The sequence below is a fragment of the Sodalis sp. RH22 genome (assembly GCF_047324165.1).
Lineage (GTDB): Bacteria > Pseudomonadota > Gammaproteobacteria > Enterobacterales > Enterobacteriaceae > Acerihabitans.
The window spans coordinates 3679099-3736769 of the sequence record NZ_CP178731.1 but is presented as its reverse complement, the minus strand read 5'-3'; the positions used below and the strand labels follow the sequence as shown (position 1 = coordinate 3736769).

48 protein-coding genes, 1 rRNA gene and 1 riboswitch (2 of these 50 only partly in view) are annotated in these 57671 nt (G+C 55.4%); of the genes, 28 read left to right on the top strand and 21 right to left on the bottom strand.

Translation table 11 applies throughout. From position 1 onward, the window contains the following. On the bottom strand, window positions 1-340 hold the beginning of the coding sequence (cpxR, locus tag ACL2XN_RS16945) for an envelope stress response regulator transcription factor CpxR (RefSeq protein WP_413729119.1). It extends 359 nt beyond the left edge of the window; 340 of the gene's 699 nt are visible here — the first part of the coding sequence; it begins with the start codon at window positions 338-340; the stop codon falls past the left edge of the window. A 148-nt stretch (window positions 341-488) separates the two neighbouring features. Here cpxR and cpxP point away from each other — a divergent pair, with 148 nt between their 5' ends. The 10 genes from cpxP (at window position 489) to rbsR (ending at window position 12939) form a co-directional block, all read left to right on the top strand. Then, the gene (cpxP, locus tag ACL2XN_RS16940) at window positions 489-980 is read left to right on the top strand and encodes a cell-envelope stress modulator CpxP (RefSeq protein ID WP_410012722.1); all 492 of its coding nucleotides are present in this window, start codon (window positions 489-491) and stop codon (window positions 978-980) included. Between the two features lie 533 nt (window positions 981-1513). Beyond that, window positions 1514-2476 carry a 6-phosphofructokinase gene (gene pfkA, locus ACL2XN_RS16935; protein WP_410012721.1) on the top strand — a complete coding sequence of 321 codons (963 nt, stop codon included), beginning with the start codon at window positions 1514-1516 and terminating at the stop codon, window positions 2474-2476. Between the two features lie 338 nt (window positions 2477-2814). After that, window positions 2815-3804: a sulfate ABC transporter substrate-binding protein gene (locus ACL2XN_RS16930; protein WP_410012720.1), complete on the top strand. Its 990-nt coding sequence runs from the start codon at window positions 2815-2817 to the stop codon at window positions 3802-3804. Between the two features lie 334 nt (window positions 3805-4138). Continuing rightward, window positions 4139-6916 (top strand): hypothetical protein, encoded by a 2778-nt coding sequence (locus ACL2XN_RS16925; RefSeq protein WP_413729118.1) that lies wholly within the window; start codon window positions 4139-4141, stop codon window positions 6914-6916. Window positions 6917-7113: 197 nt separating this feature from the next. Further along, window positions 7114-7533: a D-ribose pyranase gene (gene rbsD, locus ACL2XN_RS16920; protein WP_413721806.1), complete on the top strand. Its 420-nt coding sequence runs from the start codon at window positions 7114-7116 to the stop codon at window positions 7531-7533. 7 nt (window positions 7534-7540) lie between these two features. Continuing rightward, the gene (rbsA, locus tag ACL2XN_RS16915) at window positions 7541-9052 is read left to right on the top strand and encodes a ribose ABC transporter ATP-binding protein RbsA (RefSeq protein WP_413729116.1); all 1512 of its coding nucleotides are present in this window, start codon (window positions 7541-7543) and stop codon (window positions 9050-9052) included. Next, window positions 9052-10020 (top strand): ribose ABC transporter permease, encoded by a 969-nt coding sequence (rbsC, locus tag ACL2XN_RS16910; protein ID WP_413729115.1) that lies wholly within the window; start codon window positions 9052-9054, stop codon window positions 10018-10020. The genes rbsA and rbsC overlap by 1 nt, the downstream gene beginning before the upstream one ends. Before the next feature lie 23 nt (window positions 10021-10043). Continuing rightward, entirely contained in the window at window positions 10044-10931 is an 888-nt protein-coding gene (rbsB, locus tag ACL2XN_RS16905; RefSeq protein ID WP_410012715.1) for a ribose ABC transporter substrate-binding protein RbsB, read from the top strand. A gap of 77 nt (window positions 10932-11008) precedes the next feature. Then, window positions 11009-11929, top strand: a complete 921-nt coding sequence (rbsK, locus tag ACL2XN_RS16900; protein WP_413721807.1) for a ribokinase — start codon at window positions 11009-11011, stop codon at window positions 11927-11929. 8 nt (window positions 11930-11937) lie between these two features. Continuing rightward, window positions 11938-12939, top strand: a complete 1002-nt coding sequence (gene rbsR / locus ACL2XN_RS16895; RefSeq protein ID WP_413721808.1) for a ribose operon transcriptional repressor RbsR — start codon at window positions 11938-11940, stop codon at window positions 12937-12939. Window positions 12940-13071: 132 nt separating this feature from the next. On the opposite strand, the gene tpiA is transcribed toward rbsR, so the two are convergent. From tpiA to ACL2XN_RS16865, 6 genes are all read right to left on the bottom strand, one after another. Continuing rightward, complete coding sequence (tpiA, locus tag ACL2XN_RS16890; protein WP_410012712.1) at window positions 13072-13839, bottom strand: triose-phosphate isomerase; 768 nt, start codon at window positions 13837-13839, stop codon at window positions 13072-13074. Window positions 13840-13964: 125 nt separating this feature from the next. Beyond that, window positions 13965-14495 (bottom strand): DUF1454 family protein, encoded by a 531-nt coding sequence (locus ACL2XN_RS16885; protein ID WP_413730984.1) that lies wholly within the window; start codon window positions 14493-14495, stop codon window positions 13965-13967. Between the two features lie 109 nt (window positions 14496-14604). Further along, window positions 14605-15351, bottom strand: coding sequence for a ferredoxin--NADP(+) reductase (gene fpr / locus ACL2XN_RS16880; protein WP_413729113.1), 747 nt, complete (start codon window positions 15349-15351; stop codon window positions 14605-14607). Window positions 15352-15591: 240 nt separating this feature from the next. Further along, the gene (glpX, locus tag ACL2XN_RS16875; protein WP_410012709.1) at window positions 15592-16602 is read right to left on the bottom strand and encodes a class II fructose-bisphosphatase; all 1011 of its coding nucleotides are present in this window, start codon (window positions 16600-16602) and stop codon (window positions 15592-15594) included. Window positions 16603-16726: 124 nt separating this feature from the next. Beyond that, on the bottom strand, window positions 16727-18241 hold the full coding sequence (gene glpK / locus ACL2XN_RS16870) for a glycerol kinase GlpK (protein WP_410012708.1): 1515 nt from the start codon (window positions 18239-18241) through the stop codon (window positions 16727-16729). A gap of 39 nt (window positions 18242-18280) precedes the next feature. Beyond that, a complete protein-coding gene (locus ACL2XN_RS16865; RefSeq protein WP_410012707.1) occupies window positions 18281-19138 on the bottom strand; it encodes an MIP/aquaporin family protein in 858 nt (285 codons plus the stop codon). Between the two features lie 504 nt (window positions 19139-19642). On the opposite strand from ACL2XN_RS16865, the gene zapB reads away from it, so the two are divergent. Beyond that, on the top strand, window positions 19643-19882 hold the full coding sequence (gene zapB / locus ACL2XN_RS16860) for a cell division protein ZapB (RefSeq protein ID WP_410012706.1): 240 nt from the start codon (window positions 19643-19645) through the stop codon (window positions 19880-19882). A gap of 61 nt (window positions 19883-19943) precedes the next feature. Here the strand turns inward: zapB and rraA are convergent, their stop codons facing one another. The 7 genes from rraA to priA form a co-directional block, all read right to left on the bottom strand. After that, window positions 19944-20429 carry a ribonuclease E activity regulator RraA gene (rraA, locus tag ACL2XN_RS16855; protein ID WP_162367566.1) on the bottom strand — a complete coding sequence of 162 codons (486 nt, stop codon included), beginning with the start codon at window positions 20427-20429 and terminating at the stop codon, window positions 19944-19946. 100 nt (window positions 20430-20529) lie between these two features. Beyond that, a complete protein-coding gene (locus tag ACL2XN_RS16850; RefSeq protein ID WP_410012705.1) occupies window positions 20530-21447 on the bottom strand; it encodes a 1,4-dihydroxy-2-naphthoate polyprenyltransferase in 918 nt (305 codons plus the stop codon). 92 nt (window positions 21448-21539) lie between these two features. After that, entirely contained in the window at window positions 21540-22871 is a 1332-nt protein-coding gene (hslU, locus tag ACL2XN_RS16845; protein WP_413727403.1) for an HslU--HslV peptidase ATPase subunit, read from the bottom strand. Further along, the gene (hslV, locus tag ACL2XN_RS16840) at window positions 22864-23412 is read right to left on the bottom strand and encodes an ATP-dependent protease subunit HslV (RefSeq protein ID WP_410012703.1); all 549 of its coding nucleotides are present in this window, start codon (window positions 23410-23412) and stop codon (window positions 22864-22866) included. The genes hslU and hslV overlap by 8 nt, the downstream gene beginning before the upstream one ends. Before the next feature lie 88 nt (window positions 23413-23500). Then, complete coding sequence (ftsN, locus tag ACL2XN_RS16835) at window positions 23501-24637, bottom strand: cell division protein FtsN (protein WP_413729112.1); 1137 nt, start codon at window positions 24635-24637, stop codon at window positions 23501-23503. Window positions 24638-24716: 79 nt separating this feature from the next. Continuing rightward, window positions 24717-25760: a DNA-binding transcriptional regulator CytR gene (gene cytR / locus ACL2XN_RS16830; protein WP_413729111.1), complete on the bottom strand. Its 1044-nt coding sequence runs from the start codon at window positions 25758-25760 to the stop codon at window positions 24717-24719. A gap of 252 nt (window positions 25761-26012) precedes the next feature. Then, complete coding sequence (gene priA, locus ACL2XN_RS16825; RefSeq protein ID WP_410012700.1) at window positions 26013-28208, bottom strand: primosomal protein N'; 2196 nt, start codon at window positions 28206-28208, stop codon at window positions 26013-26015. Window positions 28209-28410: 202 nt separating this feature from the next. Between priA and rpmE the strand changes: the two genes are divergently transcribed. Beyond that, window positions 28411-28626: a 50S ribosomal protein L31 gene (gene rpmE, locus ACL2XN_RS16820; protein ID WP_162367573.1), complete on the top strand. Its 216-nt coding sequence runs from the start codon at window positions 28411-28413 to the stop codon at window positions 28624-28626. Between the two features lie 171 nt (window positions 28627-28797). On the opposite strand, the gene ACL2XN_RS16815 is transcribed toward rpmE, so the two are convergent. Both ACL2XN_RS16815 and metJ read right to left on the bottom strand, forming a co-directional pair. Then, window positions 28798-29955, bottom strand: coding sequence for an ankyrin repeat domain-containing protein (locus tag ACL2XN_RS16815; RefSeq protein WP_413729109.1), 1158 nt, complete (start codon window positions 29953-29955; stop codon window positions 28798-28800). Between the two features lie 658 nt (window positions 29956-30613). After that, on the bottom strand, window positions 30614-30931 hold the full coding sequence (gene metJ / locus ACL2XN_RS16810) for a met regulon transcriptional regulator MetJ (RefSeq protein WP_410012698.1): 318 nt from the start codon (window positions 30929-30931) through the stop codon (window positions 30614-30616). Window positions 30932-31255: 324 nt separating this feature from the next. Between metJ and metB the strand changes: the two genes are divergently transcribed. The 4 genes from metB (at window position 31256) to metF (ending at window position 37371) form a co-directional block, all read left to right on the top strand. After that, the gene (metB, locus tag ACL2XN_RS16805; protein ID WP_410012697.1) at window positions 31256-32416 is read left to right on the top strand and encodes a cystathionine gamma-synthase; all 1161 of its coding nucleotides are present in this window, start codon (window positions 31256-31258) and stop codon (window positions 32414-32416) included. A gap of 2 nt (window positions 32417-32418) precedes the next feature. Continuing rightward, entirely contained in the window at window positions 32419-34854 is a 2436-nt protein-coding gene (locus ACL2XN_RS16800; protein ID WP_413729108.1) for a bifunctional aspartate kinase/homoserine dehydrogenase II, read from the top strand. Window positions 34855-35081: 227 nt separating this feature from the next. Further along, the gene (locus ACL2XN_RS16795) at window positions 35082-36269 is read left to right on the top strand and encodes an ankyrin repeat domain-containing protein (RefSeq protein ID WP_413729106.1); all 1188 of its coding nucleotides are present in this window, start codon (window positions 35082-35084) and stop codon (window positions 36267-36269) included. A gap of 190 nt (window positions 36270-36459) precedes the next feature. Continuing rightward, entirely contained in the window at window positions 36460-37371 is a 912-nt protein-coding gene (gene metF, locus ACL2XN_RS16790; protein ID WP_413729105.1) for a methylenetetrahydrofolate reductase, read from the top strand. Between the two features lie 80 nt (window positions 37372-37451). On the opposite strand, the gene ppc is transcribed toward metF, so the two are convergent. Together ppc and argE are read right to left on the bottom strand one after the other, a co-directional pair. Further along, window positions 37452-40091 (bottom strand): phosphoenolpyruvate carboxylase, encoded by a 2640-nt coding sequence (ppc, locus tag ACL2XN_RS16785; protein WP_410012693.1) that lies wholly within the window; start codon window positions 40089-40091, stop codon window positions 37452-37454. A gap of 256 nt (window positions 40092-40347) precedes the next feature. Further along, window positions 40348-41499: an acetylornithine deacetylase gene (gene argE, locus ACL2XN_RS16780; RefSeq protein WP_410012692.1), complete on the bottom strand. Its 1152-nt coding sequence runs from the start codon at window positions 41497-41499 to the stop codon at window positions 40348-40350. A gap of 220 nt (window positions 41500-41719) precedes the next feature. Here argE and argC point away from each other — a divergent pair, with 220 nt between their 5' ends. The 3 genes from argC to argH all read left to right on the top strand — a co-directional run bounded on the left by argC (window position 41720) and on the right by argH (window position 45075). Next, window positions 41720-42724, top strand: coding sequence for an N-acetyl-gamma-glutamyl-phosphate reductase (argC, locus tag ACL2XN_RS16775; RefSeq protein WP_410012691.1), 1005 nt, complete (start codon window positions 41720-41722; stop codon window positions 42722-42724). A 26-nt stretch (window positions 42725-42750) separates the two neighbouring features. After that, window positions 42751-43524: an acetylglutamate kinase gene (gene argB / locus ACL2XN_RS16770; RefSeq protein WP_410012690.1), complete on the top strand. Its 774-nt coding sequence runs from the start codon at window positions 42751-42753 to the stop codon at window positions 43522-43524. Window positions 43525-43701: 177 nt separating this feature from the next. Next, window positions 43702-45075 carry an argininosuccinate lyase gene (gene argH / locus ACL2XN_RS16765; RefSeq protein WP_413721813.1) on the top strand — a complete coding sequence of 458 codons (1374 nt, stop codon included), beginning with the start codon at window positions 43702-43704 and terminating at the stop codon, window positions 45073-45075. Window positions 45076-45078: 3 nt separating this feature from the next. Here the strand turns inward: argH and ACL2XN_RS16760 are convergent, their stop codons facing one another. Continuing rightward, entirely contained in the window at window positions 45079-45816 is a 738-nt protein-coding gene (locus ACL2XN_RS16760; protein WP_410012688.1) for a glutathione peroxidase, read from the bottom strand. Window positions 45817-45965: 149 nt separating this feature from the next. Here ACL2XN_RS16760 and oxyR point away from each other — a divergent pair, with 149 nt between their 5' ends. Then, the gene (oxyR, locus tag ACL2XN_RS16755) at window positions 45966-46883 is read left to right on the top strand and encodes a DNA-binding transcriptional regulator OxyR (protein WP_162367587.1); all 918 of its coding nucleotides are present in this window, start codon (window positions 45966-45968) and stop codon (window positions 46881-46883) included. Here oxyR and sthA read toward each other — a convergent pair. After that, window positions 46866-48266 (bottom strand): Si-specific NAD(P)(+) transhydrogenase, encoded by a 1401-nt coding sequence (gene sthA / locus ACL2XN_RS16750; protein WP_410012687.1) that lies wholly within the window; start codon window positions 48264-48266, stop codon window positions 46866-46868. The genes oxyR and sthA overlap by 18 nt on opposite strands. 210 nt (window positions 48267-48476) lie before the next feature. Here sthA and fabR point away from each other — a divergent pair, with 210 nt between their 5' ends. The 5 genes from fabR (at window position 48477) to ACL2XN_RS16725 (ending at window position 51780) form a co-directional block, all read left to right on the top strand. Next, window positions 48477-49121: an HTH-type transcriptional repressor FabR gene (fabR, locus tag ACL2XN_RS16745; RefSeq protein WP_410012686.1), complete on the top strand. Its 645-nt coding sequence runs from the start codon at window positions 48477-48479 to the stop codon at window positions 49119-49121. Between the two features lie 5 nt (window positions 49122-49126). Further along, complete coding sequence (locus tag ACL2XN_RS16740) at window positions 49127-49492, top strand: YijD family membrane protein (protein ID WP_413729104.1); 366 nt, start codon at window positions 49127-49129, stop codon at window positions 49490-49492. Window positions 49493-49791: 299 nt separating this feature from the next. Next, window positions 49792-50310, top strand: coding sequence for a hypothetical protein (locus tag ACL2XN_RS16735; RefSeq protein WP_413729103.1), 519 nt, complete (start codon window positions 49792-49794; stop codon window positions 50308-50310). Between the two features lie 119 nt (window positions 50311-50429). Beyond that, entirely contained in the window at window positions 50430-50945 is a 516-nt protein-coding gene (locus ACL2XN_RS16730) for a hypothetical protein (protein WP_410012683.1), read from the top strand. A 205-nt stretch (window positions 50946-51150) separates the two neighbouring features. Continuing rightward, entirely contained in the window at window positions 51151-51780 is a 630-nt protein-coding gene (locus ACL2XN_RS16725; protein WP_413727395.1) for a hypothetical protein, read from the top strand. Window positions 51781-51939: 159 nt separating this feature from the next. Here ACL2XN_RS16725 and trmA read toward each other — a convergent pair whose 3' ends face one another. Continuing rightward, window positions 51940-53049, bottom strand: coding sequence for a tRNA (uridine(54)-C5)-methyltransferase TrmA (trmA, locus tag ACL2XN_RS16720; protein WP_410012681.1), 1110 nt, complete (start codon window positions 53047-53049; stop codon window positions 51940-51942). 132 nt (window positions 53050-53181) lie between these two features. Continuing rightward, window positions 53182-53371: riboswitch (cobalamin riboswitch) on the top strand. 69 nt (window positions 53372-53440) lie between these two features. Between trmA and btuB the strand changes: the two genes are divergently transcribed. From btuB to ACL2XN_RS16705, 3 genes are all read left to right on the top strand, one after another. Next, entirely contained in the window at window positions 53441-55318 is a 1878-nt protein-coding gene (gene btuB / locus ACL2XN_RS16715) for a TonB-dependent vitamin B12 receptor BtuB (RefSeq protein WP_413721814.1), read from the top strand. After that, the gene (murI, locus tag ACL2XN_RS16710; RefSeq protein ID WP_413729102.1) at window positions 55263-56141 is read left to right on the top strand and encodes a glutamate racemase; all 879 of its coding nucleotides are present in this window, start codon (window positions 55263-55265) and stop codon (window positions 56139-56141) included. Before btuB ends, murI begins: the two co-directional genes overlap by 56 nt. A gap of 352 nt (window positions 56142-56493) precedes the next feature. After that, a 16S ribosomal RNA gene (locus tag ACL2XN_RS16705) occupies window positions 56494-57671 on the top strand; it runs 365 nt beyond the window's last position.

Here is a 57671-nt window from a genome sequence, read left to right as displayed (position 1 = left end):
TGGCCCGAATACGCGCCACCAGCTCGCGATCGTTGAACGGTTTGGGCAGATAGTCATCCGCGCCCAGCTCAAGCCCCAGCACCCGATCCAGTTCGCTGCCGCGCGCGGTCAGCATAATCACCGGCGTTTGATGCTGCTGGCGCAGCTCCTTAAGCGTATCGATACCGTTTTTGCGCGGCATCATCACATCAAGCAATAGCAAATCCACCGAGCTGTCCAGCATGTTCAGCGCCTGCTCGCCGTCATAGGCGACCAGGACTTCAAAGCCTTCCATCTCGAGCAATTCTTTTAATAATGCTGTTAATTCGCGATCGTCATCAACCAAAAGGATTTTATTCATTTTTATTCACCTCATGATGCAAAATACGTCAACAATCACTACCAATCCATGACTTTACGTAGCTTTACATCCCCTGACGCATGTTTGCAGCGGCCTCAGTAGAATGACTTCATGGTTAAGCAACAAAGAAAGAGTCAAGGGGTTAAGGATGCACAAGCTTAACGTATTGGTCATCGCCGCCGCCCTGGTAACAGGAAGCACCCTGGCCGGCGAGCAGACCGCTACGGAAAGTTGGCATCACGATGATATCGCCAGTCGGCTAAGCGATAGCCATTACAGCATGTTTGACGGCGTCAGGCTCACCGAACAACAGCGGCAACAAATGCGTGATTTAATGAGTCAGGCCCTGCTTGCCACTCCTCGCTTTAATATTAGCGAAATGGAACGGCTGCATACATTGGTGACGGCGGAAAATTTTGACGAACCGGCAGTGCGGGCCCAAACGGAAAAAATGGCGCAGCAGCAGGTGATCCGTCAGGTTGAAATGGCCAAAGTACGCAACCAAATGTACAACCTGCTGACCCCGGAGCAAAGACAAATTTTGAATCAAAAACATCAGCAGCGTATCGCCGAGATCCAGCTGCAGATGGCGGAAATGACCCAAACTTCGTCCCAGAAGCCAGCGTTGAGTAACGAGTAGCAACGCCCAGTGTAGTGATGTGAGATGTGAAAAGTTGTGATGAGTACCGTAACGCGTAAGTAAGTAAATAGTGCATTCCCATTTTTCCTTGCCATAGACACCATCCCTGTCTTCCCCACCGAAAGGTGGGTTTTTTTTTGCCTGAAGATCCCTGAAGATCCTGGATGCGACCCGCTCGGAAAAACCGGGCGTCGGCCATATGGCATCGGAGGCGTACAGCGAGACGGTAACATCTGTTATCAACTGCAATGCTGCATTCATCCGGCGGCGGCATTATGGTATTACGCGGCTGCGTTTATCGGCACCCCATATCCTTTTTGTGGCGAAAAAAAGCGCGGGCAAGCGGAAATGCAATGCATTATCATATGGCTTAAAACCAGCAGATAGTCGGATGTTGCCTGACCTGAATCAATTCAGCAAATCGGATTTGAGATACTATTTTTACCATAAGCCAAGGGCCTTAGTGCAAATGGGACCCGATATTCAGCCGGCATAGTGTATTCTACAATTATATTTAAAGTTCAGAGGTAGTCATGATTAAGAAAATCGGTGTACTGACAAGCGGCGGTGATTCACCAGGCATGAATGCAGCGATCCGGGGCGTGGTGCGCGCCGGCCTGTCCGAGGGATTGGAAGTGTACGGCGTCTATGACGGCTACCTCGGCTTGTTTCAGGATCGGATGAAGAAGCTGGACCGTTATAGCGTGTCGGATATGATTAACCGTGGCGGCACCTTCCTCGGCTCCGCCCGCTTTCCAGAATTCCGGGAAGAGGGTACCCGCGCGATAGCCATAGAAAATATGAAAAAGCGCGACCTTGACGCCCTGGTGGTCATCGGCGGCGACGGTTCCTATATGGGGGCGAAACGCCTTACCGAAATGGGTTTCCCCTGTATTGGCCTGCCCGGCACCATCGATAACGACGTCGCCGGCACCGATTATACCATCGGCTATTTCACCGCGCTTGAAACGGTGGTCGAGGCGATAGACAGGCTGCGCGATACGTCCTCCTCGCACCAGCGCATCTCCATCGTCGAAGTTATGGGGCGCTATTGCGGCGACCTGACTATGTCCGCGGCTATCGCCGGCGGCTGTGAATTCATCGTGCTGCCGGAAGTGGAATTCAAACCAGACGATCTGGTGTATGAAATCAAAGCCGGGATCGCCAAAGGTAAAAAACACGCCATCGTCGCCATTACCGAACATATCTGTAATGTTGCCGAGCTGGCGCAATATATCGAAAAAGAGACCGGCCGCGAGACCCGCGCCACGGTTTTAGGGCATATCCAGCGCGGCGGCAGCCCCGTGGCCTACGATCGCATCCTCGCCTCGCGCATGGGCGCGTTTTCGATTGAGCTGCTGCTGCAAGGCTACGGCGGGCGTTGCGTCGGGGTGCAAAACGAAAAACTGGTTCACCATGACATCGTCGATGCCATAGAAAATATGAAGCGACCATTTAAAAGCGATTTGCTGGAATGCGCTAAAAAACTGTATTGATATCCGCGCCGCAAGCCGATGGCCACGGCGCCGCCAAAGGACAAGGCCTTGGTTCTCACGGATGAGAACGCCATTGCGGCGTTTCCCGGCCCCCCTAGAATAATACCCGGCCTTTCTTGCCTCACCCGCCTTTACTCCGCCCAACCTCTCGTAGACGCCAATCCCAGAGCACGCCCGTTACGCCGCCGTTCCTTTGCCGTGCCGTTGCGGCACATTCACTGGTTATCTCTTTTGATTATATAAATTACGTTTTTATTCTTTAAAACACGCAGCGATTTCTGACACTCTCTGGTTAAGCACTATTCACATGACAAAAAATTCTCTTGGGGAGTGGAACGATGTCGAAATGGCAAGCAGGGCTGTTGTTGATGCTGTTATCTGGAAGCGCACTGGCAAAGGATGTTCAATTATTAAACGTATCCTATGACCCGACGCGTGAGTTATACCAGGATTATAACGTGGCTTTCAGTAAGTATTGGCAGGACAAGACCGGAGATAAGGTGACGGTGCGCCAGTCGCACGGCGGCTCCGGCAAACAGGCCACTTCGGTTATCAACGGACTCGACGCGGATGTCGTAACCCTGGCGCTGGCATACGATGTGGATGCGATTGCCGAGCGCGGCAGCATCGATAAAAACTGGATAACCCGCCTGCCCGATAACTCCGCCCCCTACACCTCCACCATTGTCTTCCTGGTGCGTAAAGGTAATCCTAAACAGATCCATGACTGGCCGGATCTGATTAAACCGGGTATTTCGGTCATTACGCCAAACCCGAAAACCTCCGGCGGCGCGCGCTGGAATTACCTGGCTGCCTGGGGTTACGCCCTGCATCATAATAATAACGATCAGGCGAAGGCCCAGGACTTTGTCAAAGCCCTGTTTAAAAACGTCGAAGTACAGGATTCCGGCGCGCGTGCCTCTACCAATACGTTTGTGGAACGCGGCATCGGTGATGTGCTGATCGCCTGGGAAAACGAAGCGCTGCTGGCCGTCAATGAAGTCGGCAAAGATAAATTCGATATCGTGGCGCCAAGTGAATCCATCCTGGCTGAGCCTACCGTATCGGTGGTTGACAAGGTGGTGGACAAGCGGGGCACGCGTGACATCGCGACCGAATATCTGAAGTATCTTTATTCAACCGAAGGTCAACGTATCGCCGCCAAGAATTATTATCGCCCGCGCGATCCGGCAATCGCCAAAGAGTTCGCCAAGGAGTTTCCGCAGATTAAATTATTTACCCTTAAGGATGACTTCGGCGACTGGCAGAAAGTGCAAAAAGTCCATTTCTCCACCGGTGGCAGTTACGATCAAATCAGCCAGCGTTAATTATAAATTAACTCAATACGAAGTTTTATCTTAAAAAAATGCCGTGCGGCGACACCGTATGGCATTTTTATGATTTGTATGACAGCCGTTTAAAATATCCCGCAGCGCGGTCTGCCGCCGGCACAAGGGCTGGCCGCTTCGTTAATCTATCGTTAACCCACTGTATTCCATATTTTAATTATCTCCCGCTAATTTTTTATGCAACATATGGATAACAGCACCAAATTCTCAATTAATGAACACCCGGCTTGTCATGATTAAGGGTTTTTTGCCTTGGCAAAGGTCATTGCGACTTGAATAACATCATGATAGAGGGAGGGAAGGGATTCACATTATGCCATCATCCGCTATTCAGCACAGGGAACATATCGGACGCTACCACAGCCAGACTCACGATTATGTCAGTAATAAAAAAATCCAGCAAAAATTGAACGGCATGGCCGCGTCGCCAGGCGATGGGGTCGTGGGCGCCAGGGCGCATCTCATGCTTCAGGCGCTCACGCTGGCCACCAATATATCAGTGAGCCTGGCGCCGGCAGCCGTGCGGCCATCCGGGCGCGCCGTTTCTCCGTTGCTTTCTCGCCAGGCCGCGCCCGCAGGCCCGGCGGCGGCGCCACCCGCAAACAGCATCCATGAAATGAAGGGCAAGGCACCACAACGGCTACTGTTTAAGATGTTAAGCGCGGGACAAGGCTATGCGGAGCATGGCATCGGTCAAGACGCGATTGCGTTTATGTATATTTCGCCAGAAAAGGATAAGTCTTTTAGACAGAAGCGAATATCTTTAGATATCTCAGCCGGTCTGCAAGAACAGGATTACCGGGATTATATTGAAAAGAATTGCCATATCAGGACCAAAACCAACCAAGGGAAAGTATTGGGGGATAGTCTGCTTGTCACCGGCGAATATATCAGGAATCCCGTTCGTGGTTTCGCCGAAAAACTTAAGGAGTGGATCTGGGGTAATGGTGAACTTTCTGAAATAGGGGCCATACTGTTTGAAGTTGTCAATCTTGGTCATGACATCATTTTCGGGATTTACACTATTGGCGCGTACCCGATTATAAAATATACTTCGGCAAAAGCCTTGTCTGTATCAGGCCATTCCATCAATGGTGACAGCAACTGCGTCAGGAACGAATTTTCGGCTGAGGAAATGGCCAATCTACTGTTCAATACCGAGGTTGGCATTACCGACCGCAGGGCTTTTTCAAATCCACTGTTACATCACAAACCACGGGAATTGCAAAAGGCAAATGCCTTTGATCCAGACGGGGTATTTGTTCACGAAAAATATCCGACCGGTATCAATACTGTCAAACATCTTGCCGTTGACCTGGATGGCGCCATCCAGCGTGTTCGGCAAACAGAAGCGGGTGAATACATTATTCCAACTGGGCAGCAGGGTAATAACGCTAAAACTGGCCGGAAAGTTTTTTATGACGCGATAAATGATAAGATCCATATCGACGGAGATGTGCCTGAAGGGCAGGGAGTTGATTATACAGTACAAAACGGTAAGAAATTTATTAAATTATATGGCGAGAATTATGAACTTAAGTATAGCGCGGGGAAAAGAACGCACGAAGTGAAATTGCGGAACCATGACGGAACGGAATCCCGGATTCCGGTATATCATGAAAAAATCAGCCATTCTTGGCATCTTGGCACACACAATAACAAACCTGCCTTCACGTTTAGACAAGAGAAAAGAATTAAGTCGTTCAAGGTGAGGTTTGACGGCGCCTATGAATATATTCAGGTTGATAACCTTAATCCCAAACACTATGGTGCCGGTAAAATTATTGAAGTCAGGTCAAAAGACACAATGGCTATGGGTGATAATGTCATAATGAGGGTGGTTGAGCTGAAGGGAGAATTAGTGCCTGTGCGCGCGGCGGTAGTGCCCAAAAGAGGCCTTAAATATGAAATTTTTAATCGGGCTATGCCTGGCCGGCGCGGCCATCCCGTCGAGTTTGACGGTCGCCGCTGGTTGTTTGAAGCGCCGACGTCAATCCATGTCGCCAAAACGCTGCGACGCGCCATTGCCAAGGATATTGTCGGGGAGAGCGTCAACGCGTTCGATTTGTCCACGCCTGATAAGCTTGGCCTGCGCTGGGATATAAATAATAATTCATATCTGAAAATTAAAAATAAATATTTTAAAGTGAAAAGATATCCGCAAACCGCATACAAGTTTTTTCTGATGAATAATCATCGAAAAATCAACCTTCGCTTCAAGAAAAATAAATTTCATGTCGAAAATTTTAGGGAAAGGATTAACGATCTCCTTAAGATTGGCATGAGCGGCCGGGGGGGACTCAGGCCGCGTAAGCATGCTGTGGATATTCTCAAGGACCTGGATGGGTTCGACCTTGAACAGGCCAAAACACTGCTGTCTCAATACCATTTCCCCCAGGAGGGACTGTTTAACGAATATTCGTTTGCCTTGCATATTGAACAGTTTAGTGAAATTCCTCCCTGGGCAAAACGGTTTAAAATTGATGAAAGCGCCGTCAATGTGGCGCCGGCGCAAGGGCGGAAAGTGCCTGTGTTTGATCCCGATGACGAATCCGTTAACCTTGAACTCCTGCTCGGTACGCAGATTGGTGAAGGTGATTACGGTATCGTTTTCCAGGATGGCCAGGATCCCAATTGGTATATCAAGATGATGCGCCCACATCCGGATGGCGACGCCGATATAGATATTGAAATGTTGGCGGAAAAGGAGGCTGAAAGCTTTCGTTTATATTATGGCCCGGAATCGGCAAAGGTATTTGCTGATAATGATGGTAATTTTTATAACAGAATGTACAAAATTCCCGGCATAACGTTAGATTCACTTCCCGAGGGCTCCCTGCCGCACGATGCAGTTGAACGCTTTGTCGATATGCTGGAAAAACTAAATAATGTCAATATGATACACGCTGATCTCCATGGGGCGAATATGTTGTGGGATGCAGAAAGTGAAATGTTTTTCCCCATTGATATCATTGATATTAAAAAAGATTTTTTTCGCAGCGGCAACGACTATAAACACAGTCTAAACATGCGTGGCGAAGAAAGATGGGACGATGTGATTTATGAGATCAAACAAAAGATGGCGCCCTGAGGCCATGGCAAGGATGCGGCCGCTCTTTATCCGGCGATAATGAACAACGCGCCGGTGGTCACGCCAGCCGCCGCCGTGCCGCCTGGTCCAGCGAAACGTTTCGATGGCGATCACATTTTTGATGTTTCCCGCTTGTGGCTTGGCCCGTTTGTGATTATTTTCAGCCCAGCGAAACGTTTCGCTGGGAGGATCTGCCAATGAAAAAAGGATTACTGCTCAACGCCGAGGTTTCCGCGTTGATTTCCCGCTTGGGGCATACCGATGAAATCGTCATTGCCGATGCCGGGTTGCCCATACCCGCGACAGCCGCCAGGATCGATCTGGCGTTGACCCAGGGCGTGCCGGGCTTTTTACAGGTGTTCGACGTCGTGGCCAGTGAGATGCAGGTGGAAAGGGCGATAATCGCCAGCGAAATGGCCGCCCATAATCCCGCGCTGCACCAGGCGTTGCTGGCCGGGCTGTCCCAGCTGGAGCAAGCGCAGGGCAATACCATCGTCATCGACTATATCAGCCATCAGGCATTCAAAGCGCAGACCGCCCACAGCCGGGCCGTTATTCGCAGCGGGGAGTGCTCGCCCTTCGCCAACGTTATCCTCTGCTCCGGCGTCACCTTCTGAGGCATTTATGCAACCCTTACTGCAACTGAGCGGGATAGACAAGTCGTTTCCGGGCGTCAAAGCGCTTTCCGGCGCGGCGCTGACCGTGTATCCCGGCCGCGTGATGGCGCTGGTGGGGGAGAACGGCGCCGGTAAATCCACCATGATGAAGGTGTTGACCGGGATTTACAGCAAGGATGCCGGTACGCTCATATTTATGGGAAAGGAAGTTGCCTTCAGCGGCCCCAAGGCGTCGCAGGAGGCCGGTATCGGTATCATCCATCAGGAACTTAACCTGATCCCTGAACTGACGATCGCCGAAAATATCTTCCTGGGGCGCGAATTCCTTAACCGTATCGGCGGCATCGACTGGAAGCGGATGTATCGCGAAGCGGACCGACTCCTGGGCCGCCTGAACCTGGGCTATAGCAGCCACCGGTTGGTGGGGGAATTATCGATTGGCGATCAGCAGATGGTGGAAATCGCCAAGGTAATCAGCTTTAAGTCGCAGGTGATCATCATGGACGAGCCCACCGATGCGTTAACCGATACGGAAACGGCATCGCTGTTCAGTGTGATAAACGAACTGAAGCAGCAGGGGTGCGGCATTGTCTATATCTCCCATCGGCTAAAGGAAATTTTCGAGATCTGCGACGATGTCACGGTGATGCGCGACGGGCAGTTTATTGCCGAACGGCCGGTAAACGAGCTGCAGGAAGACAGGCTGATTGAAATGATGGTGGGCCGCCGCCTGGAGGAACAGTATCCGCGCGTCACACAGCGTCCGGGCGAGGAGCGCCTGCTGGTCAGCCACCTGTCGGGCCCCGGGGTGCATGACGTCAGTTTCTCCCTACGCCAGGGGGAAATCCTGGGCTGCGCCGGGCTGATGGGCGCCGGCCGTACCGAACTGATGAAAACCCTCTATGGCGCCGCCAGGCGCACCGGCGGCAGCGTGACGCTCGACGGACGTGCCGTGGTCGCCAGGTCGCCCCAGGACGGGCTTGCCAACGGCATTGTCTATATTTCCGAGGATCGCAAGCGCGACGGACTGGTGCTGGGCATGTCGGTAAAGGAAAACATGACTTTAACCGCCCTGCGCTACTTTAGCCATCAGGCCGGTTGGCTGAAACACGCCGACGAGCGGGTGGCTGTCGGGGATTTTATCCGTTTATTTAATATCAAAACGCCGTCGATGGAGCAGCCTATCGGCCTGCTGTCCGGTGGCAACCAGCAAAAAGTCGCCATTGCGCGCGGCCTGATGACACGCCCTAAGGTGCTGATCCTGGATGAGCCGACCCGGGGCGTCGACGTGGGCGCCAAGAAAGAGATTTACCAGTTGATCAACCAGTTTAAACAGGAAGGGCTCTCCATCATCCTGGTGTCCTCCGAGATGCCGGAGGTCCTTGGCATGAGCGATCGCGTCATGGTGATGCATGAAGGCCGCTTAAGCGGCATATTCCCCATCGAACAGGCCACCCAGGAAGTGCTGATGGCCGCGGCCGTCGGCAAGCTTTATCGTACCCAGCAGGAGAATCAGTAATGAATTCCCGGACTATCCCCGTTAAACGCGGCATCAGCAAAGCCTGGCTGCTGGAGCAAAAATCGTTGATTGCGCTGCTGGTGCTGATCGCCGTGGTTTCTTCAATGAGCGCCAATTTTTTCAGCCTCAACAATCTGTTCAATATTCTCCAGCAGACCTCGGTCAACGCCATCATGGCGGTGGGTATGACGCTGGTGATCCTCACCGCAGGCATTGACTTGTCCGTCGGGTCGCTGCTGGCGCTGACCGGCGCGGTAGCCGCCTCGGTGGTGGGGCTGGAAATGAATGTCCTGGTGGCGGTGGGCGCCTCCCTGGCGCTGGGCGCGGCCATCGGCGCCATCACCGGCCTGATTGTGGCGAAGGGCAGGGTACAGGCCTTTATCGCCACCCTGGTCATGATGCTGCTGCTGCGCGGTATCACCATGGTGTATACCAACGGCAGTCCGGTAAACACTGGTTTCAGCGATACGGCCGACGCGTTTGGCTGGTTTGGCATCGGTCGTCCCCTTGGCGTGCCCACGCCGGTATGGATCATGGCCGTGGTGTTTCTTGCCGCCTGGTACATGCTGCATCACACCCGCCTGGGCCGTTATATCTATGCGCTGGGCGGTAATGAAGCCGCCACCCGGCTGTCCGGCATCAGCGTCGATCGGGTCAAGGTCATCGTCTACGCGCTGTGCGGGTTGCTCGCGGCGTTGGCGGGCGTTATCGAAGTGGCGCGCCTGTCCTCGGCGCAGCCCACGGCGGGTACCGGCTATGAGCTGGACGCCATCGCCGCGGTGGTGCTGGGCGGTACCAGCCTGTCCGGCGGGAAAGGGCGCATCATGGGGACGCTGGTCGGCGCGCTGATCCTGGGCTTCCTTAATAACGGACTGAATTTATTGAGCGTTTCCTCCTACTACCAGATGATTGTTAAAGCCGTGGTGATTTTGTTGGCGGTGCTGGTAGATAACAAAAGCAGTAAATAACCTCTCCCGCAGGAATGATAAAGATGAAAATGAAAAAATTAGCTTTTTTGATGTCCGCCGTGGCGTTAAGCGCCACTCTCAGCGCCAATGCCCTGGCGAAAGACAGCATCGCGCTGGTGGTGTCCACGCTGAATAATCCGTTCTTCGTTTCCATGAAAGACGGCGCCCAGCAGGAAGCGGATAAATTGGGTTATCAGCTGGTGGTGCTCGATTCGCAAAACAACCCGGCCAAGGAACTGGCCAATGTGCAGGATCTGACGGTGCGCGGCGTTAAGCTTTTGCTTATCAACCCAAGCGATTCCGACGCGGTGGGCAACGCGGTCATTATTGCCAACCAGGCCAAGATCCCGGTGATCACCCTCGATCGTAAGGCCAGCAAAGGGGCCGTCGTCAGCCATATCGCCTCCGACAACCGGGTCGGCGGCAAAATGGCCGGTGATTTTATCGGTGAAAAACTGGGCCAGAACGCCAAGGTTATCCAGCTGGAAGGTATCGCCGGCACGTCTGTTGCGCGTGAGCGCGGCGAAGGGTTTAAACAATCGGCCGATCAGTATAAATTTACTATGCTGGCCAGCCAGCCCGCCGATTTCGATCGCACCAAAGGGCTTAACGTGATGCAGAACCTGCTGACCGCGCATCCGGCGGTGCAGGCGGTATTCGCGCAGAACGACGAAATGGCCCTGGGCGCCATGCGCGCCCTGCAAACCGTGAATAAAACCGATGTGCTGGTGGTGGGTTTTGACGGCACCGCCGACGGCATCAAAGCGGTGCAAAGCGGTAAACTTGCCGCCACCGTGGCGCAGCAGCCCGACCAGATCGGTATAATCGGCGTGGAAACTGCAGACAAGGTTCTGAAAGGCGAAAAAGTGGATGCGGTGATCCCGGTTGCCCTGAAGCTGGTCACCAAATAAGCCCGTAAAACCTCGACAGCAGCGCCTTGTGTTATCGCCGCGCGCCGGCGATAACGCTTCTAACCAGGATACAGGCTATGGCAATAAAAAAGCTGGTGGTTCTCGGCAGCATTAACGCGGATCATATACTTAATCTACAACAATTTCCCCGTCCCGGTGAAACGGTAATTGGCGGCAGCTATCAGGTGGCGTTCGGCGGCAAAGGCGCTAATCAGGCGGTGGCCGCCGGCCGCAGCGGCGCCGATATCGCCTTTATCGCCTGCGTGGGCGAGGATGCCATCGGCGCGCAGATTCGCCGGCAGCTGCAGGCGGACAACATTGATATTCTGCCCGTGGAACCCAGCCCTGGCGCCAGCACCGGCGTCGCGCTGATTTTTGTCAACGCGGAGGGTGAAAATGTCATCGGCATCCATCCCGGCGCTAACGCCGCGGTAACGCCGGCCTACCTGGCCCGCTATGAGCAGTTGGTCATTCATGCCGCGGCATTACTGATGCAGTTGGAATCCCCCCTTGATACCGTGATCGCCGCCGCCCGCCTGGCGCGCGATCACCAGACCCAGGTGATATTAAACCCGGCCCCGGCGCGTCAGCTGCCGGACGAATTGCTGGCCTTGGTAGACATTATTACGCCCAATGAAACCGAGGCGGAGCAACTGACCGGCGTCGCCGTCACCGATGACGCCAGCGCCGCCCGCGCCGCGCGGATTTTGCATGATAAGGGCATCGCTACGGTTATCATTACCCTTGGCCGCCGCGGTGTGTGGCTGAGCGAACGTGGCAATGGCAAGCGGGTTCCCGGATTCAAGGTCAAGGCGGTGGATACCATCGCGGCGGGCGATACGTTTAACGGCGCGCTGATGACCGCGCTGCTGGAAGACCAGGACCTGGATAACGCCGTCAGGTTCGCCCATGCCGCCGCCGCGTTGGCGGTAACCCGTCCGGGGGCGCAGCCGTCAATTCCCTGGCGTGATGAAATCGACGCTTTTCTGCAGGGTTAGGAGCTTATTTGGCCACCATGAAGGATGTTGCCCGTCTGGCGGGCGTTTCCACGTCCACCGTATCGCACGTGATCAATAACAACCGGTTTGTCAGCGATCGGGTGCGCGCTAAAGTGATGGCGGTGGTGGAACAGCTCAACTACGCGCCGTCGGCCCTGGCCCGCAGTTTAAAGATCAACCAGACGCGCACTATCGGCATGCTGATTACCTCCAGTAATAACCCGTTTTACGCGGAGGTGGTGCACGGCGTCGAACGCAGTTGCTACGAGCGGGGCTACAGCCTGATCCTGTGTAATACCGAAGAGGATGCCGATCGCATGAGCCGTAGTATGGAGACGCTGCTGCAAAAACGCGTCGACGGGCTGCTTATCATGTGTACCGAAAATAACCGGCCTTCCCGTCTGGCGCTGCGCCGCTACCCCTCGCTGCCGATTGTCATGATGGATTGGACGCCGTTTGAGGACGCGCTGGATATTATCCAGGATAACTCGTTATTGGGCGGGTGCCTGGCTACCGACTATCTGATTGCGCGCGGCTACAGCAAAATCGCCTGTATATCCGGCCCGCAGGATAAAACCACCGCCCGCCATCGCCTGCAGGGGTATCGCCTCGCCATGGCGCGCGCCGGGCTGGCGGTGCCGGCCGGTTATGAGGTTTTCAGCGATTTCGAATTTGGCGGCGGCGTAAGCGCGATGCAACAACTGCTGTCCCTCAGCGAGCCGCCCCATGCGGTATTTACCGGCAATGATGCGGTTGCGGTGGGCGTCTACCAGGCGCTGTACCAGGCCGGGCTGTCGGTGCCGGGAGATATGGCGGTCATCGGTTATGATGATATCGAGCTGGCAAAATACCTTACCCCGCCGCTGACCACGATCAACCAGCCGAAAGACTCGCTTGGCCAATTGGCGATCGACACCCTGCTTTACCGGTTAGAACATCCCGATACCGAACCCCAGGTGCTGGTGCTGACCCCCGAGCTGGTGGAGCGGGCGTCGGTCGGCCGTCGCTGAGTTGTGCCGTGGGTTTAATCATGGCAAAAAAAAACCGCAAACACGGGGGATGAGACCCGGTTTACGGTTCAGGGCGACGATAACGAGGGGGCGGGACGGTTAACGCGCCGTGAACCCGCCCGTGGCGTTATCTCAGGCCTGTTTGGCCTGCGCCGCCGCTTTGACGATCACCGCAAAGGCGTCGGCTTTCAGCGAGGCGCCGCCTACCAGCGCGCCGTCGATATCCGGCTGGGTAAACAGTTCCGCCGCGTTGCCGGCATTCACCGAGCCGCCGTACTGAATAATAACCTGTTCAGCCACCGCGGCGTCGTGTTTGGCGATATGGCCGCGGATAAATTTATGAACCGCCTGCGCCTGCGCCGGGGTGGCCGATTTGCCGGTACCGATGGCCCAGATAGGTTCGTAGGCGATAACCGCGTTGTCAAAGGCCTTGGCGCCCATGGCGTTTAATACCGCGTCCAACTGGCGGGCACAGACCGCTTCGGTCTCACCGGCTTCGTTTTCGGCTTCGCTTTCGCCGATACACAATACCGGGATCAGGCCCGCTTCTTTCAGAACTGCGAATTTCTCGGCGATAAGTTCGTCGCTTTCTTTATGATAGGTGCGGCGTTCGGAGTGGCCGATGATGATATATTTGGCGCCAATATCCTTTAGCATCTCGGCGGACACTTCACCGGTAAACGCGCCGGAGAGATTGGTATCGACGTTTTGGGCGCCCAGCGCCAGTTGGCTGCCGGCAAGCTGGCGCTTAGCCTGCTCCAGATAGACGACCGGCGGCGCAATAGCCACGCCACAGCCGGTCACGCCGTTTAATTCCGTGCGCAGCGCGGCGATCAGATCGTTAACCAAACGCTTGCTGCCGTTCAGCTTCCAGTTACCCATCACTAACGGATATCGCATTTTAAAATCTCCAATAGGGAACGCGAAATAAAAAAATTGACTGTCCCGGGGACAGCATTACCTGTCCCCAGTATAGAGAGAAAGCGCCGCGGTGGCTTTGTTTTTTGTCATGAAACCGCGGCCGCTCAGGGTTCGGATAAGGCGAGCTTAACCGGCTCTATGGCAAAAGTGAGACCTTTATCACCATTATCGGCCACCACATAACGCAAGGCTCCCCAGGACTGCTGGAAAAAGCGCGAGCCTTTCCCTTTGGCCAGCAGGTCGGCCACCCGGGCGTTACTTTGCGCCGCCGTCAATGCCGGCTCGAACTCCCGCAGCAGCGCGGCCATATAACTCACGGCCACGGCGCGCGCCGCTTTTTCGCTGCCGCCTTCCACCGCCAGATAGGTCAGTTGCAAGGTCTTGATCTTGCCGCTGCCCTTTTCCAGGGCGGTGGACGCGTACAGGGTGCCGTTGATTTTACTGGCGGCGCGCGTGAGATTCATGCCGTCGCCACGGCTGTCGATAGCCCGGAACTCGCCTATCTGCAGCGCGGGATTGTGCGCATTAAACTGCTCGCGGAATGTCACCACCGTCAGATCAAAGGTGGGGGCGCCGGCCAGCAAATAAGGCGCGGGGGCGGGCGTGTCGGCGGGGTTTTCCGCCGCCGCGCCCATCGCCGCCGGGAACAGCAATGCCAGCAACAGGGCCGGGATAACGAAGCGGATTTTGCTGTTCACAGTGCGTAGATTCCCAGTGATCTTAACCAGTAAATTCGCATGGCGCTTACCAGTAGTGCTCGCTGGTAATATGGCCCGGCTTGCGCCGCAGATGTTTACGCATTTCGCGGGTATCTTTTAATATCTGCTGGGTGTCCCTGACCATTTGCGGATTACCGCATAACATCACATGGCCGGTTTGGGCATTTAACGGCAGCCCAACCGCGGCTTCCAGGGACCCGTCGGCTATCAGGGCGGGAACGCGGCCGGTCAGCGAGCCGGGAACCTCCTCGCGGCTGACCACCGCCTGCACATGCAGCTTGCCGTTAAAACGCTGCTGCAGTTCCAGCATCAGGGGCAGGTAGCTGAGGTCACGGGCAAAACGCGCGGCGTGTACCAGCACGATATCCTTAAAGCGCTCCAGTCCCTCCCCCTGCTGCAGGATGGACAGAAAAGGCCCCAGCGCCGTGCCGGTCGCCAGCATCCATAGCGTTTCACATTCCGGGATTTCATCAAGGACAAAAAAGCCGGCGGCCTCTTTGGTGATCATTAACGAATCCCCAGGCTGCAAGGCGTGGAGCGGCGGGCTAAGCTTACCCTCCGGCACCGTCACCAGGTAGAATTCCAGGTTATCGCTGTGCGGCGCGTTGACGTAGGAATACGCGCGCTGGACACGCTCGCCGTTGATCTCCAGGCCGAGTTTGGCAAACTGTCCGGCGGTAAAAGGATCGACGGGAGCGTTAACGGTTAAGCTAAACAGGCTCTCCGTCCAGTGTTCCACATGTATGATTTTCCCGGTCACCCATTCTGCCATAACTCACTTTCCCCTTGGTCTTTCCGGCCGGTACCCGGACCGGCTAACGATTCTCCACTCTGTCACAGCGGCTGGTGATGATAGCGGATCCGGTAAGCGCCGGCATGGTTGCCTGCGCTACCTTTTTTGTTACGCCGCGAACGCGTCATTATCGGCTAATTCAGCCTTGGCATCCAGCGGGACGACTGTAATTGTTAACAATACGTTTTGCAATTGATGCCATGGCGCGAAATCCGCGGGTTAAAGAATAAAGGGGTGCAGGGCGGCATCCTTGCGATCAAGGTAATGGGTTGAGGCGATACGCCTGATGGTGCGGCTGTTGCCGCGGATCAACAAGGTTTCAGTGGTGGCCAGGTTGCCTTTGCGGGTGATGCCGTTTAACAGATCCCCTTTGGTAATGCCGGTGGCGGAAAAGACCACGTTGTCATTGCGCGCCATATCGTTAAGCGTCAGCACGGTATTGGCGCTGATGCCCATGGCGGCGCAGCGCGCCAGCTCATCGTCGCCTATCAGGCGGTTGGCCGCGGTGTCGCCTTTGACCTGATGGCGGGGCAACAGCCGGCCCTGCATATCGCCATCCATCGCGCGGATGGCCGCCGCCGAGATAACCCCTTCAGGCGCGCCGCCGATACCGTACATCACGTCCACTTCGCTATCCGGCATGCAGGTAAGCAGGGAGGCGGCCACATCGCCGTCGGGAATGGTAAATACGCGCACGCCAAGCCGCTGCAAAGCGGCAATACAGTCGTCATGACGGGGTTTGGCCAGAATGGCCACGGTCAGCTGCGAAAGCGGCTTATTCAGCGTATGGGCAATATTACGCAGGTTTTCGTCCAGGGGCAGGCTAAGGTTAATGGCGCCTTTGGCATCCGGGCCGACCACCAGCTTTTCCATATACATATCAGGCGCATGCAGAAAAGCGCCTTTTTCACCCACCGCCAATACCGCCAGCGCATTTGCCTGGCCCATGGCCGTCATACGGGTGCCTTCGATAGGGTCCACCGCGATATCCACCGCGTCTCCCTGGCCGGTGCCGACGGCTTCGCCGATGAAAAGCATCGGCGCTTCGTCAATTTCGCCTTCGCCAATCACAATCCGGCCGTCGATCTGCACCTGGTTGAGCATAATGCGCATGGCCTGAACCGCCGCATTGTCGGCCGCGTTCTTATCGCCGCGGCCCAGCCAGCTATAGCCCGCCAGCGCGGCGGCTTCGGTCACCCGGGAGAATTCGATGGCTAATTCACGTTTCATGCTTAAACCTTGCGTATCCACTTAAGAGAAGTTTATCGCAAAGTTTATCACACCTGGCGCGCATTCCGGGCGCGGGGACCGCGGCGCAATGCGGCCAGGGTAAAAAAACGTGCCGGCCTGGGTATTATTCGTCCGAGCGTTCTTCCCATGAGCGGGCGCGCTCAACCGCTTTTTGCCAGCCGCTATAGCGAACGTTGCGTTCCACCGTTTCAATGCTTGGGCGGAATTCTCGCTCGATAATCGCCTTGCTCCTGACCTCCTCCAAATCGCTCCAGAAGCCTACCGCCAGGCCGGCCAGATACGCCGCGCCCAGTGCGGTCACTTCCCGTACTTCGGGACGCTCGACGCGGGTGCCGAGGATATCGGACTGGAACTGCATCAGGAAATTATTGGCCACGGCGCCGCCGTCAACCCGCAGGGACTGCAGGCGGGCGCCGGAATCGGCCTGCATGGCGTCAAGAAGATCGCGGGTCTGGAAGGCGATGGATTCCAACGTGGCGCGAATAATATGATTCGCATTAACGCCGCGGGTCAAACCGAATATCGCGCCGCGCGCATAGGGATCCCAATACGGCGCGCCCAGGCCGGTGAACGCCGGCACCACGTACACCCCGTTGGTATCCTTCACCTTGCTGGCGAAATACTCCGAATCGGTGGCGTCGCTTATCAGTTTCATTTCGTCGCGCAGCCACTGGATGGCGGCGCCGGCAACAAACACCGCGCCCTCCAGGGCGTAATTGACTTCCCCACGCGGTCCGCAGGCGATGGTGGTCAGCAGGCCGTGTTTCGATTGCACCGCCTTGGTGCCGGTATTCATCAGCAGGAAGCAGCCGGTGCCGTAGGTATTCTTGGCCATACCCGGCTGGACGCACAGTTGTCCGAACAGCGCGGCTTGCTGATCGCCGGCAATACCGGCGATGGGAATACGGGTCCCGCCTTTACCGCCGATATTGGTCTGGCCGTACACTTCGGACGAGGGACGGACCTCGGGCAGCATGGAGCGGGGAATATCCAGGATTTCCAGCAGCTTGTCGTCCCATTGCAGGTTATGGATGTCATACAGCATGGTACGGGAGGCGTTGGTATAGTCGGTAACGTGCACGCGACCCTGGGTCATGCGCCAGATAAGCCACGTATCTATGGTGCCGAACAGCAGTTCGCCGCGTTTGGCGCGTTCCCGGGCGCCCTCGACATTATCCAGGATCCATTTCACCTTGGTGCCCGAGAAATAGGGATCGATAACCAGCCCGGTGGTTTTGCGTACGTACTCCTCATGGCCGTCGCGTTTAAGCTTCTCACACATATCCGAAGTACGGCGGCACTGCCAGACGATGGCGTTGTAAACAGGCTTGCCGGATTCCTTATCCCAGACCACCGCCGTTTCACGCTGGTTGGTAATGCCGATGCCCGCGATCTGGTCGGAGCGGATGTCGGCTTTAGCCAGCACTTCCACCAGTGTCGAGCTTTGCGATGCCCAAATTTCCATCGGGTCGTGCTCTACCCAGCCTGGTTTGGGATAAATCTGGGTGAATTCGCGCTGCGAAACGCTGACGATATTGGCGTCATGATCCATGACAATGGCGCGTGAGCTGGTCGTTCCCTGATCGAGAGCCACAATATATTTTTTATCTGATGACATAATAGATTCCTGCAAAAGTTAACATTGGCACAGTAAGCATTACGCTTTGCGTTCGGATTTTGCTGTGTTTGCCGAGCGGGTCTCTTCCAAACCATCCTCGATAATATTAGAAGGAAGGTAAGGGCTGATCAGCGAGCGATAGATAAAGGCGCCAAGGCAGCCGCCGATGATCGGTGCAATCAGCGGCACCAGGAAGTAGGGAATTTCACGGCCGCCGGTAAAGGCTACCTTGCCCCAGCCCATCAGGTAGGCGAATACCTTGGGACCGAAATCACGGGCGGGGTTAAGGGCGAACCCGGTCAACGGCCCCATGGATGCGCCGATGACCGCGATAAGGATACCGATCAGCAGCGGCGCCAGCGGGCCGCGGGGAATGCCATTGCCGTCGTCGGTCAGGGCCAGGATCAGGCATAACAGAATGGCGGTAATCACCGTTTCCACTAAAAACGCCTGGATCACGGAAATATGCGGGTTAGGATAGGTTGAGAATACCCCGGCCAGCTGGAGGCTTTCCACGCTGCCGCGGACCATATGGTTTGCCTGCTCGAAGTCGATGAACAGGTTGTAGTAAAGACCGTAGACCACCGCTGCGCCGCAGAAGGCGCCGAGCATTTGCGCAACGATGTAGGGCACCACCTTGCGGCGCTCGAAATTGGCGAACAGCCATAGCGCGATGGACACCGCGGGGCTGAGATGCGCGCCGGAAACGGCGGCGGTAAGATAAACCGCCATGGCGACGCCAAAGCCCCAGATAATACTGATTTCCCATTGGCCGAAGCTGGCGCCGGCCAGCTTCAGTGCGGCAACGCAGCCGGCGCCGAAGAAAATCAGCAAGGCGGTGCCCAGAAATTCAGCGATACATTGGCCTTTCAGTGTTGGAGTTTTTTGTTGGCTCATAATCTTTTCCTGCTGGCGAAAAGTGGGGTAGCAGTGGTGGACATGTCTGCTTACCGAATCAAATCTTACCTAGTAAGGCATGTAGGTATGTTGTAAATTTATCGTTAACGAGCAGAAACGAGAAATATCGAAATCAAATTGTGTGCAGTACGTCATAAAAATGAGCGTATTCGCTTAATTTAGGCTGTTATGGGCAAAATTTCTGTGTGCTGGCTATCACCTTTTTTAACAAAATGTGTTAATTGCTAAAACGAGCATCTCATCGCCGGCAAAACTTTCCGCTGCACGTTGGGTTCATAGCGTACAATAACCGACTCATTCGGCCGTTTAGACGATTGCGGCTGGACACTGGGGGAGGCGCTACATAAAATCCCCTCTCCAGGCTGTACCCGGGGCAATGTGATACGCGCCTGTAGCGGTGCTGACGCCAAGACGATTTAAGGGCTACACGCCGGCGTGTAGCTCCCATTCATGATTACACCTTGTAGGCTTAAGGGGGCTGAAATGGCTTTTGAAGTATTTGAAAAATTAGAAGCGAAGGTACAGCAGGCGATAGATACCATCACGCTGTTGCAAATGGAAATTGAAGAATTGAAAGAGAAGAATAACAGTCTGGCTCAGGAAATTCAGCAAGCGTCCAGCAACCGCGAGTCGCTGGTTAACGAAAATGAGCAGTTGAAGCAGGAGCAGGGCGTGTGGCAAGAGCGTTTACGCGCATTGCTCAGTAAGATGGAGGAAGTGTAACGCCGGCTTGCGGGCAACAACAAGGGCGATGCCAGATCGCCCTTTTGCGCGTTGCCGCCAATTACTCAAGATCTAGCGCGTCTTCCGACAGGATAATACCGGTATTGTCGGCGTAAAGATGATCGCCGGAAAAGAAGGTTACCCCGCCAAAATTGACCCGGATATCGCTCTCGCCTATGCCTTCGCTCGCGGCGCCGGCAGGCGTGGCGGCCATGGCCTGGATGCCCAGGTCAAGCTCTTCAAGATCGTCCACCTGGCGCACCGCGCCGTAAACCACGATACCTTCCCACTCGTTTTGCACCGCAAGCGTGCCCAGCTCGGCATTAATCAGCGCGCGCCTGACCGACCCGCCGCCATCAACGACCAACACGCGGCCAAGGCCGTTTTCTTCAAGCACGTCATAAAGCAAACCATTATCCTCGAAACATTTCACGGTAACGATTTGCCCGCCAAACGATGTCCTCCCGCCGAAATTGCTGAAGAGAGGTTCGACAACATTCACGTCTTCATGATAAATGTCGCATAGTTCTGAAGTATCGTATTTCATAGGATTTACGTCGGTTTGCCGCTGGAGCGGAAAGTATATCGCGTTCTCGCGCCAGTTGCCAAAATCATCAATTGTTAACTTGATGCGCGTCAGAAAACGTTTAGCTAAACAGCAGCCCCACGGCAAACAGGATATTGATCAGCAGCGCGCATTTTACGGTTTTTTCCAGCATGGGACGGATGCCTGACGGGTCTGGCTCGTGCAGGACATAACGCGCCTGCATATACAGCGCCGGCACGGCCAGGGCGAACAGCCAGCCTACCAGGTTGCGCAACTCAAGCAGGGTGAAAACGGCCAGGCACAACACCGCGCACGCCAGCAGGCCCGCATGATAATAACGCGCCCGCAGCGGCCCGAGACGCACCGCGAGCGTGTTCTTCCCGGTCAGGCGATCGGTTTCGATATCCCGCAGATTATTGATATTCAACACGGCGGCCGCCAATAGCCCACAGGCGGTAGCCGGTAGCATCACGATGGTATGGAAGGCGCCGGTTTGCAGATAATAGCTGCCGCCGACGCTGAGCCAGCCGAAAAAAATCAGCACCGACAGATCGCCCAAGCCCATATAACCGTAGGGGCGCGTACCCATGGTATAAGTAATGGCGGCGATAATCGACAGTACGCCGAGGGCCAGGAAACCCAGGATATCGGCGGGTTTTTCGCAGGCCACGGCAATAAGCGTTGCGCCGGAAATCAGCGACAGGGCGATGGCGATAATCAACGCCAGTTTCATCTGCCCGCGGGAGATAACGCCCATCTGCATACCGCGCAGCGGCCCGATGCGGCCGTGATCGTCGCTGCCTTTCACTGAATCGCCATAATCGTTGGCCAGATTGGACAGGATTTGCAGCAGCGCGGCGGTAAGCAGCGCCAGCAGCGCGACGCCGGGTTTAAAATGGCCTTGCCAGCCGGCAATCGCCGAGCCGGTGACGATAGAGGCCAGCGCCAGCGGCAGCGTGCGCAGGCGCAGGCTGACCATCCAGGCTTTGGTCGGGCTGATGGTGACGGTTTCGCTCATAATTAACGAATCTTATGTGTAATACCCGGTTTTGGCAAAAAAAAACGGGAGGCCGGAGCCTCCCATTGCGGATGTCGTTTACCCCTTGGCGCTTACAGGATAAATCGGCTCAAATCTTCGTCAGATATTAGCTCATCCAGATGGCTACGAACATAATCTGCATCAATTGAAATTGTTTTACCATCCCATTCGCTGGCGTCATAGGAAATATCTTCCATCAGGCGCTCAAGCACGGTATGCAGGCGACGGGCGCCGATATTCTCGGTGCGTTCGTTGACCTGCCAGGCGGCCTCGGCGATGCGTCGGATGCCGTCGGCGGTAAATTCGATGCTGACGCCTTCGGTGGCCATCAGCGCTTTGTACTGAATCGTCAGGGAAGCGCTGGGTTCGGTCAGGATACGCTCGAAATCGTTGGTCGTCAGGGCTTCAAGCGCGACTCGGATCGGCAGCCGGCCTTGCAGCTCCGGAATCAAATCGGACGGGCTGGACACCTGGAACGCGCCGGAGGCGATAAACAGGATATGGTCGGTTTTTACCATGCCGTGTTTCGTCGAGACGGTACAGCCTTCCACCAACGGCAGTAAATCCCGTTGCACGCCCTCGCGGGAGACATCCGGGCCGGACGTTTCGCCGCGTTTGCAGATTTTATCAATTTCATCGATAAATACGATGCCGTGCTGTTCGACGGCTTCGATAGCCAGCTCTTTCAGCTCTTCCGGATTGACCAGCTTTGCCGCCTCTTCCTCGACCAGCAGCTTCAGCGCTTCCTTGATTTTAATCTTGCGTGGTTTTTGTTTTTGCCCGGCCAGGTTTTTGAACATCGATTGCAGCTGATTGGTCATCTCCTCCATTCCCGGCGGCGCCATAATCTCGACGCCCATCGGCGCGGCGGCCAGGTTTATCTCGATCTCTTTATCGTCCAGCTGGCCTTCGCGCAGCTTTTTACGGAAATTCTGACGCGCCGCCGACGGTTCGGCGGTCTCCTCCGGCTGGCCCCAATTATTTTTCGGCGGCGGGATCAGCACATCCAGCACGCGTTCTTCCGCTAACTCTTCAGCGCGCTGGCGGTTTTTATCCATGGATTGCAGGCGCACCATTTTTACCGCCGCGTCGGTGAGATCGCGGATGATTGAATCCACTTCTTTGCCGACGTAACCGACTTCGGTAAATTTAGTGGCTTCCACCTTGATAAACGGCGCGTTGGCCAGTTTTGCCAGACGGCGGGCGATTTCTGTTTTACCGACGCCGGTCGGGCCGATCATCAGGATATTTTTTGGCGTCACTTCATGACGCAATGCTTCGTCCAGCTGCATGCGGCGCCAGCGATTGCGCAGCGCGATGGCAACCGCGCGTTTTGCATTATGCTGTCCGATAATATAGTCGTCGAGTTCGCTGACGATTTCGCGTGGAGTCATCTCAGACATTTTCAGGCTCCTTCACTTTGGAGGTGATTTCTTTAATCGTGTGGAATTGATTGGTGTAAATGCAGATGTCTCCCGCGATCGTCAATGCTTTCTCCACGATATCCCGCGCGCCAAGCTCGGTGTTATCAAGCAAGGCGCGCGCGGCGGCCTGGGCATACGGCCCGCCGGAACCAATGGCGATCAGATCGTCTTCCGGCTGGATAACATCGCCATTGCCGGTAATGATAAGCGACGTCTGTTCATCCGCCACCGCCAGTATGGCCTCCAGCTTGCGTAACATGCGATCCGTACGCCAGTCCTTAGCCAACTCCACGGCCGCCTTGGTCAGATGGCCTTGATGCAGTTCCAGCTTACGCTCGAACAGTTCGAATAAGGTAAAGGCATCCGCGGTGCCGCCGGCAAAACCCGCTATCACTTGATCATGGTAAAGCGTACGGACTTTGCGCACATTCCCTTTCATCACGGTATTACCCAGGGTAGCCTGGCCGTCGCCGCCGATGGCCACACGGCCATTGCGGCGTACGCTTACGATTGTTGTCACGTGCAACCCTCCGGTAACTATAGATTCAAGCGTCTCATAATGAGTATGAGACATATTGAATTTATAGATGGGGTGGGATTAAGGGTTTTCAACCCCCACTGGCAATGGGAATGCAATTTGACACCCCGGACGCGCGTAAATTTTGCAGCGACTTATCGGCGCCGGCGCGGGTGGAATAGGGGCCCAACATGACGCGGTTCCAGCCGCCATTGCTGGTGATCCGGCTTTCAATGCCGCCGAAGGCGAGCTGGGCGCGGATAGACTCGGCCTGATCCATCGCTTTAAACGAACCACACTGGATCAGCCAGCGTTGGGCTTTTTCCGCCGGTTCTTTTTCCGCCTTCGCTTCGGCCTTGGGTTCGGCGCGGGCTTCCGTTTTCGTCTGGGGCGCCGGTTGTATGGCGGTCACCGGCGCCTGATGAGGCTGTTGCACCTGCTGTGCGGCCGGCGCCTGGCGCGGCGGCTGTTGCACCTGCTGTGCGGCCGGCGCCTGGCGCGGCGGCTGTTGCACCTGCTGTGCGGCCGGCGCCTGGCGCGGCGGCTGTTGCACCTGCTGTACGGCCGGCGCCTGGCGCGGCGGCTGTTGCACCTGCTGTACGGCCGGCGCCTGGCGCGGCGGCTGTTGCACCTGCTGTACGGCCGGCGCCTGGCGCGGCGGCTGTTGCTCAACCGGCGCGGAGAAAACCTGGCGCGGTTGTACCGGCGTGGCGGCAGGCGTTGGACGCGGCGCAGGCGTCGTCTGGAATGATTGCTGGTTCTGCTGGTTACGGGCGTGATTTGCCGCCGACGATTTCACCTGGTCGTTATAAGGCACTTCGTTGAGGTGGGTCGGCTGCTGGCGCATGTCCGCTTGCATCTGCTCAAGCAACTGGCGCTGCTCGTCGGTCAACTGGGCGGGTGTTTGCACCTCGCCGCCCGCGGTGGGCTCGGTAGGCGTTTGCACCCCTATCTGGCGATTTTCCAGCTCTTTAATATAACGCCAACGCTCTTCCGGTTTAGGCGGCAGGCCGTTGCTGGTATGGTTGCCGTGGCTCGGCAGAATGACTGCCTCCTCCGTCTTATTGTGGGCAATAAAGTAGAGACCGCCAATAAACGTAATCAATACGGCAACGGCCAATGCGATCATGGTCTTTGAGATGCCGGAAGAGGTGCGTTTTTTTCGACTGTTGGTTTTTTTGCGCCGCGTGTTTGTCCTTCCACGGCCTACATAGTCTCTTTGTGCCACTGTCGTTTCGCTAAGTTTGAGAAAGTAACCAGCCCGTCATGTTACTGAAGGCAATAATATTTGACCAGCGCCTGTAGTCCTAAAGCGCATTTCGTTTTATGCGGGGCATGGCGGTACTGCCCCGGACGATCAGTTTGCTATCCAATAGCAGGGAGGTATTCGCTACCGCCTGTTGCCTGAGCTGCTGCAAGAGTAACAATAACGCCTCTCGGCCAAGCTGGTAGCTCGGCTGGGCCACGGTAGTCAACGGTGGGTCGCAGAATTTCGCAAGCGTTATATCGTCGAAGCCGACCAGGGACAAATCCCCCGGCACGTCCAGCCCAATTTTCTTCGCCTGGGATAAAACGCCAAACGCTATGATATCACTGTGACAAAAGATAGCAGTAGGCGGATACGTTCGCGAAATTAATGCATTAAGTCCCGCCGCGCCTGCCTCGTAACTCACGTCGCCCTGGATGACAATATGATCTTCGGGCGGGATGCCATGACGTCGCAGCGCCTGAATATACCCCTGTACCCGATAATGACAAAGCGTCAGATGCTCCGGGCCGCTAATGCAGGCGATACGCTGGTGGCCAAGGCTGAACAGATAATCCACCGCCTCATAGGCCGCGGTAAGATTATCGATATGCACCGTGGGCAATGCAAGCTCCGGAACAAACTCATTGACCATCACCATCGGCGGCAGGTTTTGCTGCTCTGCGATATCAATGGCAAATGGCGGCTCGGACCCGAGCAGCAACATACCATCTATCTGCCTGGCAATGATCAAATCACTGAAGCTTTTTTTATGTGGGCGCTGGTGGGCGTAGTCGGCAATCAGGACCAGATAGCCGTTTTCATCGGCGGTTTCCTCAATGCCGCGCAGGATTTCAGAGAAAAAGGGATCGCAGATATCCGGCACCAGGGCCAGCAGGTTGCAGGTTTCATTTCGTTTTACCTGGCGGCCGAGAGGCTGCGGGGAATAGCCGACATCGCTTACGGCGAGCTGGACTTTTCTACGCGTGGTGACGGAGACTTTCTCCGGATTCATGAGCGCCCTGGAAACCGTGGCTGTCGACACGCCGGCTTTTTCCGCCACATCCTTCATGGTCGCCAGGCCGGCAAACTTTTTAGATTCCACATCTTTCTCCTGATGTCAGCGCAATAGGCACGTTTTATCGCGCATGTTCCATACGGTGTTCCGGTGCGACCCTCAACACCAGCGCCCGGAAAGATGCCGGCCGCGCGTGGCGGCACGGGACGATCCCAGTGTCCCCTGGCCCGTCTTTTCTATCAGATAGTGCGTTACTTGAGTGACTAAAAAGATCGTTCCGGTACAAACTTTGAATATTATCCGAATGTGATGCGCAAAATACTGATAACCCCGTCAGGATTAAATATCCACCGGATCCACATCCAGCGACCACTTTACCTTGCGCGCCTGGGTCATGGTGCCCACCAGCGGCAGGCTGGCGGCGACCAGTCGTTGCAATTGCGCGCGCGAAGGGTGCTGCAGCAGCAGTTGCCAGCGAAAACGTCCGCCGCGTTTGGGCTGTAGCGCCGGGATAGGTCCCATCAGCCACAGGGACTCATCGCGTAACGGGCTGGCATCCAGCAACTGGCGCAGGCGCTCCAGGAACTGCCTGGCCTGTTGGTTATCGTGGTCTTCCGCCCGAAACAGAATATGGCTGGTAAAGGGCGGCAACAGCACCGTCTGGCGTTCGGCCAGCGCCTGTAGCGCAAAAGCCATATACCCTTCATGCAGTAATACCTGCAATAACGGATGATCGGGATGATGCGTTTGCAAGAACACTTCGCCCGGTTTACCGGCGCGCCCCGCGCGTCCCGAAACCTGGGTATAGAGCTGCGCGAACCGCTCCGCCGAGCGGAAATCGGCCGAAAACAGCGCGCCGTCCACATCCAGCAGCGACACCAGCGTGACGTCCGGGAAATGGTGCCCTTTCGCCAGCATCTGGGTGCCGATTAAAATACGGGCGCCGCCTTTATGCACTTCGGCCAAATGGTGTTCCAACGCGCCTTTGCGCGACGTGGTGTCGCGATCGACACGGGTAATGGGGGTGGTGGGGAATAATGCCGTCAGCGTTTCTTCAAGCTGCTCGGTACCGAGGCCGACCGGCACCAACTGGGTTGAACCGCACTGCGGGCATTGATTGGGGATCGGTCGCTGGCTGTCGCAATGATGGCAACGCATCAGGCGCTGCTGCTGGTGAAGGGTATAATAATGATCGCAGCGCTGGCATTCGGCGATCCAGCCGCATTCGTGGCATAACAGCGCCGGGGCGAAGCCGCGCCGGTTTAGGAACAGCATCACCTGGTTGCCGGCATCAAGATGGGTACGCATTTTTTTCAACAGCGGCTGCGACATGCCGTTGGTCAGCGCCAGTCCCTTCAGATCCTGCAACTGCTGCGTGGCGGGCCTGGCGTTGCCCGCGCGTTTGCCAAGCGTCAGGTTGCGGTATTTTTTCAGTTGGACGTTATACAGCGTTTCCAGCGCGGGCGTCGCCGACCCCAGCACAATGGGAATGTTTTCTTCGCGCGCGCGGAATACCGCCAGGTCGCGGGCATGATAACGCCAGCCCTCGTGTTGTTTATAAGAGCTGTCATGCTCTTCGTCGATAACGATAATGCCCAGGCGGGCAAAGGGCGTAAACAGCGCCGATCGGGTGCCGATGACAATCGCCGTTTCGCCGCTGCGCGCGTTCAGCCAAACCGCCATGCGTTCACTGTCGTTTAAACCGGAATGCAGCACCTCCACCGGCGCGTGAAAGCGTTCACGAAAGCGGGCAATCGTCTGCGGGGTCAGGCCTATTTCCGGCACCAGGATCAGTGCCTGCTTGCCTTTGGCCAGGATATTTTCCAGCACCGTCAAATAGACTTCTGTCTTGCCCGAGCCGGTAACCCCGGCCAGCAGCCAGGCGGCGAACCGATCGTCTTCGCTGCGGATGGCGCCGACGGCGGTGGCCTGTTCGGTATTAAGCCGCAGTCGTTCCCCCTCGACCCGATAACTCTCGCGCCAGTCGCCGACGGCGGCGGGGCTGGAACGTAAATCACTCAACCCCTTGGCGCGCAGGGCCTGCAGCGCGCTGTCGGCCAGCATGAGTTCCCCAACCTGATGCCGGTAGACAGGGCCTTGCAACAGGGCGGCCAGCGCCTGCTGCTGTTTCGGCGCCCGTTTCAGGGTGTCAAGCGCCGTAGCGCGTCCCTGCTCGGTGGCGAACCATTGCCATAACGGCGCCGTTTCCGCCGCTTTGCCCTGGCGAATCAATACCGGCAACGCGTGGAACAGCACTTCCCCGACCGGGTAATGATAATAACCGATGGCCCAGTTCAGAATCCGCCACAGACTTTGCGGGAATAGGGAATGTTCATCAAGCACGTCGGTGATGCTTTTGAGTTTATCCAGCGGCAGTTCGCTTTCTTCGCTGATGCCGGTGACGATGCCGATGGCGTGGCGTTGTCCAAAGGGAACGCGGACGCGCCCACCCACCGCGGGGCGCAGATGGCCGGGCAAAAGATAATCGAACGTGCGTGCCAATGGCACCGGTAGCGCAACGTGAACAACAGGCATCGACTCATCCAGGGTGGAAAAATTGCGCTGATAGTGTACACTGTGTCGCCTTCAATGCACGGATGTGTTTGCAAAGCCCGGCGGCATTCTGTATGATTCGCCGCCTTTGGTGCCATCCGGCATTAGAGAAACTCAACTCCCTTCGCGTGGTGTCCGGCGGAAGAAGACTGGATAGCGACGCGGCCTTACGACGAGGTTTTCCATGAAAAAAGATATCCATCCGAAATACGTAGAAATTACTGCAACCTGTTCTTGCGGTAACGTTATCAAGACCCACTCCACCCTGGGCCACGATTTGACCCTGGACGTTTGCGGCGCCTGCCATCCGTTCTACACCGGTAAACAACGTGTTGTTGATACCGGCGGACGTGTTGATCGCTTCAACAAACGTTTCAGCGTTCCGGTCAGTAAAAAATAATTGCCTGACCGACAGCACAAAAATCACCCAGTGTGACTTTTGCTGTTTAACGAAGCCCCGGCCGCAAGGCTGGGGCTTCGTTTTTTAACGGCAGGAAAAGAACGCGCCCGCCCCGCTGTGTTGATCGCCCTTGATGTTCAAGCCCCCCGCAGAAAAGTGCCGCGCTGGTCGTTACCTTTCTTTCAGCAGCCTGGTAATGCCGCCTTCGCGCCGGATTAACGCATAGAATAATGCGTTGCAGCCATAATTATCCGTGGCTTTAATATCGATATCCGGCTCGTCAAGCAAACGTCTTATCGCCTGGGTATGACCATTGAGGACGGCGCAATGCAACGGGGTCCATCCGTCATTCTGGCGCCTGTTGATCTGGATATTGGGTTTGCGCAACAGAAGGTCCACCAAAACGGTATTGCCTTGGGCCGCGGCATAATGCAGCGCTGTCCAGCCTTCAGCCTGGGCGGAATTGATATCGATGTCCTGCAATGCAATCAAGCGGATAGCGATATCGGTGCGCAACAGGGCCAGCGCGCTTAGCAACGCCGTGTAGCCGAGGCTGTCGGCGCAATCAGCATTAATCCCGGGCGCGGACAGCAGCCGGTGAACGATGGGATCAAGACCGTCCTTGGCCGCGAGTTGCAAGGGGGTACAGCCGTCGTTATCACAACGGTTCACATCAATGCCAGGGGTGGCCAGCAATTGTTGTATCGCCGTTATTTTCCCGGCAAGCATGTCCTTTGCAACATCCGCCGGACCGAGAGTCATGGCGGCATAGTGCAGAGGGGTGGCACCGATATGATCGCCGGCGTTAACGTTAATCTCCCGCCTTGCCAGCAGTAACTCCAGCACGGCGACATGACCGAACGCGGCGGCGCAATGCAGCGCCGTTGAACCGAGATGGTTAACGGCGTGGATATTAACGCCGGGCTGGGCCAGCAGTTGCGCGCTGATAGCGTCATCATTGTTCAGGGCGACAAAATGCAGGGCGCTGAGTCTATTCCGATCGGCGGCATTGACGTCTATTTTCGGCAGCGCAAGCAGTTGTCTGACGATAACGGGATGATGATGCCGGATCGCCTCCATTAACAGCGTCCTGTCATTTTCTGCTTTAGTGAGCGTGGCGATATCCAAGGCCATGGCTTGGCAAAACGGCACTATTCGCGTATTTCCCTGGCAAACTTGGGCAAATATTTGCTGCGCCAGCGCAGTTTTTTCAATGCGCCGAAACGCAAAAAGCGCCTCGTCCCGGTCGATACCGCCCAATCTCATCACATTAAGCAAATCACCCAAGTCCAGGTTGCGGAAAATAGCGGCCTTTATTTCGGATGGCATGGCGGCGAAATCCGGCCCGGAAGGCGGAACGACATTTTTTATCTGGAGGATAGGGCGCGCAGCAAATGCCCGGGCCATGTCCACGCCTTGGCTATGCACGATCGCGCGCCCGGCGAGGGCTTGCGCCTTTTTCTTCACCCGGCCGCCGGGGCGAGACAGTGTTTCCGGCCATGACGTTACCGATTGTATTTTTTTGAGGAAGTGTTGAGGCAACGATATCTCCTGAGAATATGGCAAACGGCGTTGCGTCGAAAATAAGCAGATTGGCGCAGGGGCCCCGGAAATAGGTAAACAAAAAGGATGCATAATGTTAAGCCTATAGGATACAAGGATTTTTATGATAATGGTTACAACAGGGAAATCAGCTTATTTTATCGCGGCTATGCGACGATGGCGGCGTCCCCCGACAGGCACGCAGGGATGGGGTGAATTTATTTTTCTGATTTTGAAGGGCTTTTTTTCATTATTGCGGCCGGCTAGAGTTGGGCGGAGGGTAAAGGGAGCCGCTTATAATGTTAATGCCCGTCAGTTAACGACCAGCAGCGTGCAACGGCACAGGCATTTATGCCAGGCAACGGGGGACGCAGGCAACGATTGCCCGCGCGCGGATGGCGCTAGCGCGAAGCCTTCGCCACGCGCTGTCTTTACCTGGCCGGGGTTAGTATTCCCACGTGTCGGGATTGATGCCCATTTCGCGCATCAGCTCCTTGGCGGCTTCGGGAATTTCGTCGCTACGTTCTTTACGCAGGTCGTTATCGTCTGGCAGCGGCTGGCCGGTAAACGCATGCAGGAACGCCTCGCAAAGCAGTTCGCTATTGGTGGCATGCCGCAGGTTGTTGACCTGGCGCCGGGTTCTTTCGTCGGTCAGGATTTTGAGAACCTTCAGCGGAATGGATACCGTAATTTTTTTTACCTGCTCGCTTTTTTTACCATGTTCAGCATAAGGGCTGACATACTCACCTTTCCATTCCGCCATGGGATACCTTAACTCTCATCAAATGAATATAATATGCTAAAAACGGGCAGATTATGCCGTAACTGTCTGTCTCTCACTACCGTATGCCCGCTTATTTTGCGATTTATCAACTTTTCCTATCACCCCGCCCTCGACCTGGCCTGGCGGCTGCGGTAAAAAGTCAGTTAGATTTTAACACTTAAAACCCGCATAATTTTAGCTGTTATTAATGCATTGCTCAATCTATACGCAAAGAAGTTTAGATGTCCAGATGTATTGACGTCTATCGCCGGGCGGTTTACTCTTTGACCTTCACTCTCACGCACACAGTCAGGATGCGAGTACATGACGCGTAAGCAGGCCACCATCGCAGTTCGCAGCGGGTTAAATAATGATGAACAGTTCGGCTGCGTCGTTCCCCCCATCACCCTTTCCAGCACCTATAACTTTACCGACTTCAATCAACCGCGCGTGCATGATTACTCGAGGCGCGGTAACCCGACCCGGGATGTGGTGCAGCGCGCGTTGGCGGAACTGGAGGGCGGCGCGGGCGCGGTGATGACCAGCAGCGGCATGTCGGCGATACATCTTGTCTGTACCGTATTCCTGCAACCCGGCGATCTGCTGGTGGCGCCGCATGATTGCTACGGCGGCAGCTATCGCCTGTTCGACAGTCTGAGCAAACGCGGCGCGTACCGGGTCAAATTTGTCGATCAGGGGGATGCGGGGGCGTTGCAGGCGGCGCTTGACGAAAAACCCAAGCTGGTACTGATCGAAACGCCCAGCAACCCGCTGCTGCGGGTGGTGGACATCACCGCTATATGCCAGGCCGCCCATCGGGCGGGCGCCCTGTGCGTGGTGGATAATACCTTTATGAGCCCGGCCCTGCAGCAGCCGCTGGCCCTGGGGGCCGATCTGGTGGTGCACTCCTGTACCAAATACCTTAACGGGCACTCCGACGTGGTGGCCGGCACGGTGATAGCCAAGGACGACGCGCTCGCCACCGAGCTTGCCTGGTGGGCCAATAACATCGGCGTGACCGGCGCCGCCTTTGATAGCTATCTTTTGTTGCGCGGCATCCGCACCCTGGCGCCGCGCATACGCCAGCAGCAAAGCAATGCCCTGGATATCGTGGCCTATTTGCAACAGCAGCCGCTGGTGAAAAAATTATATTACCCCGGCCTGCCGGACAATGCCGGTCATGAAATCGCCTGTCGCCAGCAAAAAGGGTTCGGCGCCATGCTCAGCTTTGAAGTGAACGGCGATGAATCCGTGCTGCGCCGCTTTTTAGCCAGCCTGGAATTATTTACCCTGGCGGAATCCCTTGGCGGCGTAGAGAGCCTGATTTCCCATGCCGCCACCATGACCCACGCGGGTATGGCGCCTGCGGCACGCGCTGCGGCCGGTATATCGGAAACATTATTGCGGGTGTCCGTCGGCATCGAAGACAGCGAAGATTTAATTGCCGATCTGGAACAGGCTTTCCAGGCGGCGGCGAAGAGGTAGTTATGAGTGCTCTGGGAACGACGGTACGCTTGGCCGGCAGGCAACTGCACAAGTTTGGCGGCAGTAGTCTGGCCGATGTGAAGTGTTACCAACGGGTCGCGGGCATTATGGCCGATTACAGCCAACCCGGTGATTTAATGGTGGTCTCCGCGGCGGGCTCCACCACCAACCAGCTGATCAGCTGGCTTAAGCTGAGCCAAACCGATCGCCTTTCCGCGCATCAGGTCCAGCAGACCCTGCGCCGCTACCAGCAGCAACTGTTCGCCGGCCTGCTGCCGCCCGACCTGGCGGATGCGATGATGACGGAATTTATCCGCGATCTGGAGCGTTTGGCGGTATTGCTGGACGGCGCGGTGACCGATAGCGTGTATGCGGAAGTGGTCGGCCACGGTGAAATCTGGTCGGCGCGTCTTATGGCGGCGGTACTCAACTGCCAGGATATCGAGGCGGTCTGGCTGGACGCGCGGGATTTCCTGCGCGCTGAATATGCCGCCCAGCCGCAGGTAGACGAAGGGCGTTCATGGCCCTTATTACAGCAGCTATTGACCCAATACCCCAGCAAACGTCTGGTGGTCACCGGCTTTATCTGCCGCAATCAGGCCGGGGAAACAGTATTGCTTGGGCGTAACGGCAGCGACTATTCCGCCACCCAAATCGGCGCGCTGGCCGGTGTGGCCAGGGTGACCATCTGGAGCGACGTGGCCGGAGTCTATAGCGCCGATCCGCGCAAGGTGAAAGACGCCTGCCTGCTGCCCCTGCTGCGATTGGACGAAGCCAGCGAGCTGGCGCGCCTGGCGGCGCCGGTATTGCATACCCGCACCCTGCAGCCGGTATCCGGCAGCGATATCGATCTGTTATTGCGCTGCAGCTATCAGCCGGAACAGGGGTCTACACGTATCGAGCGGGTACTGGCTTCCGGCACCGGGGCGAAAATCGTCACCAGCCACGACGATGTCTGCCTGATCGAGCTGACCATTGCGCCGCAGCACGACTTTTCCCTGGCGCAGAAAGAACTCGACCAGGCGTTAAAGCGCGCGCAAATCAAGCCGCTGGCGGTAGGCGTTCATCGCGATCGGCGGCTGTTGCAGCTGTGCTATACCTCCGAACTGGTCCATAGCGTGTTCCAGACCCTGCAGCAGGCGGAGCTGCCGGGAGAGCTTAAGCTGCGCGCAGGACTGGCGCTGGTGGCGATGGTCGGCGCGGGGGTTACTAAAAACCCGCTGCACTGCCATCGTTTTTACCAACAGTTAAAATATCAGCCGGTGGAATTTTTCTGGCAGGCGGAGGACGGCATCAGCCTGGTGGCGGTATTGCGCGTCGGTCCCACCGAACATGTGGTGCAGGGATTGCACACCTCGTTGTTCCGCGCCGAAAAGCGCATCGGCCTGATCCTGTTCGGCAAAGGCAATATCGGCTCGCGCTGGCTGGAGTTGTTCGCCCGCGAGCAGGAAAGCCTGTCGGCGCGCACTGGTTTTGAGTTTATCCTCAGCGGCGTGGTGGACAGCCGGCGCAGCCTGCTCAGCTATGACGGGCTGAACGCCAGCCGGGCGCTGGCTTTCTTTCATGATGAGGCCGTCGAGCAGGAGCCGGAAGACCTGTTTTTATGGATGCGCGCCCATCCCTATGATGATTTGGTGGTGCTCGATGTCACCGCCAGCGAAGCGCTGGCCGGACAATATCTGGATTTCGCCAGCTATGGTTTTCACGTTATCAGCGCCAATAAGCTAGCGGGCGCCTCCAGCGGTGACAACTACCGCCAGATCCGCGACGCCTTTGCCAAAACCGGTCGTCATTGGTTATACAACGCCACCGTGGGCGCCGGCCTGCCGGTTAACCATACGGTGCGCGATCTGCGCGACAGCGGCGACAGCATCTTGTCCATAAGCGGCATTTTTTCCGGTACCCTTTCCTGGCTTTTTCTGCAATTCGACGGCACGGTGCCTTTTACCGATTTGGTGGAACAGGCCTGGCAGCAGGGGCTGACCGAACCCGATCCGCGGGTGGATTTATCCGGCCAGGACGTGATGCGCAAGCTGGTGATCCTGGCGCGCGAAGCGGGTTATGAAATCGAGCCGAACCACGTGCGGGTGGAATCGCTGGTATCGCCCGACAGCGTGCTCGGGTCGGTGGATCAGTTTTTTGAGGACGGCCATGCCCTTAATGAACAAATGGTCCAACGTCTGGAGGCGGCGAATGAGATGGGCCTGGTGCTGCGCTATGTGGCGCGTTTTGACGCCAACGGCAAGGCGCGGGTCGGGGTGGAGGCGGTACGTCACGAGCACCCGCTGGCGTCGTTGCTGCCTTGCGATAACGTGTTCGCCATCGAAAGCCGCTGGTACCGCGATAACCCGTTGGTCATCCGTGGGCCGGGCGCGGGCCGGGATGTTACCGCCGGCGCCATCCAGTCGGATTTGAACCGGCTGGCGCAATTATTATAATGCCATTCACGGGCGGAGAAATCCGCCCGCTGCTACCTGTGTTTATCTCCCCCTCTATTGAGCAGAATTCGGTATCTGCTTAATTAAACGAAGTATAACCTTAGCTTTGAAAATTCATTAATTTTTTGTCTGCTTCTGAAATTTATCATATTGTGTATTTTACTTATTGCCGTAAATATAGCGGGTAATACCCATCGTCAGTAGATAATAAAAGGAGTTGTCAAAGGATGAATGGATGCCATCAATTGCAGGCCGAATCCCTTAGTATCATCAAGACTAATCTCAAACCTCTACAGCAACAGAATGACTGTATCCCGGGGCTGAAATCATGTGTTAGCATAAAAAATAACTGCATCGCGCTCTATTTTGATAGATTGCCCAAGGAGATTATCGGCGATATTTTGGGTAGGCTGCCGGTGCCGGACTTGATCCGATTGTCACAGACGACGCCAGATTTCGAGGCGGAATCTCAACGTATACTGAATTTATTACAGGAAAAGTCTAAATCGGAAATCTATTTTCAACTGGTCGCCAGTGGCGATGATAGTGCCTTGCGTACTCTTATCAAGTTGGGCCAGAACCTCGGCCATAGCATTGATCATGAAACGGGTAATACGCTATTGCATGAAGCGGTGAATGCTAATCAACCTACAGTAATGGAAGCCCTTTTAGAGTCAGGAACGATAGATGTTAATACCAAAAATCTTACAGGATTCACGCCATTGCTGATGGCGGTAAAAAAGGAAGATATTGTTGCGGTTAATAAGCTGATCAATGCGCCTGGCATCAACATGAATATTAGTTATGATATCAGTGATAGAGGTATTTATGGTTTTGGAGAATATGATTTTGTATTCGCCCTCTCGCATAAATATAATTCAGGCGCCACCGCTCTCCATTTTGCCGTCGATGCCGGTAATGTTGAGGTGTTCGACGCTATATGTAAAAATGAAAACACGGATGTCAATATTGTTGACCAGGACGGTAACACTGCTTTAATGAAAGCAATTTTCAAGAAACAAAATGAAATGGTTCGCCAGTTGTTAAAAAGAAATGATATTATTCTGTGCCAGCAAGACCAACGGTGCCGCGAATTGCTGCATACCGCCGTGCTGGGCGGCAATGATGATATCTTGCCGGATCTGCTGGAAACCCTGGCCGATGTAAATATTGAGGACCGTCGGGGCGACACCGCTTTGCATATTGCGGTGATAAAAGGCGCCAAAGAAACAGTCGACAGATTACTTACTGCGTCAAAGATAAATATTGATGCCCGCAACCGCGGACTGTGGACACCGCAACAAATAGCGCATTCCGGGGGGCTTGCCGATATTGTACGTTTATTAGAACAAAGACGACTGCGCGACCGGCGGCCTCGGACATCAGAATCGGTTGAACATCACAGCGGCGGATAAAATGAATTTTTTTCATAATGCGTGAAGATTACTCCCCATCCTGCCAAATGATTTTGTTGACTCCACTAACGATTTCAGTCAAATTCTATTTAGCCGTCTAAACGTATAGACGCATAAAACAACCGATCGCAACGGACCACCACCGGCGTAGAGTGTTAGTGAACCATCACACGCGTTAAGAGGAAAAGGTATGAGTTTTTTTCACGCCAATCAGCGGGAAGCCCTGAACCAAAACCTGGCTGAATTACAGGGCAGCATTAATGTCTCGTTTGAGTTTTTCCCTCCGCGCACCAGTGATATGGAGCAAACCCTGTGGCATTCCATCGACCGGCTAAGCGCCCTCAAGCCCACCTTTGTCTCGGTGACCTACGGCGCCAATTCCGGCGAGCGCGACCGCACCCATAGCATTATCAAGGATATCAAGGAGCGCACCGGCCTGGAGGCCGCGCCCCACCTGACCTGTATCGACGCCACCGCGGACGAGCTGAAAAAAATCGCCGAGGATTACTGGCATAGCGGTATCCGTCATATCGTGGCGCTGCGCGGGGATTTACCCCCCGGGAGCGGGGCGCCAGCCATGTATGCCGCCGATCTGGTGACATTGCTGAAAAAAGTCGGCGATTTTGATATCTCCGTGGCCGCGTATCCAGAAGTACACCCGGAAGCGAAAAGCGCGCAATCGGATTTGATTAACCTGAAAAAGAAAGTGGACGCGGGCGCCAACCGGGCGATTACCCAATTCTTTTTTGATGTGGAAAGTTACCTGCGCTTTCGCGATCGCTGCGTGGCGACCGGGATTGATACCGAAATTGTGCCCGGTATCCTGCCGGTCTCCAATTTTAAGCAGTTGCAGCGTTTTGCCGCCATGACCAATGTCAAGGTCCCTAACTGGATGACCAGTATGTTCGAAGGACTGGACGACGATGCCGAGACGCGCAAAATGGTCGGCGCGTCCATTGCCATGGACATGGTGAAAATCCTCAGCCGGGAAGGGGTGAAGGATTTTCATTTTTATACCCTCAATCGCGCCGATTTAACCTATGCCATCTGCCATACCCTGGGTGTGCGGCCGCAGATAGCCACCGCCCAGTCCGCGCGTTAAAAAGCATCTTCACCCGGCAATCATAAAAAAACCGGACCATAACAGGTCCGGCTTCAGGGTATTGAGATCAGGGTTTCACATTAACCGGTATTACGCATTCCCGCCGCCACGCCGGCAATGGTCACCATCAGCGCCTGCTCGACCCGTGGGTCGGGGTGTTCCTGCTGGCGCGAGCGATGCAACAATTCAGCCTGCAGTACATTCAGCGGGTCGGTATAAACATTGCGCAGCGCGATGGACTCCGCAATCCACGGCAGATCGGCCATTAAATGATCGTCGTTGGCAATGGTCAGCACCACGTTAATGTCGTCCGCCAATTGCTTGCGCAGCTGTTTACCCAGCGGCCAGAGCTTTTCTTCCACCAGGCGCTGATCGTAATATTCCGCCAGCCACAGGTCGGCCTTGGCGAACACCATTTCCAGCATGCCGATGCGGGTGGAGAAAAACGGCCAATCGCTGCACATGGCTTCCAGCTGATCTTGTTTGCCTTCTTCCACCGCTTTTTGCAGCGCCGCGCCGGCGCCCAGCCACGCGGGCAGCATCAGGCGATTTTGCGTCCAGGCAAAAATCCACGGAATGGCGCGCAGGCTCTCAACGCCGCCGGAGGGACGCCGTTTGGCAGGACGCGAGCCCAGGGGCAGTTTACCCAGTTCCTGCTCCGGCGTAGCCGAACGGAAGTAAGGTACAAAATCGGGGTTTTCACGCACGTAGCCGCGATACATATTGCATGAGGTGGTTGAAAGGTCGTCCATCAGGGCGCGCCATTCCTGCTTCGGTTCCGGCGGCGGCAGCAGGTTGGCTTCGAGGATCGCACCGGTGTACAGCGCCAGGCTGCTGATGGCCACTTCCGGCAGGCCGAATTTAAAGCGGATCATTTCGCCTTGTTCGGTCACCCGCAGGCCGCCCTTCAGGCTGCCCGGGGGTTGCGACAGCAGGGCCGCGTGGGCCGGCGCGCCGCCACGGCCAATAGAACCGCCGCGGCCGTGGAACAGCGTCAGGGCGATGCCCACTTTTTCGCAGGTTTTGATTAACGCGTCCTGCGCGCGGTATTGCGCCCATGAGGCCGCCATGACCCCCGCATCCTTGGCCGAATCCGAATAGCCAATCATGACCATCTGTTTGCCCTGGATAATGCCGCGGTACCAGTCAATGCTGAGCAGCTGGCTCATCACCTCATCGGCATTATTCAAATCGTCCAGGGTTTCAAACAGCGGCGCCACCGGCAGGATAAACTGGCAGCCGGCTTCCTTAAGCAGCAAATGTACCGCCAGCACATCGGAAGGCGTCTTGGCCATGGAGATGACATAGGCGGCAATGGAGCCTTCCGGCGCGTCGGCGATCACCCGGCAGGTATCGAGCACCTCGCGGGTTTCGTCGCTGAGCTGGTAATGACGGGGCAACAGCGGGCGTTTGGAGTTCAATTCGCGGATCAGAAACGCCTGTTTATCGCTTTCAGACCAGCTTTCGTAATCCCCCAGCCCCAGGTAGCGGGTGACTTCGCTTAACGCTTCCGTGTGACGCGTGCTTTCCTGGCGCACGTCGATACGCACCAACTGGATGCCGAAGCACTTGATACGCCGTAGGGTATCCAGCAACTGGCCGCTGGCAATAATGCCCATGCCGCAGGCTTTCAGCGATTCGTAACAGGCAAACAAGGGCGCCCAAAGCTGATCGTTGTGCTCCAGCAGATCTTCCGGCGGCAGCACCAGCTCGCCCCTGAGTTTCGCCGACAGCCAGTTCTGGGTGCCGATCAATTGGGCGCGCAACCGCTTCATGATGACCCGATAAGGTTCCTGGATTTCGTCGCCGCCGGCCAATGCCCGTAGCTCCGGCGTGCATTCCGTCATCGACAGCTCGGATACCAGTACCTGGATGTCGCGGATAAACAGATCGGCGGCTTTCCAGCGGCTTAACAACAACACGCGCCGGGTGATATCGGCGGTGACGTTGGGGTTGCCGTCCCGATCGCCGCCCATCCAGGAGGTAAATCGCACCGGCACGTTCTCCACCGGCAGTTTATAACCGAACACCGTTTCCAGCTGTTCGTTCAGTTCGCGCAAATACTGCGGCACGCCTTCCCACAGGCTGTTTTCCACATTGGCGAAACCCCATTTTGCCTCGTCCACCGGCGATGGACGGTTTTTGCGTATCTCGTCCGTATGCCAGTATTGCGACACCAGCTGGCGCAGACGCCGCATAATCTGTTTACGCTCATAGTCCGCCAGATCGCTGTGATCCAGCTGTTTCAGGCAGCTGTTGACTTCAACCATCATATGGATCAGGGTGCGGCGGGCAATTTCGGTGGGATGGGCGGTTAATACCAGTTCGATTGACAGTGACTCCACCGCGGCGCGAATATCTTTATCATCCAGCGCGTTATTCTCTTTCAGACGGGCAAAGACCTTACCCAGGCCTTCCGGGTTATTCGCCGCCTCGCCGTGGGGGGAAATGACGTGGAACTGTTCCGCGGTATTGGTCAGGTTCAAAAACTGACTGAAGGCGCGTGCCACGGGCAGCAGCTCGTCATTGGATAAGTTCTGTAAAGTGGAAAGCAGTTCCTGGCGATGGGTTTCGCTACCCGCACGGGAGGACTTTGACAGCTTGCGGATGGTCTCTACCTTATCCAGGATATTCTCGCCCATCGCATCTTTTATGGTGTCGCCCAGAAGTTTCCCGAGCATACTAACGTTGCTTCGCATTGCCGAATATTGTTCGTTCATAAGGACCCTGATCCAACTCACCTGAAAATTTATTTCACCCGAATGACGTAAATCACCCACCGTTATCTAGCCATGTATCCATTCATTCGTCAAATGACATCAATTCACGCCATATAACATTAAAATCGCGTCAATTCTTGAAAGTTAACAACATGTAATGATTATAAGAAATACTTATCGCCATAAACCTGGCCGCGCCTTTCATACGGGGCCAGGCGCGCGAAGTCTGGGGCAAAGGACAAAAAGTCAGCGATGATCATTGCAGGCAGAAATGTCGTATCACTTGGGAAATTAATTCCCGCGTCGGTTTAATAAAGGCGGTATCAATATATTCGTCGGGCTGATGCGCCTGTTTTATCGATCCCGGGCCCAAGACGAGAGTGGGGCACAGCTGCTGGATAAACGGCGCTTCGGTACAGTAATTGACCACATCGGTTTTGACGCCCAGCAACGTCTCCACCACTGCCACCAGACGATGGTCCGCAGGGCATTCATAACCGGGGATGGGCGGATGCAGGGCGGTAATGGTTAACCGTCCCGGCCAGCGCGCGCTTACCGGCGCCAGGGCCTCGGTCAATAACCCGTCCAGGTCGCCGAGCGTCAGGCCGGGCAGCGGGCGGATATCCATATGCAGCTCGCAACAGCCGCAAATGCGATTGGCGGAATCACCGCCGTGGATGTGGCCGAAATTCATGGTGGGGTAGGGGATGTCGAAGGCCGGGTGATGGTAACGTTCCTGCAACGTATTGCGTAGTATCATCAGGTGGGAAATGGCCTCGTGCATCAGTTCGATAGCGTTAACGCCCAGGCTCGGGTCGCTGGAGTGGCCTGATTGGCCCTGGATACGCACCGCATTGGAAATATGGCCTTTATGGGCGCGCACCGGCTGCAGCGAGGTCGGTTCGCCGATAATGGCGCAATCCGGGCGCAGCTCGCTGGACTGGGCGAAATAGCTGGCTCCCGCCATACTGGTTTCCTCATCGGCGGTGGCGAGGATATATAATGGCTTTTGCAGCTTGCTGGTATCGATATCGCGCAGCGTGTCGAGGATAAAGGCAAAAAAGCCTTTCATATCGGCGGTGCCCAGGCCATACAGCTTATTATTGTCTTCGGTCAGGGTAAAGGGATCGCGTGTCCAGCGTCCGTCGTCAAACGGGACGGTATCGGTGTGCCCCGTCAGCAGCAGGCCGCCGGCGCCGCTGCCGATACGGGCCAGCATATTATATTTGTTGCGCGTGCCCGGCACCGGCTGGATTTCGACCTGGAAACCCAGCGTCGTGAACCACCCCGCCAGCAAATTGATTAAGGTCTGATTACTTTGATCCAGGGCGCTGTCGGTGGCACTGATGGACGGCGTGGCGATCAGGGCGCGGTACAACTCCATAAACGGGGGTAATTTTGTCTTCACTGTTGACAGCCTTTAGTTTGGATAGTATCAATATTCATGCAATAATAGTGAATAAAAATACACTAACGTTGAGCGTAAAGTAAACGGATACTTACCAGACTACTACGCTTGACCTCGCGGGTGAACAGCGAATAGTTGCTTAAGCGACGACTTAGGCGACAAAGAGTTGCTGGAGATCCCTTCTCGTCGTGATAGCAAATCAAGAAGGTGAACAAAAGTCATGCTGAATACGCTGATTGTTGGTGCCAGCGGATACGCCGGAGCTGAGCTTGCGGCCTATCTCAACCGTCACCCGCATATGAACATAACCGCTTTGGCGGTTTCAGCGCAAAGTGCGGATGCCGGGAAATTACTGTCCGAACTGCATCCCCAGCTTAAGGGCGTGGTCGATTTACCGCTGCTGCCCCTGATCGACGCCGCTGAACTGGCGAAAACGGTGGATGTGGTGTTTCTCGCCACCGCCCATGAGGTCAGCCACGATCTGGCGCCGGTATTCCTGGCCGCCGGCTGCGTGGTGTTCGACCTCTCCGGCGCGTTCCGCGTCAATCAGGCATCGTTCTACAGCCAGTATTATGGTTTTGAACACCAGCATGCCGACTGGCTGGCGAAGGCGGTCTACGGCCTGGCGGAATGGCAGGGCGAGGCGTTGCAGCAGGCGCAACTGATTGCCGTGCCGGGCTGCTATCCCACCGCGTCCCAGCTGGCGCTCAAGCCGCTGGTCGACGGCGGTCTGCTTAACGACGCCCAGTGGCCGGTGATCAACGCCGTCAGCGGCGTCAGCGGCGCTGGCCGGAAAGCGTCGCTTGCCACCAGCGTCTGCGAGGTCAGTCTGCAACCCTACGGCATATTTACCCATCGCCACCAGCCGGAAATCGCCGCCCATCTTGGCATCCCGGTGATATTTACCCCCCATTTAGGCAATTTTGCCCGCGGTATCCTGGCCACCATCACCTGCCGCTTAAACGCGGGCGTGACGGCGGGCGATGTGGCCGAATCCTATCATAACGCCTATCACGATAAACCCCTGGTACGGTTGTATGAGAAAGGCGTGCCGGCGCTGAAGGCGGTAGTGGGACTGCCGTTTTGCGATATTGGCTTCGCGGTGCAGGGCGAGCATTTAATCGTGGTGGCCACCGAAGATAATTTATTAAAAGGAGCGGCCGCGCAGGCAGTACAATGCGCTAATATCCGCTTTGGTTTTGCACAAACGCAGGCGCTGCTGTAACGGCTGGCGACGAGGTAATAAAAATAATGAATCCGTTAATTATAAAACTGGGTGGCGTGTTACTCGATAGCGAAGAGGCGCTGGAGCGTTTATTTTCGGCGCTGGACAGCTATCGCGCGCAGCATCAACGCCCGTTGCTGATTGTCCATGGCGGCGGTTGCCTGGTGGACGAGCTGATGAAAAAACTGGCGCTGCCGGTGACCAAGGTCAACGGCCTGCGGGTTACGCCGGCGGACCAGATTGATATCATCACCGGCGCGCTGGCCGGCACGGCCAATAAGACCCTGCTGGCCTGGTCAAAAAAACATGCCATCCCGGCGGTCGGGTTATGCCTGGGCGACGGCAATAGCGTCGATGTTACAACGCTTGATGAGAAACTCGGCCATGTCGGCAAGGCGCAGCCGGGTTCGCCGGCGTTGTTAAATACCTTGCTTGGCGCCGGTTACCTGCCGGTTATCAGCTCTATCGGCATTACCGCCGACGGCCGGCTGATGAACGTCAATGCGGACCAGGCCGCCACCGCGCTGGCCGCCACCCTGGGGGCCGATCTGATCTTATTGTCCGATGTCAGCGGCATTCTCGACGGCAAAGGCCAGCGCATTGCCGAAATGACCGCCCATAAAGCGGAGCAGCTGATAGCGCAGGGGATCATTACCGACGGCATGATTGTAAAAGTCAACGCGGCGCTGGATGCGGCCCGCACGCTGGGCCGTCCGGTGGACATCGCCGGCTGGCGGCATGCGGAGCAACTGCCGGCGTTGTTTAACGGCGAGTCCATCGGCACGCGCATCCTGGCCTGACGTTGCCGGCGGGATACCGGCTGGGTAAGATAACGTGCGCGGCCGCATGGCTATCCGGGGGGCCTGGCGCAGGTTCAGCAGTATTTCCATGGGAGCGCCGTTTCCGGCGTCCCCTCATCATTCGGCATGGGCGCGCGGCGGCGAGCGCGCCGGCAAAAAAAATAATGGAGCACGGTTATGGCACTTTGGGGCGGACGGTTCAGCCAGGCGGCGGATCAGCGGTTTAAATCATTTAACGACTCGCTGCGCTTTGATTACCGGCTGGCGGAGCAGGATATTATCGGCTCGGTGGCCTGGTCGAAAGCGCTGGTTACCGTCGGTGTGCTGACGGCGGAGGAACAGCTGCGCCTGGAGGAAGCCCTGTCTTTTCTTCTGGAGGAAGTGAGTGCCGCGCCCGAGTCCATCCTTGCCAGCGACGCCGAGGATATTCATAGCTGGGTGGAGCAGCGCCTGATTGAAAAAGTCGGCGACCTGGGCAAAAAACTGCATACCGGCCGCAGCCGCAACGATCAGGTGGCCACCGATCTGAAGCTGTGGTGCAAGATGCAACTGTCCGAGCTGCTGGCCGCCGTGCGCCAGTTGCAAACCGCGCTGGTCGCCACCGCCGAGGTCAACCAGGACGCGGTGATGCCTGGTTATACGCATTTGCAGCGCGCCCAGCCGGTCACCTTTGCCCATTGGTGCCTGGCCTATGGCGAAATGCTGGCGCGCGATGAAAGCCGCCTGCGGGACACCCTAAAACGTCTTGACGTCAGCCCGCTGGGTTCCGGGGCGCTGGCCGGCACCGCTTACGCCATCGATCGCGACCAGTTGGCCGGCTGGCTGGGTTTTGCCACGGCAACGCGAAATAGCCTTGATAGCGTGTCCGATCGTGACCATGTGCTGGAGTTGCTGTCCAATGCCGCCATCAGCATGGTCCATCTCTCGCGTTTTGCCGAAGACCTGATTCTGTTCAACAGCGGCGAGGCGGCGTTTATCGAATTGTCCGATCGGGTCACTTCCGGCTCGTCCCTGATGCCGCAAAAGAAAAATCCCGATGCGCTGGAGCTTATCCGCGGCAAGTGCGGCCGGGTCCAGGGGGCGCTTACCGGCATGATGGTGACCCTGAAAGGGCTGCCGCTGGCGTATAACAAGGATATGCAGGAAGACAAGGAGGGCCTGTTCGATGCGCTGGATACCTGGCTGGATTGCCTGCATATGGCCGCGCTGGTGCTGGAAGGGCTACAGGTGAAGCGTGCGCGTTGCCGCGAGGCGGCGCAGCAGGGCTATGCCAATGCCACCGAACTGGCCGATTACCTGGTCGCCAAGGGCATCCCGTTTCGCGAGGCGCATCATATCGTCGGCGAGGCGGTAGTCGAGGCCATCGGCCAGGGCAAAGCCCTGGAGGCGCTGGAGCTGGCTGAATTGCAGGCGTTCAGCCCGGTTATTGGCGAGGATGTTTATCCGGCCCTGTCGCTGCAATCGTGCCTGGACAAACGCTCGGCAAAAGGCGGCGTGTCGCCGCAGCAGGTGGCGGCCGCCATTGCCGAGGCGAAAAACCGTTTGGCGTAGCTGTCAGGCCGGTTGCAGTAAAAACGCTTCCAGCTCTTCGCTGCCGCCGATATGGCGCCCGCCGATAAACACCTGCGGCACGGTGGAACGGCCGGTTACCGCGCGCAGGCTGACGGTGGTGGCGTCTTTACCCAATGAGATTTCTTCATACTGGATTCCGTTGTCGCGCAGCATCTGCTTGGCTTTGGCGCAGAACGGACAGCCTGGTTTGGTAAACAGCGAAACGGATTCCTGGACTTTGCATTCCGGCGCCAGGTAACACAGCATGGTATCGGCGTCGGAAACTTCGAACGGGTCGCCCGGTTTGTTCGGTTCAACAAACATTTTTTCCACCACGCCGTCGCGTACCAGCATCGAATAACGCCATGAGCGCGGGCCGAATCCCAGCTCGGCTTTTTCCACCAGCATGCCCATGCCCTGGGTAAATTCACCGTTGCCGTCGGGGATAAAGGTAATATGTTCGGCGTTTTGGTCGGCTTGCCAGGCGTTCATGACAAACGTATCGTTAACCGAAATACAGACGATGCTGTCCACGCCGTGCTTGTGGAATAACCCGGCCAGCTCATTGTAGCGCGGTAAATGGCTGGAGGAGCAGGTAGGCGTAAAGGCGCCCGGCAGTGAAAATACGATAACCGTTTTATGCTTGAACAGTTCGTCGGAAGAGATATCGACCCAGTTGTCATCCTTACGGGTGTGGAAAGTAACCGATGGGACTTTCTTGCCTTCATGACTACTAAACATTGAAGAACCTCTTAACAGAAAAGAAAAAAGTGACTTTAACAGCTTGTCATACTGCGCGGGAATTATTATTAAGATTAACTATTGATAGGGATAATCGTTGATTGCTATCCTATCTATCGACGCGAACTATCGCGGCACGGAGGATGTTAATGAATATTCGCGATCTTGAGTATTTGGTGGCCCTGGCCGAGCACCGTCATTTCCGACGGGCGGCCGATGCCAGTCATGTCAGCCAGCCCACCCTGAGCGGCCAGATTCGTAAGCTGGAAGACGAACTGGGCGTGATGCTGCTGGAGCGCACCAGCCGTAAGGTCCTGTTCACCCAGGCCGGGCTGCTGCTGGTGGATCAGGCCCGCACGGTCCTGCGCGAAGTGAAAATACTGCGCGAGATGGCCAGCCAGCAGGGGGAGTCCATGTCCGGCCCATTGCATATCGGCCTGATCCCTACCGTCGGCCCCTATTTACTGCCGCATATTATCCCCACCCTGCATGAGACCTACCCAAAGCTGGAAATGTACCTGCACGAGGCCCAGACCAGTCAACTGCTGCTGCAACTGGACAGCGGCAAACTCGATTGCGCCATCTTGGCCTTGGTAAAAGAGAGCGAAGCTTTTATCGAAATCCCGTTATTCGATGAACCGATGCAACTGGCTGTTTATGCCGATCATCCCTGGGCGGACCGTGAACGTGTGCCGATGTCGGATTTATCGGGGGAGAAGCTGTTGATGCTGGAAGACGGCCATTGCCTGCGCGATCAGGCGCTGGGCTTCTGCTTCCAGGCCGGCGCCGACGAGGATACGCATTTTCGCGCCACCAGCCTGGAAACCCTGCGCAACATGGTGGCGGCCGGCAGCGGCATTACCTTGCTGCCCGCATTGGCGGTGCCTAATGAGCGTAAGCGTGACGGCGTCTGTTATATGAAATGCTATAAACCCGAGCCGAAACGCACCGTGGCGTTGGTCTACCGGCCCGGCTCACCGCTGCGCGCCCGCTATGAGCAGTTGGCCGAGTCGATACGCACCCATATGCAGGCCTATATGGGTACCGACTTAAAAGAGGCGGTTTAAGCCGTTCAGCGCCGCCACACGGAAGGCTTCCGCCATGGTGGGATAGTTGAAGGTGGTATTAACGAAATAATCGATAGTATTGCCTTCGCCTTTTTGCTCCATGATGGCCTGGCCGATATGGATGATCTCCGCGGCGCGCTCGCCAAAGCAGTGGATGCCGAGTATCTGCCGGGTATCACGGTGAAAAAGGATTTTCAGGCTGCCGACATTCATGCCGACAATCTGCGCGCGCGCCAGATGCTTGAACTGCGCCCGTCCCACTTCGTACGGCACCTTCAGCAGCGTTAATTCCTGTTCGGTTTTACCCACCGAGCTGATTTCGGGAATGGTATAGATACCGGTGGGTATATTTTCAATCAGCTGCACATTGGCCTGGCCCTTGATGATCACCTGTGCGGCGATTCGCCCCTGGTCATAAGCGGCCGAGGCAAGGCTTGGGTAGCCGATAACATCGCCGACGGCGTAAATATGCGTCAGGGCGGTCTGGTACATGCTGTTGACTTTAATCAGCCCCCGGCTGTCCGCCTCCAGTCCCACGTTGCCAAGGGACAGCGAATCGGTATTGCCGGTGCGCCCATTGGCATACAGCAGGCAGTCCGCGCGCATCCTTTTGCCGGAACGGAAGTGGACTTCCACGCCATTCTCGGTGCCTTCGATTTTTTCATATTCTTCGTTATGGCGGATAACCACGCCGTTTTCCCAAAAATGGTATGACAGCGCGTCCGACATTTCCTGGTCGAGAAAGGCCAACAGCCTGTCGCGCGTATTGATCAGATCCACCTTGACGTTCATGCCGCGAAAGATTGATGCATATTCACAGCCGATCACGCCGGCGCCATAAATAATCACATGCTGCGGATCGTGCTTTAAATCCAGGATGGAATCGCTGTCATAAATGCGCGGATGGGTGAAATCGACATCGTTGGGATGATACGGACGGGAACCACAGGCGATAACGATATGCGCCGCGCTGAAATGCTCGGCGGTATTATCCGGATACTGGACCTTGACGGTATGGGCATCGACAAAAGTTGCGTCGCCGGTAATAATCCGGCACTGATTACGTTCATAAAATCCCTGGCGCATCCGGATCTGCTGTTTTATCACGCTATCGGCGTGATGCAGGATATCGGCGAAGCTGGCGCGCGGCAGATGTTGACTACCGTTATACAGCGGATTCTGGTTAAATTCGATAATCCGGCTAACCGCCTGGCGCAGCGCCTTGGAGGGAATGGTCCCCCAATGGGTACAGCCGCCGCCGACGCTGTTATAGCGTTCGATAACCGCGACGCGGGCGCCCTGTTTCGTCAGGCCCATGGCGGCGCCTTCCCCACCCGGGCCTGAACCAATGATAATGGCATCGTAATCGTACTGTGGTTGCATACCGGCTTAGCCTATATTTATACAAAATCACAACGTCAATGTAACATTGTAGACGGGAGATCCCAATCTTCACGGCCTTTTTTCTTGGTCTATGGCACCGGCGCCTACGGCGAACAACATTACGTCAAAATTCGCAGTTTGTATCAACGCTGTTGCAACAAATTTTGATATAGTGGCATTTTTACCGGTAATGTGGGGCAGGTCAGGACTATGGGCGTCAGAGCGCAACAAAAAGAGCGGACCCGTCGTTCCCTTGTCGAAGCGGCCTTTAGCCAGTTAAGCGCCGAGCGTAGTTTTGCCAGCCTGAGCCTGCGCGAAGTAGCCCGTGAAGCCGGCATTGCGCCCACCTCGTTCTATCGCCACTTTCGCGATGTCGATGAACTGGGCCTTACCATGGTGGACGAAAGCGGCCTGATGCTGCGCCAACTGATGCGCCAGGCGCGCCAGCGTATCGCTAAAGGCGGCAGCGTTATCCGTACGTCGGTGGCCACGTTTATGGAGTTTATCGGCAATAACCCTAACGCTTTTCGCCTGTTGCTACGCGAGCGATCCGGCACTTCGGCGGCGTTTCGCGCCGCCGTCGCCCGGGAAATACAGCATTTTATCGCGGAGTTGGCCGATTACCTCGAGCTGGAAAACCATATGCCGCGCAGCTTCACCGAAGCCCAGGCCGAGGCCATGGTTATCATTGTCTTTAACGCCGGCGCGGAAGCGCTGGATGTGGACGTCAATCAGCGCAGGCTGCTGGAAGAGAGGCTGGTCCTTCAGTTGCGCATGATTTCGAAGGGCGCGTTTTACTGGTATCGCCGGGAACAGGAAAAGTCGACCGCCCTCTCTTTTGACGCAAGCAGGTAGATAATATGACGACACGACCCCTGGGTGAAAAAGGCACGCTCCTATTGGCGCTGATTGCCGGTTTATCCATTAACGGCTCCTTCGCGGCCCTGTTCAGCACTATTGTGCCTTTTTCCATCTTCCCGCTGATTTCGCTGGTGCTGTCGGTATACTGCCTGCACCATCATTATCGCGACTGCGCCATGCCGGAGGGTTATCCTTCCCTGGCGGCGGCAAGCTTCCTGCTGGGCCTGTTGATGTACAGTGCTATTATCCGGGTGGAATACCCGGTTATCGGCTCAAATTTTATTCCAGCCATCCTGATGGTGGTCCTGGTATTCTGGATTGGGCGCAAATTGAAACGGCTAGACAAAATCCAACGGGATTCATAAATTTCTTGAGCCTGGATTATTAAACAATAGCCAATACTGAACGCGAAGACCGCATCTGCTATTTTTAAATGACGTATAATCCGTCGTTTTACAAAATGAACTCCGCTATGCTCAAAGGTTGCTAATTTATCAAAGAGAAAAGTATAATTATTAATTCTTTTGAACGCTATACAAAAATTTTCATTAAGATATTCTCTCCTGTTGTTTTTTATGTATTTATAGTAAAGTTTTTTCCTGCGGTTAGCCTTGTAAAATATAAGCAAATGAAGTTTTACTTCAAGTAAAATAGGGTGTTAATTATGTGTAATTTGAATTTCTCCAACATAACTATGCGTAATCCAATAATACATGACAATTTTTTTTATATTTCATCGGATGATGAGACTGACGATGAGTTTTCTGCGCGCCCCCTGTTTTCCCAGCCATTAGTCCAGGTCAACAATGCTGTAATGACGCTACCTAAAATTTGCTATAAAGCAGGGGTTGCCCTGTCCACGGCGCTGTCGGCAAATAGCTATTTCCGAGGAATTTCTATTGTGACCAACCGAAATGAAGCACCCCCTATGGGTTCTACCAGCTTGCAGATATATGATCCGCAGTATAATATTTTCAACTATAAGCTATGTATGGGTATCATGGCGGCTTGTTTTGTCGCTGGGTTTACGCTCGGTAATATAAACTCGTTAATTAATAAGTTATTTAATTTTAATCGTATTGCTAGAGTTCCATTAGCTATGTACTGTATAGTCGCCTTGTTCTATTTCTCTCTAGGCTTGTTATGGTACCCTCACTTTTCAAGTGCGCTTAATTATCTGTGATTCTTAAAAAGGCCTATGGCGGGGGGTATTCTTATGATGATAGGTAGAAATATCAGCCTTCAGTTTATCTTCGGATCGATTTTATGTAATAGAAAATTAGTTAGTATTGATAGGAGTTAATGATGCCTGTCTCAGACCCAACAATGCCGACCACAACAACCCATTGCCCTTTAGAGGAGATTAGCCAGGGGGATAATGGTTTCGGTCAGGGCGTTACGCGTTTTGCCAGATCATTTAGCGGCGCGGCCAACAGCGCCTTACCCTTTATCAAGACCCTGTCTGTAGTCACTTTGTCTGCCGCGTCGGCAATAGGTATCGTCTTTGGCGCCCAACGGCTTATCGCTGTTTCAATCCAAAATATCAGCAAGCCGCCCCCCGTTACCCATCTGGACGTCAGGGAATGGAAAGGCAAAATCATGGGCCTGGGTTTGAGCATCGGCATGTTGGGCGGCGGCGCTGCGGGATTCGCCGCAGGCTGTGCGCTAGAATCATGCAAATCATTTTGTGGTGCGGATCCGCTGCGTCATCGTGATAGTGTTTTTTATACCGTAGGAATTGGTTTTATCGTAGGCGCTTTAGCCGGTGTGGCTTATACAAACTTTATCGACATTGAACTGGACAATATTACCCAATAGGATAGTTAATCTGGTCAGGCGGCTACTGTAAGCGAACCGGCTAACTTCGGAATCAATTTTGCCGCTTGCAGGCACCGACCCGGGCGGTTGTTAGGGATATTACCGGCTTCGGGGAGTTTAACCTTTATTTGTGAAAATAGTCTATCAGCGCTTTCGTCTTTTTACATCGTTATGCCATTTAATCCCTTTGCCGAGGAATCATTATATGAACCCTGAAATTAATAATCGAGAAAAGAATAATGCCGGGATGGACAGCCAAGTGTCTCATGCCGATAAATATCACAATAATACGACAAGCAAATTTTTTAAGTTGATGACGAAATTGGCACGTGCCTGCAATTCCGCCACGGCGTTTTGTTGCTCTAATCCTTTATCGGTGATTTCCATCCCGCTTACCGTATCATTAACAAATAAGTTAATTTATGATTTGTTAGGTAGCCTGAAAGCCGCAAGGGCCGACCGATGCTACTTCCAGCTTGAGTTGGAAGGGTGCTGGAAACCGCTGCAAGATTGCAGGATTAACATTGATAAAACGTTAGCGATGGAAAAGTCTTGCGCAGAGTTGAAGGAGATATGCAGTGAAATCCGCACGAGATGCGATACAGAACAGTGGCGCCACGAGCTATTTGAAAATACGCTGGTGAATTGTTTCATGACCGGACTTATGGCCGGCGCTGCAGCCTTTGTAATAGATTATGTTTATCAAGCCGCCCATAACCAGTTTAATCATAAGCCTGGCATGTTAAAGATGTCCATGGTCAGTTTTTTTATGGGTGCGTTATTTTATCTCGGTCTCATGAAAATAAACGATACCGCTTTAGGCTTCGATTGCTAGTTCAGCGCCTTTGCTGTCCGCACCCCGGGGGCGGTCGGTCAAGCTGAAATGTCACCAGCATTGACTATGACAGTGACAAATAAACATCCTTTAAGGGGGATCAGCGGCTCTAGGCGGGCACGAAGCATGCGTAAGAGCCTCATTTTAGGTGCCATTGATCTATGGCTGCGTTTTGGCGGTTAACAGCACTCCGCATTCCATATGGCGGGTATAAGGAAATTGATCAAACAGCGCCAATCGTTCGATACGGTGGGTTTCCGCCAACGTTGTCAAATTACCGCACAACGATTCCGGGTTACATGAGATATACAGGATGCGCGGATACCCCTGCACCAGCCTGACGGTGGCATCATCCAACCCGCTGCGCGGCGGGTCGACAAATATGGTTTCGCAGCGGTAGCTTGCCAGGTCGATGTCCTTCAGGCGGGTAAACTCCCGCACCCCTTGCATGGCTTGGGTAAACTCCTCAGCCGACATGCGGATAATCTGCACGTTGGTCATTCGATTGGCGGCGATATTAAACTGTGCCGCTTCCACCGAAGGCTTGGCTATTTCCGTGGCCAGCACCCGGTTAAAATTGCCCGCCAGCGCCAGGGAAAAATTGCCGTTGCCGCAATACAGCTCCAGCAGATCCCCTTGTGCCGGTTCAGTGGCCGAGAGCGCCCACTCAAGCATCTGGATATTCACGGCGGCGTTGGGTTGGGTAAAGCTATTTTCGATTTGACGGTAAATGATTTCCCGTCCCGCCACCGGCAAGCGCTCATCGACATAATCACGGTCCAGGCAAATTTTGGTTTTGGTGGCGCGGCCAATCAGGTTGACCGCAAAACCCTGCGTCCTCAGATGATCGCGCAGCGCGCCCGCATGCTCGCGCCATTCGTCGTCTAACGGACGATGATAGATAAGGGTAATCACCGCTTCACCGCTCAGGGTCGTCAGGTAATCAAGCTGGAACAGCTTGCGCCGCAGGATCGGCGATGGCCGCAATGCGTCCATCATGGCGACCATCAATCGGTTCATCAGTTCGCCGCCGGCGGCGAAGTGATCGATGCGGATCCGGTCCTTGGTCTGCTGATCAAACATTATATGATACAAATCCTGCTCATCATGCCAGACCCGGAATTCAGCACGCATCCGGTAATGTTCGGGCTGCGAGCGGAATATTTCCGCCTCGGGCGCCTGAAACGCCGCCATCATCGCGTTCAGTCGAGCGGCTTTTTCCGCCAGTTGGGTTTCATACGCGCTAATGGGTAACGTCTCGTCGGTCATGATGATCTCTCGCTAATATCCGTTATTTGTACCACTTTGTGGGGGATTGTAGGGGATAAACCGGTGATGTCCAGTGTTGTTGCGCTTATAAATAGTTTGATTATTAGTGCTATAGACATGCTTATCTCTTTGATTGTAGGATTATTGTCCGGTCTTTCGTAAGTTAAAAGGGAATCCAGTGGAAAGCTGGAGCTGACGCGCAGCGGTAAGGGGACTTCAGGGCGATCGCGCAAGCAGACACTGTCTTTATGATGGGAAGTCGTCGCCTGGCGTATTATACGCATCCCAAGCCCGAAAACCTGCCGGTATTCTGTCGCAATATCCCTGTTTATCGCGAGCCATCAAACATGGAACCTGCGGCATCCTATTTTATCATTTGGATGCTATGGCAATGCCTAAGATTAACAATACCGTGCTGCTGGCGCTCTGCGTCACGGCATTCTCCGGGTGGGCGCAAGACGGCGCCCAGGATCAGGCCGCGCAAATGATGGTCGTATCCGCCAACCGTTTTCCCCAGCCAATATCCACCGTACTGGCACCGACCAGCGTGGTTACCCGCAGCGATATTGACCGCGGCCAGATCAAATCGGTGGCCGAAGCGCTAAGCCGTCTGCCGGGCGTGGATATCGCCCAATCCGGCGGATTGGGGCAGCAAAGCTCATTGTTTATCCGCGGCACCGATTCAAGCCATGCCCTGGTGCTGATAGACGGCGTGAGGCTGAACCAGGCCGGCATCTCAGGTTCTTCCGACCTTAGCCAGATTCCGCTGTCCTTGGTGCAGCGCATCGAATATATCCGTGGCCCGCGTTCCGCGGTCTATGGGTCGGACGCCATCGGCGGCGTGGTGAATATCATTACCACACGCGAGCAGCCGGGCACCACCCTCAGCACCGGCATAGGGTCCCATGGCTATCAAACCTATGATGGCTCCACCCAGCAACAGCTTGGAGAGGACACCACCGCCACCGTTGCGGGCAACTATACCTATACCCATGGTTTTGATGTGCGCGCCAACCTGCCGGATACCTATGGCGATCCCGCGCAGCCCGACCGCGATGGTTTTATGAGCAAAACGTTGTTTGCCTCGCTTGATCATATCTTTAACCAGCAGTTCAGCGGTTTTGCCCGCGCCTATGGCTACGACAACCGCAGCGGCTATGACGGCAGCTACGCCTATACCGACCCTGATCATTTTGACGCGCTGCCCGATACCCGTAAACTCTACAGCCGTACTTACGATACCGGCATGCGTTACCAGGACGGGATCTACGCGTCGCAGCTGTCCTTTAGCTATAACCATACTCAGGATTATAACTACGATCCTCAATATGGACCCTATTCCGCCTCCGCCACCCTTGACGATTCCAAACAGTATAATGCGCAGTGGAGCAATACCCTGCAGACAGGCCATGGCACGGCAGGCGCTGGGGTGGACTGGCAAAAGCAGACCACCGAACCAGGCACCGGTTACCTTACCGACGGCTATGAGCAACGCAATACCGGTATCTACGCCACCGCTTCGCAGCTTGTCGGGCCGGTTACCCTCGAGGGCGCGGTGCGCGGTGATGATAATTCGCAGTTCGGCTGGCACGGCACGTGGCAAACCAGCGCCGCCTGGGAGTTCATTGAGGGCTACCGGCTTATCGGGTCTTACGGCACCGCCTACAAGGCACCCAACCTGAGTCAGCTTTACAGTGGTTTTGGCGGCAACGAAGATTTAAAACCCGAGGAGAGCAAGCAGTGGGAGGGCGGGGTGGAAGGGCTGACCGGCCCGCTGACCTGGCGCGTCTCGGCATACCGCAACGATATCGACAACCTGATTGATTATGACACCAACGACGACACTTATAAGAATATCGGCAAGGCGCGGATCAAAGGTGTGGAATGGACCGGCTCGGTCTATACCGGCCCGCTGCAGCATCAACTGACGCTGGAGTACCTCGATCCCCGCGACGCCACCACCAATCAGGTGCTGGCGCGACGCGCCAAGCAGCAGGTGAAATATCAGCTGGATTGGCAGGTGGCCGATATCGACTGGTCGCTTAACTACCGTTATCTCGGCGAGCGTTACGATACCAACTACAACACGAATGACCGGGTGCGAATGGGCGGCGTCAGTTTGTGGGACATCGCCGCCTCTTATCCGCTAACCCCCCATCTGACGGTTCGTGGTAGAATAGCCAATCTGTTCGACAAAGACTATGAGACGGCTTATGGCTACCAGACCGCAGAGCGAGAATTTTATCTCACCGGAACTTATTCCTTCTGACGGTAGCAACATCAAACGGCCCACGATCCTGATTTTCGACTCTGGCGTGGGCGGTTTATCTATCTATGATGAAGTGCGGCAACTGTTGCCGGACCCGCATTATATCTACGTATTCGACAATGAGGCTTTTCCGTATGGCGAAAAGCCGGAAGACTTTATTGTCCAGCGGGTCGTGAATATCGTTGCGGCGGTGCAGCGCCTGCACGTGCTTGATATGGTGATTGTCGCCTGCAATACCGCCAGCACCATTTCCCTGCCGGCCCTGCGCGAGCGGTTTGAGTGCCCTATTGTCGGCGTAGTGCCGGCGATAAAACCCGCCGCCAAGCTAACCCGTAATGGTATCGTCGGGCTGTTGGCTACCCGCGCCACCGTGCACCGTAGCTATACCCATGAGCTGATCGCTAAATTCGCCGCGGATTGCCATATCATTACGCTTGGATCCGCCGAGCTGGTGGAGCTTGCTGAAGCCAAGCTTCATGGCGAAACCATCGCCCTGTCGGTGCTGCAGAAAATCCTGCGCCCCTGGTTGCGGCTTCCCGAGCCGCCCGACACTGTGGTCCTTGGTTGTACCCATTTTCCATTATTAGGCGACGAGCTTAAAGCGGTGTTGCCGGACGGTACCCGGCTGGTGGATTCCGGTTCAGCGATCGCCAAACGCGCGGCCTGGCTTATCGCCCATGAAATAGACGGTGCTTATTCGACGGAAGCGAACCAGGCCTATTGCCTGGTGGCTTCACCGCAGGCCATGGAGCTGGTACCGGTACTACAGCGCTATGGCTTCGTTTCGCTGGAAAAATTGCCGATGCAGCCTGCGGTTGTGTGATAATTCAGCGGTCGGCGCAATATGTGAAATAAGTACTTGTCAGGCTGGGGAAAGTCCCTATAATGCGCCTCCACTGACCGGGAACAAACGCTAACGCGATGCCGGGTCGGGAAGGGAAAAGCGCCCGGTACGGGCAAATAAAAGCTTGACTCTTCAGCGGGAAAACGTAATATACGCAACCCGCGCCAGGTGAGATTGATGCACGCTGGCCATGCTCTTTAACAATTTATCAGACAATCTGTGTGGGCACTCACAAGACCGTATCGAAACACAAAAATACCAAGTCTTGAAGAGTGAACAAACAGTTAATTCATAAGATTAACAGTATGACAATCTTTGAGCATCAAGCTTTTAATTGAAGAGTTTGATCATGGCTCAGATTGAACGCTGGCGGCAGGCCTAACACATGCAAGTCGAGCGGCAGCGGGAAGTAGCTTGCTACTTTGCCGGCGAGCGGCGGACGGGTGAGTAATGTCTGGGGATCTGCCTGATGGTGGGGGATAACTACTGGAAACGGTAGCTAATACCGCATAACGTCGCAAGACCAAAGTGGGGGACCTTCGGGCCTCACGCCATCGGATGAACCCAGATGGGATTAGCTAGTAGGTGAGGTAATGGCTCACCTAGGCGACGATCCCTAGCTGGTCTGAGAGGATGACCAGCCACACTGGAACTGAGACACGGTCCAGACTCCTACGGGAGGCAGCAGTGGGGAATATTGCACAATGGGCGCAAGCCTGATGCAGCCATGCCGCGTGTGTGAAGAAGGCCTTCGGGTTGTAAAGCACTTTCAGCGGGGAGGAAGGCGATAAGGTTAATAACCTTGTTGATTGACGTTACCCGCAGAAGAAGCACCGGCTAACTCCGTGCCAGCAGCCGCGGTAATACGGAGGGTGCGAGCGTTAATCGGAATTACTGGGCGTAAAGCGTACGCAGGCGGTCTGTTAAGTCAGATGTGAAATCCCCGGGCTTAACCCGGGAACTGCATTTGAAACTGGCAGGCTAGAGTCTCGTAGAGGGGGGTAGAATTCCAGGTGTAGCGGTGAAATGCGTAGAGATCTGGAGGAATACCGGTGGCGAAGGCGGCCCCCTGGACGAAGACTGACGCTCAGGTACGAAAGCGTGGGGAGCAAACAGGATTAGATACCCTGGTAGTCCACGCTGTAAACGATGTCGATTTGAAGGTTGTGGCCTTGAGCCGTGGCTTTCGGAGCTAACGCGTTAAATCGACCGCCTGGGGAGTACGGCCGCAAGGTTAAAACTCAAATGAATTGACGGGGGCCCGCACAAGCGGTGGAGCATGTGGTTTAATTCGATGCAACGCGAAGAACCTTACCTACTCTTGACATCCAGAGAAGTTTGCAGAGATGCGAACGTGCCTTCGGGAACTCTGAGACAGGTGCTGCATGGCTGTCGTCAGCTCGTGTTGTGAAATGTTGGGTTAAGTCCCGCAACGAGCGCAACCCTTATCCTTTGTTGCCAGCACGTAATGGTGGGAACTCAAAGGAGACTGCCGGTGACAAACCGGAG

What these genes read in the sequence shown, in the direction of transcription:
- cpxP (WP_410012722.1), top strand. Translation starts at nt 489, where the DNA reads ATGCACAAGCTTAACGTATTGGTCATCGCCGCCGCCCTGGTAACAGGA.
- pfkA (WP_410012721.1), top strand. Translation starts at nt 1,514, where the DNA reads ATGATTAAGAAAATCGGTGTACTGACAAGCGGCGGTGATTCACCAGGC.
- ACL2XN_RS16930 (WP_410012720.1), top strand. Translation starts at nt 2,815, where the DNA reads ATGTCGAAATGGCAAGCAGGGCTGTTGTTGATGCTGTTATCTGGAAGC.
- ACL2XN_RS16925 (WP_413729118.1), top strand. Translation starts at nt 4,139, where the DNA reads ATGCCATCATCCGCTATTCAGCACAGGGAACATATCGGACGCTACCAC.
- rbsD (WP_413721806.1), top strand. Translation starts at nt 7,114, where the DNA reads ATGAAAAAAGGATTACTGCTCAACGCCGAGGTTTCCGCGTTGATTTCC.
- rbsA (WP_413729116.1), top strand. Translation starts at nt 7,541, where the DNA reads ATGCAACCCTTACTGCAACTGAGCGGGATAGACAAGTCGTTTCCGGGC.
- rbsC (WP_413729115.1), top strand. Translation starts at nt 9,052, where the DNA reads ATGAATTCCCGGACTATCCCCGTTAAACGCGGCATCAGCAAAGCCTGG.
- rbsB (WP_410012715.1), top strand. Translation starts at nt 10,044, where the DNA reads ATGAAAATGAAAAAATTAGCTTTTTTGATGTCCGCCGTGGCGTTAAGC.
- rbsK (WP_413721807.1), top strand. Translation starts at nt 11,009, where the DNA reads ATGGCAATAAAAAAGCTGGTGGTTCTCGGCAGCATTAACGCGGATCAT.
- tpiA (WP_410012712.1), bottom strand. Translation starts at nt 13,839, where the DNA reads ATGCGATATCCGTTAGTGATGGGTAACTGGAAGCTGAACGGCAGCAAG.
- ACL2XN_RS16885 (WP_413730984.1), bottom strand. Translation starts at nt 14,495, where the DNA reads ATGGGCGCGGCGGCGGAAAACCCCGCCGACACGCCCGCCCCCGCGCCT.
- fpr (WP_413729113.1), bottom strand. Translation starts at nt 15,351, where the DNA reads ATGGCAGAATGGGTGACCGGGAAAATCATACATGTGGAACACTGGACG.
- glpX (WP_410012709.1), bottom strand. Translation starts at nt 16,602, where the DNA reads ATGAAACGTGAATTAGCCATCGAATTCTCCCGGGTGACCGAAGCCGCC.
- glpK (WP_410012708.1), bottom strand. Translation starts at nt 18,241, where the DNA reads ATGTCATCAGATAAAAAATATATTGTGGCTCTCGATCAGGGAACGACC.
- ACL2XN_RS16865 (WP_410012707.1), bottom strand. Translation starts at nt 19,138, where the DNA reads ATGAGCCAACAAAAAACTCCAACACTGAAAGGCCAATGTATCGCTGAA.
- zapB (WP_410012706.1), top strand. Translation starts at nt 19,643, where the DNA reads ATGGCTTTTGAAGTATTTGAAAAATTAGAAGCGAAGGTACAGCAGGCG.
- rraA (WP_162367566.1), bottom strand. Translation starts at nt 20,429, where the DNA reads ATGAAATACGATACTTCAGAACTATGCGACATTTATCATGAAGACGTG.
- ACL2XN_RS16850 (WP_410012705.1), bottom strand. Translation starts at nt 21,447, where the DNA reads ATGAGCGAAACCGTCACCATCAGCCCGACCAAAGCCTGGATGGTCAGC.
- hslU (WP_413727403.1), bottom strand. Translation starts at nt 22,871, where the DNA reads ATGTCTGAGATGACTCCACGCGAAATCGTCAGCGAACTCGACGACTAT.
- priA (WP_410012700.1), bottom strand. Translation starts at nt 28,208, where the DNA reads ATGCCTGTTGTTCACGTTGCGCTACCGGTGCCATTGGCACGCACGTTC.
- rpmE (WP_162367573.1), top strand. Translation starts at nt 28,411, where the DNA reads ATGAAAAAAGATATCCATCCGAAATACGTAGAAATTACTGCAACCTGT.
- ACL2XN_RS16815 (WP_413729109.1), bottom strand. Translation starts at nt 29,955, where the DNA reads ATGCCATCCGAAATAAAGGCCGCTATTTTCCGCAACCTGGACTTGGGT.
- metJ (WP_410012698.1), bottom strand. Translation starts at nt 30,931, where the DNA reads ATGGCGGAATGGAAAGGTGAGTATGTCAGCCCTTATGCTGAACATGGT.
- metB (WP_410012697.1), top strand. Translation starts at nt 31,256, where the DNA reads ATGACGCGTAAGCAGGCCACCATCGCAGTTCGCAGCGGGTTAAATAAT.
- ACL2XN_RS16800 (WP_413729108.1), top strand. Translation starts at nt 32,419, where the DNA reads ATGAGTGCTCTGGGAACGACGGTACGCTTGGCCGGCAGGCAACTGCAC.
- ACL2XN_RS16795 (WP_413729106.1), top strand. Translation starts at nt 35,082, where the DNA reads ATGAATGGATGCCATCAATTGCAGGCCGAATCCCTTAGTATCATCAAG.
- metF (WP_413729105.1), top strand. Translation starts at nt 36,460, where the DNA reads ATGAGTTTTTTTCACGCCAATCAGCGGGAAGCCCTGAACCAAAACCTG.
- ppc (WP_410012693.1), bottom strand. Translation starts at nt 40,091, where the DNA reads ATGAACGAACAATATTCGGCAATGCGAAGCAACGTTAGTATGCTCGGG.
- argC (WP_410012691.1), top strand. Translation starts at nt 41,720, where the DNA reads ATGCTGAATACGCTGATTGTTGGTGCCAGCGGATACGCCGGAGCTGAG.
- argB (WP_410012690.1), top strand. Translation starts at nt 42,751, where the DNA reads ATGAATCCGTTAATTATAAAACTGGGTGGCGTGTTACTCGATAGCGAA.
- argH (WP_413721813.1), top strand. Translation starts at nt 43,702, where the DNA reads ATGGCACTTTGGGGCGGACGGTTCAGCCAGGCGGCGGATCAGCGGTTT.
- ACL2XN_RS16760 (WP_410012688.1), bottom strand. Translation starts at nt 45,816, where the DNA reads ATGTTTAGTAGTCATGAAGGCAAGAAAGTCCCATCGGTTACTTTCCAC.
- oxyR (WP_162367587.1), top strand. Translation starts at nt 45,966, where the DNA reads ATGAATATTCGCGATCTTGAGTATTTGGTGGCCCTGGCCGAGCACCGT.
- sthA (WP_410012687.1), bottom strand. Translation starts at nt 48,266, where the DNA reads ATGCAACCACAGTACGATTACGATGCCATTATCATTGGTTCAGGCCCG.
- fabR (WP_410012686.1), top strand. Translation starts at nt 48,477, where the DNA reads ATGGGCGTCAGAGCGCAACAAAAAGAGCGGACCCGTCGTTCCCTTGTC.
- ACL2XN_RS16740 (WP_413729104.1), top strand. Translation starts at nt 49,127, where the DNA reads ATGACGACACGACCCCTGGGTGAAAAAGGCACGCTCCTATTGGCGCTG.
- ACL2XN_RS16735 (WP_413729103.1), top strand. Translation starts at nt 49,792, where the DNA reads ATGTGTAATTTGAATTTCTCCAACATAACTATGCGTAATCCAATAATA.
- ACL2XN_RS16730 (WP_410012683.1), top strand. Translation starts at nt 50,430, where the DNA reads ATGATGCCTGTCTCAGACCCAACAATGCCGACCACAACAACCCATTGC.
- ACL2XN_RS16725 (WP_413727395.1), top strand. Translation starts at nt 51,151, where the DNA reads ATGAACCCTGAAATTAATAATCGAGAAAAGAATAATGCCGGGATGGAC.
- trmA (WP_410012681.1), bottom strand. Translation starts at nt 53,049, where the DNA reads ATGACCGACGAGACGTTACCCATTAGCGCGTATGAAACCCAACTGGCG.
- btuB (WP_413721814.1), top strand. Translation starts at nt 53,441, where the DNA reads ATGCCTAAGATTAACAATACCGTGCTGCTGGCGCTCTGCGTCACGGCA.
- murI (WP_413729102.1), top strand. Translation starts at nt 55,263, where the DNA reads ATGGCTACCAGACCGCAGAGCGAGAATTTTATCTCACCGGAACTTATT.